60 protein-coding genes (2 of these 60 only partly in view) are annotated in these 55035 nt (G+C 56.1%); 37 read left to right on the forward strand and 23 right to left on the reverse strand.

Going from position 1 to position 55035, the window contains the following annotated elements; all coding sequences use genetic code 11:
• Both ATO67_RS03440 and ATO67_RS03445 read left to right on the forward strand, forming a co-directional pair.
• On the forward strand, positions 1-646 hold the 3' portion of the coding sequence (locus ATO67_RS03440; RefSeq protein WP_067645566.1) for a response regulator. It extends 35 nt beyond the left edge of the window; the window shows 646 of its 681 coding nt (coding positions 36-681); the start codon falls outside the window, past its left edge; the stop codon is at positions 644-646.
• Positions 643-2031: a sensor histidine kinase gene (locus ATO67_RS03445; RefSeq protein ID WP_067644423.1), complete on the forward strand. Its 1389-nt coding sequence runs from the start codon at positions 643-645 to the stop codon at positions 2029-2031. Before ATO67_RS03440 ends, ATO67_RS03445 begins: the two co-directional genes overlap by 4 nt.
• 30 nt (positions 2032-2061) lie before the next feature.
• Here the strand turns inward: ATO67_RS03445 and ATO67_RS03450 are convergent, their stop codons facing one another.
• From ATO67_RS03450 to hmuQ, 4 genes are all read right to left on the reverse strand, one after another.
• Positions 2062-2451, reverse strand: coding sequence for a hypothetical protein (locus ATO67_RS03450; RefSeq protein ID WP_067644426.1), 390 nt, complete (start codon positions 2449-2451; stop codon positions 2062-2064).
• 108 nt (positions 2452-2559) lie between these two features.
• Positions 2560-3444 carry a formyltetrahydrofolate deformylase gene (gene purU, locus ATO67_RS03455; RefSeq protein ID WP_067644429.1) on the reverse strand — a complete coding sequence of 295 codons (885 nt, stop codon included), beginning with the start codon at positions 3442-3444 and terminating at the stop codon, positions 2560-2562.
• A 188-nt stretch (positions 3445-3632) separates the two neighbouring features.
• A complete protein-coding gene (gene hutX / locus ATO67_RS03460; RefSeq protein ID WP_425352178.1) occupies positions 3633-4160 on the reverse strand; it encodes a heme utilization cystosolic carrier protein HutX in 528 nt (175 codons plus the stop codon).
• A 2-nt stretch (positions 4161-4162) separates the two neighbouring features.
• Positions 4163-4510, reverse strand: coding sequence for a heme-degrading protein HmuQ (gene hmuQ / locus ATO67_RS03465; protein WP_067644432.1), 348 nt, complete (start codon positions 4508-4510; stop codon positions 4163-4165).
• 179 nt (positions 4511-4689) lie between these two features.
• On the opposite strand from hmuQ, the gene ATO67_RS03470 reads away from it, so the two are divergent.
• The 3 genes from ATO67_RS03470 to ATO67_RS03480 are packed head-to-tail and all read left to right on the forward strand — an operon-like array spanning position 4690 to position 7432.
• Positions 4690-5565: a heme/hemin ABC transporter substrate-binding protein gene (locus ATO67_RS03470; protein WP_106404894.1), complete on the forward strand. Its 876-nt coding sequence runs from the start codon at positions 4690-4692 to the stop codon at positions 5563-5565.
• A gap of 32 nt (positions 5566-5597) precedes the next feature.
• On the forward strand, positions 5598-6653 hold the full coding sequence (locus ATO67_RS03475) for a FecCD family ABC transporter permease (protein ID WP_106404902.1): 1056 nt from the start codon (positions 5598-5600) through the stop codon (positions 6651-6653).
• The gene (locus ATO67_RS03480; RefSeq protein WP_067644440.1) at positions 6650-7432 is read left to right on the forward strand and encodes a heme ABC transporter ATP-binding protein; all 783 of its coding nucleotides are present in this window, start codon (positions 6650-6652) and stop codon (positions 7430-7432) included. The genes ATO67_RS03475 and ATO67_RS03480 overlap by 4 nt, the downstream gene beginning before the upstream one ends.
• A gap of 9 nt (positions 7433-7441) precedes the next feature.
• On the opposite strand, the gene ATO67_RS03485 is transcribed toward ATO67_RS03480, so the two are convergent.
• The gene (locus ATO67_RS03485; protein WP_067645571.1) at positions 7442-7798 is read right to left on the reverse strand and encodes a YbaN family protein; all 357 of its coding nucleotides are present in this window, start codon (positions 7796-7798) and stop codon (positions 7442-7444) included.
• A gap of 188 nt (positions 7799-7986) precedes the next feature.
• Here ATO67_RS03485 and ATO67_RS03490 point away from each other — a divergent pair, with 188 nt between their 5' ends.
• The 5 genes from ATO67_RS03490 to ATO67_RS03510 all read left to right on the forward strand — a co-directional run bounded on the left by ATO67_RS03490 (position 7987) and on the right by ATO67_RS03510 (position 12011).
• Complete coding sequence (locus tag ATO67_RS03490; RefSeq protein ID WP_067645573.1) at positions 7987-8382, forward strand: VOC family protein; 396 nt, start codon at positions 7987-7989, stop codon at positions 8380-8382.
• Positions 8383-8396: 14 nt separating this feature from the next.
• Complete coding sequence (ung, locus tag ATO67_RS03495; protein ID WP_067644443.1) at positions 8397-9089, forward strand: uracil-DNA glycosylase; 693 nt, start codon at positions 8397-8399, stop codon at positions 9087-9089.
• An 82-nt stretch (positions 9090-9171) separates the two neighbouring features.
• Complete coding sequence (locus tag ATO67_RS03500; protein WP_067644446.1) at positions 9172-10239, forward strand: DUF2218 domain-containing protein; 1068 nt, start codon at positions 9172-9174, stop codon at positions 10237-10239.
• Positions 10240-10402: 163 nt separating this feature from the next.
• Positions 10403-11335: a VOC family protein gene (locus ATO67_RS03505; RefSeq protein WP_067644448.1), complete on the forward strand. Its 933-nt coding sequence runs from the start codon at positions 10403-10405 to the stop codon at positions 11333-11335.
• 64 nt (positions 11336-11399) lie between these two features.
• Positions 11400-12011 carry an alpha/beta hydrolase gene (locus ATO67_RS03510; protein WP_067644451.1) on the forward strand — a complete coding sequence of 204 codons (612 nt, stop codon included), beginning with the start codon at positions 11400-11402 and terminating at the stop codon, positions 12009-12011.
• 236 nt (positions 12012-12247) lie between these two features.
• On the opposite strand, the gene ATO67_RS03515 is transcribed toward ATO67_RS03510, so the two are convergent.
• From ATO67_RS03515 to ATO67_RS03525, 3 genes are all read right to left on the reverse strand, one after another.
• Positions 12248-12832: a transglycosylase SLT domain-containing protein gene (locus ATO67_RS03515; protein WP_067644454.1), complete on the reverse strand. Its 585-nt coding sequence runs from the start codon at positions 12830-12832 to the stop codon at positions 12248-12250.
• 101 nt (positions 12833-12933) lie between these two features.
• Positions 12934-13767 carry a TrmH family RNA methyltransferase gene (locus tag ATO67_RS03520; RefSeq protein WP_067644455.1) on the reverse strand — a complete coding sequence of 278 codons (834 nt, stop codon included), beginning with the start codon at positions 13765-13767 and terminating at the stop codon, positions 12934-12936.
• Positions 13757-14140, reverse strand: a complete 384-nt coding sequence (locus tag ATO67_RS03525; protein ID WP_067644458.1) for a hypothetical protein — start codon at positions 14138-14140, stop codon at positions 13757-13759. The genes ATO67_RS03520 and ATO67_RS03525 overlap by 11 nt, the downstream gene beginning before the upstream one ends.
• 38 nt (positions 14141-14178) lie before the next feature.
• Between ATO67_RS03525 and ATO67_RS03530 the strand changes: the two genes are divergently transcribed.
• The 3 genes from ATO67_RS03530 to rpoH all read left to right on the forward strand — a co-directional run bounded on the left by ATO67_RS03530 (position 14179) and on the right by rpoH (position 17356).
• Positions 14179-15201, forward strand: coding sequence for an RluA family pseudouridine synthase (locus ATO67_RS03530; protein ID WP_067644461.1), 1023 nt, complete (start codon positions 14179-14181; stop codon positions 15199-15201).
• Between the two features lie 287 nt (positions 15202-15488).
• Positions 15489-16271 (forward strand): class I SAM-dependent methyltransferase, encoded by a 783-nt coding sequence (locus ATO67_RS03535; protein WP_067644464.1) that lies wholly within the window; start codon positions 15489-15491, stop codon positions 16269-16271.
• Positions 16272-16453: 182 nt separating this feature from the next.
• The gene (gene rpoH / locus ATO67_RS03540) at positions 16454-17356 is read left to right on the forward strand and encodes an RNA polymerase sigma factor RpoH (RefSeq protein ID WP_067644470.1); all 903 of its coding nucleotides are present in this window, start codon (positions 16454-16456) and stop codon (positions 17354-17356) included.
• 72 nt (positions 17357-17428) lie between these two features.
• On the opposite strand, the gene ATO67_RS03545 is transcribed toward rpoH, so the two are convergent.
• Positions 17429-19675, reverse strand: a complete 2247-nt coding sequence (locus ATO67_RS03545) for a hypothetical protein (protein ID WP_067644472.1) — start codon at positions 19673-19675, stop codon at positions 17429-17431.
• 70 nt (positions 19676-19745) lie between these two features.
• Positions 19746-21044 (reverse strand): adenylosuccinate synthase, encoded by a 1299-nt coding sequence (locus tag ATO67_RS03550; protein ID WP_067644474.1) that lies wholly within the window; start codon positions 21042-21044, stop codon positions 19746-19748.
• A gap of 221 nt (positions 21045-21265) precedes the next feature.
• On the opposite strand from ATO67_RS03550, the gene ATO67_RS03555 reads away from it, so the two are divergent.
• Positions 21266-22153, forward strand: coding sequence for a DMT family transporter (locus tag ATO67_RS03555; RefSeq protein ID WP_067645576.1), 888 nt, complete (start codon positions 21266-21268; stop codon positions 22151-22153).
• A gap of 42 nt (positions 22154-22195) precedes the next feature.
• Here the strand turns inward: ATO67_RS03555 and ATO67_RS03560 are convergent, their stop codons facing one another.
• The 3 genes from ATO67_RS03560 to ATO67_RS03570 all read right to left on the reverse strand — a co-directional run bounded on the left by ATO67_RS03560 (position 22196) and on the right by ATO67_RS03570 (position 24498).
• A complete protein-coding gene (locus ATO67_RS03560; protein WP_157940994.1) occupies positions 22196-22435 on the reverse strand; it encodes a hypothetical protein in 240 nt (79 codons plus the stop codon).
• Between the two features lie 203 nt (positions 22436-22638).
• Positions 22639-23739 (reverse strand): coiled-coil domain-containing protein, encoded by a 1101-nt coding sequence (locus ATO67_RS03565; RefSeq protein ID WP_067644479.1) that lies wholly within the window; start codon positions 23737-23739, stop codon positions 22639-22641.
• Between the two features lie 162 nt (positions 23740-23901).
• Positions 23902-24498, reverse strand: a complete 597-nt coding sequence (locus ATO67_RS03570; RefSeq protein ID WP_067644482.1) for a DUF1134 domain-containing protein — start codon at positions 24496-24498, stop codon at positions 23902-23904.
• Positions 24499-24646: 148 nt separating this feature from the next.
• On the opposite strand from ATO67_RS03570, the gene chpT reads away from it, so the two are divergent.
• Positions 24647-25297, forward strand: a complete 651-nt coding sequence (chpT, locus tag ATO67_RS03575) for a histidine phosphotransferase ChpT (protein ID WP_067644485.1) — start codon at positions 24647-24649, stop codon at positions 25295-25297.
• Between the two features lie 70 nt (positions 25298-25367).
• Here chpT and ATO67_RS03580 read toward each other — a convergent pair whose 3' ends face one another.
• Positions 25368-25769 carry a GNAT family N-acetyltransferase gene (locus ATO67_RS03580; RefSeq protein ID WP_082760166.1) on the reverse strand — a complete coding sequence of 134 codons (402 nt, stop codon included), beginning with the start codon at positions 25767-25769 and terminating at the stop codon, positions 25368-25370.
• Between the two features lie 108 nt (positions 25770-25877).
• Complete coding sequence (ctrA, locus tag ATO67_RS03585) at positions 25878-26582, reverse strand: response regulator transcription factor CtrA (protein WP_067644491.1); 705 nt, start codon at positions 26580-26582, stop codon at positions 25878-25880.
• 442 nt (positions 26583-27024) lie between these two features.
• On the opposite strand from ctrA, the gene ATO67_RS03590 reads away from it, so the two are divergent.
• Positions 27025-27375: a flagellar export protein FliJ gene (locus ATO67_RS03590; protein WP_067644494.1), complete on the forward strand. Its 351-nt coding sequence runs from the start codon at positions 27025-27027 to the stop codon at positions 27373-27375.
• 236 nt (positions 27376-27611) lie between these two features.
• Complete coding sequence (locus ATO67_RS03595) at positions 27612-28049, forward strand: GFA family protein (RefSeq protein ID WP_067644497.1); 438 nt, start codon at positions 27612-27614, stop codon at positions 28047-28049.
• A 135-nt stretch (positions 28050-28184) separates the two neighbouring features.
• Here ATO67_RS03595 and sciP read toward each other — a convergent pair whose 3' ends face one another.
• From sciP to cysQ, 3 genes are all read right to left on the reverse strand, one after another.
• Complete coding sequence (gene sciP / locus ATO67_RS22265) at positions 28185-28460, reverse strand: CtrA inhibitor SciP (protein WP_027675777.1); 276 nt, start codon at positions 28458-28460, stop codon at positions 28185-28187.
• A gap of 325 nt (positions 28461-28785) precedes the next feature.
• The gene (locus tag ATO67_RS03600; RefSeq protein WP_067644499.1) at positions 28786-29826 is read right to left on the reverse strand and encodes a DUF2793 domain-containing protein; all 1041 of its coding nucleotides are present in this window, start codon (positions 29824-29826) and stop codon (positions 28786-28788) included.
• Positions 29827-29909: 83 nt separating this feature from the next.
• Positions 29910-30683 carry a 3'(2'),5'-bisphosphate nucleotidase CysQ gene (gene cysQ / locus ATO67_RS03605; protein WP_067644502.1) on the reverse strand — a complete coding sequence of 258 codons (774 nt, stop codon included), beginning with the start codon at positions 30681-30683 and terminating at the stop codon, positions 29910-29912.
• 346 nt (positions 30684-31029) lie between these two features.
• Here cysQ and ATO67_RS03610 point away from each other — a divergent pair, with 346 nt between their 5' ends.
• From ATO67_RS03610 to ATO67_RS03640, 7 genes are all read left to right on the forward strand, one after another.
• Positions 31030-31932 carry a branched-chain amino acid ABC transporter permease gene (locus ATO67_RS03610; protein ID WP_067644505.1) on the forward strand — a complete coding sequence of 301 codons (903 nt, stop codon included), beginning with the start codon at positions 31030-31032 and terminating at the stop codon, positions 31930-31932.
• A 4-nt stretch (positions 31933-31936) separates the two neighbouring features.
• Positions 31937-33334: a high-affinity branched-chain amino acid ABC transporter permease LivM gene (gene livM / locus ATO67_RS03615; protein WP_067644507.1), complete on the forward strand. Its 1398-nt coding sequence runs from the start codon at positions 31937-31939 to the stop codon at positions 33332-33334.
• Positions 33334-34197 carry an ABC transporter ATP-binding protein gene (locus tag ATO67_RS03620; RefSeq protein ID WP_067644509.1) on the forward strand — a complete coding sequence of 288 codons (864 nt, stop codon included), beginning with the start codon at positions 33334-33336 and terminating at the stop codon, positions 34195-34197. Before livM ends, ATO67_RS03620 begins: the two co-directional genes overlap by 1 nt.
• Positions 34197-34925 (forward strand): ABC transporter ATP-binding protein, encoded by a 729-nt coding sequence (locus tag ATO67_RS03625; protein ID WP_067644511.1) that lies wholly within the window; start codon positions 34197-34199, stop codon positions 34923-34925. The genes ATO67_RS03620 and ATO67_RS03625 overlap by 1 nt, the downstream gene beginning before the upstream one ends.
• 157 nt (positions 34926-35082) lie before the next feature.
• Positions 35083-35436: a DUF6867 family protein gene (locus ATO67_RS03630; protein ID WP_067644514.1), complete on the forward strand. Its 354-nt coding sequence runs from the start codon at positions 35083-35085 to the stop codon at positions 35434-35436.
• Positions 35437-35551: 115 nt separating this feature from the next.
• Complete coding sequence (locus tag ATO67_RS03635) at positions 35552-36670, forward strand: branched-chain amino acid ABC transporter substrate-binding protein (RefSeq protein WP_067644517.1); 1119 nt, start codon at positions 35552-35554, stop codon at positions 36668-36670.
• A 141-nt stretch (positions 36671-36811) separates the two neighbouring features.
• A complete protein-coding gene (locus ATO67_RS03640) occupies positions 36812-37534 on the forward strand; it encodes a polysaccharide deacetylase family protein (protein WP_067644519.1) in 723 nt (240 codons plus the stop codon).
• Between the two features lie 7 nt (positions 37535-37541).
• Here the strand turns inward: ATO67_RS03640 and ATO67_RS03645 are convergent, their stop codons facing one another.
• Positions 37542-38087 (reverse strand): AAA family ATPase, encoded by a 546-nt coding sequence (locus tag ATO67_RS03645; RefSeq protein ID WP_067644521.1) that lies wholly within the window; start codon positions 38085-38087, stop codon positions 37542-37544.
• 118 nt (positions 38088-38205) lie between these two features.
• Between ATO67_RS03645 and ATO67_RS03650 the strand changes: the two genes are divergently transcribed.
• Complete coding sequence (locus ATO67_RS03650) at positions 38206-38439, forward strand: hypothetical protein (protein WP_067644524.1); 234 nt, start codon at positions 38206-38208, stop codon at positions 38437-38439.
• A 51-nt stretch (positions 38440-38490) separates the two neighbouring features.
• Here the strand turns inward: ATO67_RS03650 and ATO67_RS03655 are convergent, their stop codons facing one another.
• The 4 genes from ATO67_RS03655 to ATO67_RS03670 form a co-directional block, all read right to left on the reverse strand.
• Entirely contained in the window at positions 38491-39417 is a 927-nt protein-coding gene (locus ATO67_RS03655) for a response regulator transcription factor (RefSeq protein ID WP_067644527.1), read from the reverse strand.
• Complete coding sequence (locus ATO67_RS03660) at positions 39414-42809, reverse strand: hybrid sensor histidine kinase/response regulator (protein ID WP_067644531.1); 3396 nt, start codon at positions 42807-42809, stop codon at positions 39414-39416. Before ATO67_RS03660 ends, ATO67_RS03655 begins: the two co-directional genes overlap by 4 nt.
• Before the next feature lie 94 nt (positions 42810-42903).
• Entirely contained in the window at positions 42904-43674 is a 771-nt protein-coding gene (locus ATO67_RS03665) for an SDR family oxidoreductase (protein ID WP_067644535.1), read from the reverse strand.
• A 153-nt stretch (positions 43675-43827) separates the two neighbouring features.
• Complete coding sequence (locus ATO67_RS03670) at positions 43828-44862, reverse strand: glutamine synthetase beta-grasp domain-containing protein (RefSeq protein WP_067644538.1); 1035 nt, start codon at positions 44860-44862, stop codon at positions 43828-43830.
• A 485-nt stretch (positions 44863-45347) separates the two neighbouring features.
• Here ATO67_RS03670 and ATO67_RS03675 point away from each other — a divergent pair, with 485 nt between their 5' ends.
• From ATO67_RS03675 to ATO67_RS03730, 12 genes are all read left to right on the forward strand, one after another.
• A complete protein-coding gene (locus tag ATO67_RS03675; protein ID WP_067644541.1) occupies positions 45348-45548 on the forward strand; it encodes a DUF2735 domain-containing protein in 201 nt (66 codons plus the stop codon).
• A 213-nt stretch (positions 45549-45761) separates the two neighbouring features.
• Positions 45762-47048, forward strand: a complete 1287-nt coding sequence (gene urtA / locus ATO67_RS03680) for an urea ABC transporter substrate-binding protein (protein WP_106404903.1) — start codon at positions 45762-45764, stop codon at positions 47046-47048.
• Between the two features lie 243 nt (positions 47049-47291).
• The gene (gene urtB, locus ATO67_RS03685; protein ID WP_067644545.1) at positions 47292-48908 is read left to right on the forward strand and encodes an urea ABC transporter permease subunit UrtB; all 1617 of its coding nucleotides are present in this window, start codon (positions 47292-47294) and stop codon (positions 48906-48908) included.
• On the forward strand, positions 48905-50056 hold the full coding sequence (gene urtC / locus ATO67_RS03690; RefSeq protein WP_067644547.1) for an urea ABC transporter permease subunit UrtC: 1152 nt from the start codon (positions 48905-48907) through the stop codon (positions 50054-50056). Before urtB ends, urtC begins: the two co-directional genes overlap by 4 nt.
• 5 nt (positions 50057-50061) lie before the next feature.
• On the forward strand, positions 50062-50823 hold the full coding sequence (urtD, locus tag ATO67_RS03695; RefSeq protein WP_067644550.1) for an urea ABC transporter ATP-binding protein UrtD: 762 nt from the start codon (positions 50062-50064) through the stop codon (positions 50821-50823).
• 214 nt (positions 50824-51037) lie between these two features.
• Positions 51038-51733, forward strand: coding sequence for an urea ABC transporter ATP-binding subunit UrtE (gene urtE / locus ATO67_RS03705; RefSeq protein WP_067644555.1), 696 nt, complete (start codon positions 51038-51040; stop codon positions 51731-51733).
• A gap of 246 nt (positions 51734-51979) precedes the next feature.
• The gene (locus ATO67_RS03710) at positions 51980-53197 is read left to right on the forward strand and encodes a CE1 family esterase (protein WP_425352179.1); all 1218 of its coding nucleotides are present in this window, start codon (positions 51980-51982) and stop codon (positions 53195-53197) included.
• Positions 53128-53955 (forward strand): urease accessory protein UreD, encoded by an 828-nt coding sequence (locus tag ATO67_RS03715; RefSeq protein ID WP_067644559.1) that lies wholly within the window; start codon positions 53128-53130, stop codon positions 53953-53955. Before ATO67_RS03710 ends, ATO67_RS03715 begins: the two co-directional genes overlap by 70 nt.
• A gap of 76 nt (positions 53956-54031) precedes the next feature.
• The gene (locus ATO67_RS03720) at positions 54032-54334 is read left to right on the forward strand and encodes an urease subunit gamma (protein ID WP_067644561.1); all 303 of its coding nucleotides are present in this window, start codon (positions 54032-54034) and stop codon (positions 54332-54334) included.
• 11 nt (positions 54335-54345) lie between these two features.
• Entirely contained in the window at positions 54346-54603 is a 258-nt protein-coding gene (locus tag ATO67_RS22270; RefSeq protein WP_082760146.1) for a DUF1272 domain-containing protein, read from the forward strand.
• 17 nt (positions 54604-54620) lie between these two features.
• Positions 54621-54926 (forward strand): urease subunit beta, encoded by a 306-nt coding sequence (locus ATO67_RS03725; protein WP_067644563.1) that lies wholly within the window; start codon positions 54621-54623, stop codon positions 54924-54926.
• A 2-nt stretch (positions 54927-54928) separates the two neighbouring features.
• A protein-coding gene (locus ATO67_RS03730; protein WP_067644565.1) for a GFA family protein crosses the window boundary here: on the forward strand, positions 54929-55035 show its 5' end (the start). Its footprint extends 250 nt past the window's final position; the window shows 107 of its 357 coding nt (coding positions 1-107); the start codon lies at positions 54929-54931; its stop codon lies off the right edge, out of view.

Genomic DNA, 55035 nt, shown 5'->3' on the forward strand with positions numbered 1-55035 from the left:
GTCGGAGGGGCTGTCTGCGCTGTTGCGTGGAAGTGGCTATGCCGTGGACGTTGTTTCCGATGGTGCGTCTGCCGATGCCGCGATCGCTGCCGAAAGTTTCGATCTCGTCATTCTCGATCTCAACCTGCCGGAAATGGACGGCATCGATGTGTTACGCTCCATGCGGGCGCGCCAGGACAAGGCGGCTGTGTTGATCCTTACCGCACGCGGCACACCGGAAGAGCGCGTTAAGGGGCTGGACCTCGGTGCCGACGACTACATGATCAAGCCCTTCGACATTACAGAATTCGAGGCGCGGGTGAGGGTGCTTCTGCGCCGCAATGCCGGGCTGCGCTCGTCGCTGGTCAGTTTCGGCAAGGTTTCTTTCGATCTGACATCACGCACGTTTTCCGCCGAAGGTTTCCCGCTCGATATTCCAGCACGCGAGGTCGCGCTGTTGGAAGTGTTGTTCATGCGTGCCGGAAAAGTGGTGGCCAAAGAAGCCATCGTGCAATCTCTGACCGGTTTCGATGACGAGCTTTCCGGCAATGCCATCGAGCAATATGTCAGCCGTCTGCGCAAACGTCTCGGGCCGCATGGGCTGACGGTAAAGACGGCACGGGGTATTGGTTACTACCTTGAGAAATTGCCGGAGATGGCGGAATGAAGCAAGCCGCCTATTCGTTGAGGCGGCGTCTGCTTGGCTGGCTTCTGATTTCCACGGCGATCATTGGCTGCATCGCGCTGGCCGATACCTACCGCGAAGCCACCAATACCGCAAATATCGTCTCCGATCGCGTCCTCTCCGGCTCTGCTCTTGCGATTGCCGAGCGCGTGGTGGTGTCCGAAGACGGATCGCTGGAGGTCGATATTCCCTATGTCGCGCTTGAAATGCTGACATCGGCGGCGCAAGACCGGGTGTTTTACCGTGTCGATGGACCGAATGGTCAGTTCCTGACAGGTTATCAGAACCTGCCTTCAGTGGAAAAGGCGCGCAGTGACGCGCCGATTTTCGTGGATGCCGAATTTCGCGGTGAGCCCATTCGTGTCGCGGCCATCGAGCGTTTTGCATCGACGGGGGTCAATTCCGTACCGTTTACCGTGACCGTTGCGGAAACCACGATTGCGCGTAGCCGGCTGGCACAGGCCATCATCCTTCGTTCTGCGCTGCGTCTTCTTTTCATGATTATCGGTGCTGCCATCATCGTGTGGATTGCGGTGACGATCTCGCTGCGCCCGCTGTACCGACTGAGCGAAGCCATCGATGAGCGGAGCCCTAACGATCTGCACCCCATCCGCCAATCGGTTCCGGTGGAGGTTGAAAACCTCGTAGAGACCGTCAATTCCTTTATGGTGCGGCTGCAGTCGGCACTCGATGCGCTGAGGCATTTTACCGGCAATGCCAGTCATCAGTTGCGAACGCCGCTTGCGATCATCCGCACCCAGCTTGCGCTTTCGGCACGTGCCTCGACCTTGCAGGAAGCACAGGCGGCGGCCCACAAGGGTGACGCTTCGGTGGCCCATGCCGAACACATTCTGGCGCAGCTTTTGCGCATGGCGAACATCGATGCGGCGGGGTCGGGCGAAAAACAGAGCCTTGTCGAAGTCGATCTCGTCTCACTCGCGCAATCGGTGACAGCCGATTACGTTCCCATTGCCGCAGAGGCGGGCATCGATCTTGGTTTCGAACTGGTTGAAACAGCCAGCATTCCCGCAGAGCCGCTTCTGCTGGGTGAATTGCTGGGTAACCTCATCAGCAATGCCATCGCTTATGCAGGGCGCGGCGCGGAAGTGACGGTCAAGGTCGGGAAAGTCAACGGCATGGCTTTTCTGGAGGTAGAGGACAATGGTCCTGGTATTTTTGCGGAAAAGCGGGATGTCGTGCGTCAGCGGTTTGCCAGAGGCGATGGGAATGCAGCACCCGGTGCGGGCCTCGGGCTTTCGATCGTTGAGGAAATTGCAGCTCTGTTTAATGGACGGCTCTTGCTGCAAGACGCGTCCAGTGGACGTGGTTTGAAGGCAACCGTTCAGTTCTCGCGAAACGGCGCATGATTGCGCCGTTTCTGCTCGTAATACGCAAAATTACTCGTTAATCTTGTCAATCAGCTGCATCATAATGTCAGCGCAAGCCTTCATTGGCTCGTCATCAGCACATTTGATGTCGATCTTAGTTTCGCCCTGTTCCAAGCGGAAATGTGCGCCCTTCGATGGCGGTGGCGGTGGTGGCATCATCATCCGCTCACGCGGCCCGCCTTCTCTTGGTCCACCGTCTTTGGGCCCCCAATGGCCGGGTGGCGGAGGAGGAGGGGCATCGGCTCTTTGACCGGCACCTGGTGGCGGCGGTGGTGGTGGTGGCACGTCGGCCTGTTGACCTGCATCAGGCGCACCTGGGGGTGGTGGCGGAGGCTGCTGGGCAAACGTCGAACCTGCCGCGAGGAAAAACGCGGCACCGGCAATAATCAGCTTTTTCATGAGGGGAACCTCTGGTGTTTGACAACATGGTAAGAACTGCTGCGTCAGGCAGTCGGTTGCTCGTCACCAAAAATAAAGTTCGACGGTTCTCATGTATTTCGGGAAATTTTACCCCATCCGCTCTGACGCGTAGGAGCCGGGGCTTGGCGGAAAGACAACCGTGCGGCTGCCGTTGATGAAGGTACGGTGATGGATGTGGGCGTGGATAGCGCGGGCCAGCACCTGGCTTTCGACATCGCGACCCAGCGACACGTAGTCTTCGGCTGACTGCGCGTGGGTGACTCGAACCGTGTCCTGCTCGATGATCGGACCCTCATCGAGATCGGCGGTGACGTAGTGCGCTGTCGCGCCGATCAGCTTTACGCCGCGCTCATATGCCTGCTTGTAAGGGTTGGCGCCTTTGAAGCTCGGCAGAAAAGAGTGATGGATATTGATGATGCGACCAGACATCTTGCGGCACATTTCGTCGGAGAGCACTTGCATGTAACGGGCCAGCACCACAAGCTCCGTGCCGCTGGTTTCGATCAGGTCGATCAGTTGCGCTTCTGCTTTCGGCTTGTTGTCCTTGGTAACCTTGATGTGGTGGAAGGGAATGTCGTGGTTGACGACGACTTTCTGGTACTCGAAATGGTTGGACACGACGCCAACGATATCGATCGGCAGCGCACCGATCTTCCAGCGATAGAGCAGATCGTTCAGGCAATGGCCGAAACGCGACACCATCAACAGCGTCTTGGTCCGCTCGCCATCGCTGTAGATATTGGCATCCATGCCGAACTCTGCCGCAATCGGCGCAAAGCCCGCATTCAAGGCTTCCATGGTTTCGCCTTCCTCGGAAATGAAGGAGACCCGCATGAAGAATTTGCCGGTTTCGAGGTCATCGAACTGGGAGCTATCGACGATGTTGCAACCCTTGCCCGCCAGATAACCCGATATGGCAGCGACAATGCCGCGCTTGGATTGGCAGGCTACGGTCAAAACATAGGTCGTCATAGGTTTTCCCTCATCATGTGTCGCAACGGCCTATAGCGCAGGTCGAGAGTGGCGCAAAGCTTCTCGTGCTTTACCAAGGCCTTGAATTGATAAGGCATCACGGGATGGTCGAGACATGCCGGAAGCGACATTCGATGTTCAAAGGAAAAGCCGCCATCAGAATTATGATAGCGGCTCACACCATTTTTTCAGGAGAGGAAGCTGTTACGCAACGCTTCAAATTTCGTCAGTTGATCCGCCAGCAATTCCTTGTTCTCGTCACGGCGCACGAAGAGCTTGAACATGGCGCTGCCGCCTGCATTCATGAACCACACAGACAGTGACCGACGTCCATGAAATTCACGGTCGATGAAGGTGATCGACGCGCAGTTGTCTTTCTTGATATGTCCACCAATGGGACTGTCGCCGTGGATGTTGAACCAGCCATGCCCCTCGGTTCCCTCGGGAAGGTGGCCGGGGACTTCGAAAACGATATCCGGTGTCTGGACGATCATCAGAACTTCGCCCCAGGAGCGCAACTCGTCCCAAATATCGTTAAACTTTTCGGCAGGAGCGGAAACAGCTGCACCATGCGGGAGAAGCGCCAGAATTTCCGCTGGCGTCACTTCTGCCTTGGCGGCAATGGCTTCCACCACGCCATCGGGCTTTTCTGCAAGGGCTGCTTTCGCGCGCTCCAGCCGCCCGTCGCTCTTCTCGGCATTCAAGCTGATGGTCATACTCAAGCCGCAACCGGGTGGTCTTGCCCGTCCTTGCCTTCATGAATGATGACGTCGAAGCCCTCGAAATGCGGGCCGGAGAGATATTCGACCTTGCCGCGATTGTTACCGGCATTGGCGTGGGCGGCGCGGAACTGCTCGGACTTCGTCCATGCGGTGAAATCGTCCTTCGTGGCCCAGACAGTATGAGAGGCGTAGAGCGTGTGATCGTCAGCCTTCGCACCCTTCAGCATATGGAATTCCAGATAGCCGGGCATTTCGGCCAGATGACGCTTGCGCTCGCGCCAGATGGTTTCGAACGCTTCTTCAAAGCCCGGCACGACACGGAACCTGTTCATGGCAATAAACATCGATTGTTTCCCTTTTAATTGGCGGTACCGGAACTGGCGCCGCTACCCTGAACGACGGAAATATAAAAGATAACGAAAATAGTCAACTTATCGGATTGTGCGTTTTATAAAGATGTGCAATCAACTCAAGTTATATGGCGTGCAGGCTGTAGCGCGCCGCATTGTTCAGGATTCACATCATGCCGTTTTCACTTCGCTCACTTGGTTTCTTTGCCGTTATGGCGCTTTCGCCACTCACGGCCCACGCGTCGGATATGGGTAATCCGGAGGCGAAGCGGATCGTTGCACTTGGTGGCACGGTGACGGAAATTCTGTATGCGCTGGGTGCCGGAGATCGCATCGTGGCCCGTGACTCGACCAGCAGTTTTCCCGCTGACGCGCTGTCCAAGCCGGATGTCGGTTACATGCGGGCGCTGTCTTCTGAAGGGATTCTGTCGCAAAAGCCCGATCTGATCCTGTCGGAAGACGGCTCCGGCCCTGCCGATGTGATCGGCATTTTGAAGGCCAGCGAAGTTCCGATGGTGACCGTCGATACGCCGCCGGAAGGCAGCGCCATTGCCAAGAAAATCGAGGATGTCGGGGCCGCTGTCGGCCTTGAAGATAAGGCGAAGGTGCTTGCAGCGCAGGTCAATTCTGACCTCGTTACGCTCGCCAAGGATGTTGCTGCCGTTGGCAGCCAGAAAAAGCGTGTGCTTTTCGTTCTCTCCACCGCCGGTGGGCGCATCATGGCCGCCGGCAAGGATACAGAGGCGGCAGCAATCATTGAAATGGCTGGCGGCATCAATGCCGCTCAGGAGATTACCGGCTACAAGCCACTGACTGACGAAGCCGTGATCGCGGCCGCCCCGGATGTGGTCTTGACCATGCAACGCGGTAATCATGCGGAAAACCCCGATGAGGTCTTTGCGCTTCCCGCCTTCCAGTCCACCCCGGCTGCGGCTTCCAAGTCGCTGATCAGCATGGATGGACTTTATCTGATCGGCTTTGGCCCGCGCACGCCCGCTGCCGGTCGTGAACTGGCTGCCAAGCTCTACCCAGAAATCGTGAAGCCGTGAGCGTGTTGGCTGTGACCGAGGTCGCAGATCCCATGCCGGGCGACCGTTCCCGCAAGGGTGTCATCACTCTTGTCTATTTGTGTGTGTTTCTGGTGTTCGCCTGCTTCGTGTCGCTGTCCAGCGGGCCGACTGGCGTGGGGCTGCATGAGTTGTGGCTGTATTTCACCGGCCATTCTCAGATCATGGAGCCTCGCGATCGGGTTATCCTCGAAGCGGTGCGCCTGCCGCGCACAGGGCTTGGTCTCATGATCGGTGCGGCATTGGCTGTCTCCGGTGCCATGATGCAGGGCCTGTTTCGCAACCCGCTTGCCGATCCTGGCCTCGTCGGCGTTACCTCCGGTGCGGCCCTTTTTGCCGTGGCTGCTCTGGCGCTGGGTGGCGGTCTGCTCGCGCCTTTATCTGCATTGTTTGGCGTTCATTTCCTGCCGCTGATGGCGTTCATGGGCGGGTTGATGAACACGTTGTTGCTCTACATGATCGCGACGCGAAACGGCGCGACATCGACCACGGTTCTGATCCTTGCCGGTATTGCCGTAGCCGCACTCAGTGCTGCCTTAATGGGGCTGATGATTTTTATGGCCGATGACCGCGCCTTGCGCGACATCACCTTCTGGAGCCTTGGTTCGCTGGGTGGCGCGACGCCTCTCAAGATATGGACGACTTTGCCCTTCTTCGTCGTCATCATGGCCAGCATGCCGTTCGTCTCGAAAGGGCTGGATGCGCTGATCCTGGGGGATGCCGCCGCATTCCATATGGGCATTCCGGTGCAACGGCTGAAACGCCTCGTCATTCTAGCCGTTGCCGCAGCCTGCGGGGCAAGCGTCGCGGCCGCGGGCTCCATCGGTTTCGTTGGCATCGTCGTGCCGCATCTGCTGCGGCTGGTCATCGGTTCGTCGCACCGCTTCCTCCTGCCTGCATCCGCCATTGGTGGGGCGGGGCTGCTGCTGCTGGCGGATAGTTTTGCGCGGACCGTGGCGGCACCCGCCGAATTGCCGATTGGTGTCGTCACCGCACTCATCGGCGCCCCGGTCTTCCTGTTTCTGCTGCTGGGCCGTGGCAACGGGCTTGGTTTGAGGAATGTGTCATGATTTCCACGCGTGGCGTGACAGTCGTTCGTTCTGGGCGCAGATTGCTGGATGATGTCTCGATCGAGCTCAATCCCGGCACATTCAGCGTCATCATCGGCCCCAATGGTGCGGGTAAATCCACCTTGATGAAGGTGCTGTCCGGCGAGATGCGGGCAGATGCTGGGGATGTTGTCTATAACAAGGTCGATGTTGGCGTCTTCAAGCCTGCGCAACTGGCGCGTCTGCGCGCTGTGTTGCCACAAAGCACCGTGCTGTCGTTTCCGTTTACCGCGCTGGAAATCGTGCGCATGGGCGCAGTGGCGCAGGGATCGCTAGAGCCGGAGGAACAGGCAAGGCGGGCGCTGGCAAAGGTCGGCCTCTGCGGGTTCGAAGGTCGATCCTACAACATGCTGTCAGGCGGTGAGCAGCAGCGGGTGCAGTTCGCCCGCGCTCTGGCGCAAGTGCCTGACGCTGTGGAGAATGGCGAGGCGAGGGCGCTTTTATTGGATGAGCCAACGTCGAGCCTCGATCTCGGCCACCAGATTTCCGTGCTTGAGACCGCGCGCGATTTTGCGCTGGCTGGTGGCGCGGTGCTTGCGGTTCTGCACGATCTCAATCTCGCTGCCGAGTTTGCCGATCAACTTATCGTCATGCGCCGTGGACAGATCACGGCCTGTGGGCCATCGCTGGAAACCATCAATGATGAAACGATTGCCCGGGTCTATGGCATTGGTGGCACGGTGGGGCGTATTCCGGCACGGCACATCCCCTATGTGTTACCGCAATCGCGGCATCGCTGAAATCAGACGTCAGGGTTCAGGCCGGGTGGCCACGAAAATGGCGGCGCCCAGCATGACGGCGGCGACGATCGAGGCACGCAGCGGCGTCGGTTCGGTTGTGAACCAGAATATCCCGTAACTCATTGTCATAAGAGAAACTGCGGCGATTTTTGCCTTGCGGGGAATGGCACCTTTTTCCCGCCAATTGCGCAGGGATGGCCCAAATCTGGGGTGGGACAGAAGCCAGGTTTCGAGCCTCGGGGACGATTTGGAAAAGCACCAGAGTGCCACCAGAAGAAACGGCGTCGTAGGCAAAATAGGCAGAAACGCACCGACGATACCGGTGGCAACCATGAGCCAGCCAAGACAGAGATACAAGACGCGCATGACTGCCGGTATCATGAGTTCTCTGGTCATGATAGTGGGAAGCTGTCGTTGTATAGACGCATGTGGTTGTCTGGCATGCGACCGGAAATGGCCTTGAGGGTTGAAACCCGAGCGTTCAGGCTTTATCAGCCTCGCCCAATGCCTGCAGCATAAGCGGGCGACCAACGATGCAGGAAGAAGGAAACACCATGGCCAAACTTATTCACTCTATGGTCCGGGTGCTGGACGAGAAGCGTTCGGTGGGTTTTTACAGCCAAGCTTTCGGTCTTGAGATCGCTGAGCGTTTCGAGTTCGAGACGTTTACGCTGGTCTATCTCAGCAATGCCGACGGTGACTTCGAGTTGGAGCTGACCATCAACAAAGGCCGCGAAGTGCCTTACGCGCTGGGAGATGGCTACGGCCACATTGCCGTCAGCGTCGAAGATGTAGATGCCGAACATGCTCGTCTGGCAGCGCTTGGTCTGTCAGTCGGCAAGATCGTTAATGTGGACTATAGGGGTAGGCCATTTGCGAAGTACTTCTTCATCTGCGACCCGGATGGGTACAAGATTGAAGTTCTCCAGCGCGGCAATCGCTTTAAATAGATCAAGAGGGTTTCATGACAGAGGCAGGCGTCAAACTCGAGGAAAGCTGGAAACACGTGCTTTCGGCGGAATTCGCCAGCCCCTACATGCAAAAGCTGAAAGACTTTCTGCTGGCAGAGAAAACTGCCGGCAAGCACATTTTCCCCAAAGGCAGCGAGTATTTCCGCGCACTCGACCTGACACCGCTGGACGAGGTCAAGGTCGTCATTCTTGGCCAGGACCCGTATCATGGCGCGGGACAGGCGCATGGCCTGTGTTTTTCCGTGCAGCCGGGCGTGCGCACGCCGCCATCGCTCGTCAACATCTACAAGGAATTGCAGAGCGATCTCGGGATTGCGCCCGTCAAGCACGGCTTTCTGGAAAGCTGGGCCAAACAGGGGGTGCTGCTGCTCAACAGTGTCCTGACGGTCGAAGAGGCGCGCGCTGCATCTCACCAGGGGCAGGGCTGGGAGAAGTTTACCGATGCCATCATCCGCACCGTGAATGAAGAGTGCGATAGCGTCGTTTTTCTGCTCTGGGGCTCCTACGCGCAGAAAAAAGCAGCTTTCGTAGACCAGACGAAACATCTTGTTCTCAAATCACCGCATCCATCACCGCTGTCGGCGCACAACGGATTTTTTGGCAACCACCATTTCTCCAAAGCCAACGAGTTTCTTGTTTCGCGGGGCAGGGAGCCAATAAACTGGCAATTGCCGGAAAAAGTGTGATCGAACGTCGTAAAAACTGCTTTGCACTTTTAAATTTACTGATCTAAAGATAACCGGACTGTAATCTGAAGGATTTACGCCGGTGACTTTTCTGTCTGCGAAAACATCTGTTGCTCTTCCCGACCCACATGCCATCGTTGCGGCTTTTCACGAGCATTTCGCCGAGTATATGACGATGACCCGCGATGGCGAGGCTGTGCATTTCGAGGCGGATTACGGCAACGGCACATTTGGTGCCGAGGATGGGCGCTTTGCTGCTCGGATCAATTGCGTTTCGGAAAATATTCTGCTCTCCGTCAAGGCCATGGTTGCCGAGCATATTGTTGAGTTTTCCGGCGATACGTCGCTCGATTTTCGCTGGGAAGGGGATGGAGCAGAGCTGCGGGAACTGCCCAATCTGTTTAGCGGTCGCGTTGTGCGAGCCTATAATCTGACGCCAAAGATGCGGCGCGTCGTGATCGCGATCGATGAGGGCATCGAGCGGTTGATGAGTGGTGGGCTGCATGTCCGCATCCTCATCCTTCCCGATCAGGCTCGCGCTCCCGTTTGGCCGCATGTGTCGAAAACGGGTGCCATCGTCTGGGCGCAAGGCGAGGATGAACAGGCGCGTCGCGTCTATACCATCCGTTCCGGCGATATCAAGCGCGGGGAAATCAATCTCGATTTCGTCATGCACGAGGGCGACGACATGCCCGGCGCGCATTTCGGCGCAACGGCGGCTGCTGGCGATATCGTCGGTATCGTTGGCCCCGGCGGCGAACTGCCCGACGCCGAGGACTACGTGTTTGCTGGCGATGAAACCGCACTGCCGGTGATGTTACGCATGGCGGCCGAAATGCCAGCGGGCAAGAAGCTCACGGTTTATGCGGAAATCGACAATGAGAACGAGCGGCAGGAGGTTTCCTCCAAGGCGCAGGTGACGTGGAACTGGCTGTACCGCGATGGGAAAGCCGCCGGCACTGCCGGGTTGCTGCAACAATCCCTGCGCTCTCATGGCTGGAATGGTCATGAGGGGCTGCATGTGTTCGTCGGCTGCGAAAAAAGTGAAGCCCGCATTATCAAAAAGATGTTGGGGGACGAGGCCGGTCTCCCGAAAACATGCCTTCACACCGCGGGGTACTGGGTCCGTGGCGCCAATGACGACCACTGATAAAGCGCGTCTGGTTTGCTGAACAGTAAACGGCATCGTTTCCAATTTGAGAACAATCCGTTCTGAACGTCCCATCTATGCGAGCGGCCTGATCTGCACCATCTTGAACCCATGAAAGAAGGGTGTCGCTTCCCTGCGCGCCCGTCCAATCGGAGGGTTTAAAATGTTGAACCAGATCAAAGGTCTGCACCACGTCACATCCATGGCGGCGAGTGCGCGTGGCAACAACCATTTCTTCACGGATACGCTCGGCCTGCGCCGCGTCAAGAAGACGGTCAACTTCGACGCGCCTGATGTCTACCACCTCTATTACGGTGATGAGGTTGGTACACCCGGCTCAGTGATGACCTATTTTCCTTTTCCGCACATGGCGCGGGGCCGTCAGGGCACTGGCGAAGTCGGCACGACGTTGTTTTCCGTTCCCGAGGGTTCGCTTGGGTACTGGCAGGATCGTTTGGCGAAAGCCAATGTCGATGGCCTGAAAGCCGATGAAGCTTTCGGTAACAAACGCCTGCACTTTGCCGGACCGGATGGCGATGGCTTTGCCCTTGTCGAGGTCAAGGACGATGCGCGTACGCAGTGGACCGCCAATGGCGTCGGTGAAGATCAGGCGATCCGTGGTTTTCAGGGGGCGTCGTTACGGCTTGCAGATGAAGGTGCGACGGCGGAGCTTCTGAAGTTCATGGGCTATCAGGAAGTGGACAGGCAGGACGGCGTGTTGCGGCTAGGTATGCCCGGCGGTAATGGTGCCGATTTTATCGACATCGAAACCATGCCGAATATTTCCGGCGCTCGTCTTGGGGCAGGCTCGGTTCACCACATCGCCTTCGCGGTCGAAAACCGCGAGACGCAGTTGGAAGTCCGCAAGGCATTGATGGATACGGGGCATCAGGTCACGCCGGTTATCGATCGTGATTACTTCTGGGCGATCTACTTCCGCACGCCCGGCGGCGTGCTGTTTGAAATCGCGACGAACGAACCGGGTTTCGACCGCGACGAAGACACGGCCCATCTGGGCGAAGCGTTGAAGCTGCCATCACAGCACGCACATCTGCGCGCCACGCTGGAACAGCATCTGGAACCATTGGACAATTGATTTTGCAGGAAAGAGGAAACGCTTGCGGCTTGAGGGCCGCAGGCCGTTTTCAGGAGGTATATCCATGAGCAAGGACGCTTATTCTCACAAGGTTCGCGCCGGTGCGCCGGGCCAGCCAGCCTTTTTCGTCTTTCACGGTACAGGTGGTGACGAGAACCAGTTCTTCGATTTCGGCGCGCGATTGCTGCCGAATGCGACCGTCATTTCGCCCCGCGGCGACGTTTCGGAATCCGGCGCTTCGCGGTTTTTCCGCAGAACGGCGGAAGGCGTCTATGACATGGCCGATCTCAATCGTGCCACGCAGCAGATGGCTGAATTTATCAAAGCCAACCGCGATTATCATGAGGCGGGTCTAGTCGTTGGCCTGGGTTTTTCCAACGGTGCGAATATTCTCGCCAACGTGCTGATCGAATTCCCCGATCTTTTTGACGCAGCCGTGCTGATGCATCCGCTTATTCCGTTCGAGCCGAAGCCCGCGCCAGCACTCGCGTCAAGGCGTGTGCTGATCACGGCGGGCGAACATGATCCGATCTGCCCGGTCCCGTTGACAACTGGGCTGGCGGATTATTTCATGGCTCAGGGTGGTGACGTTGACGTGGAATGGCATTCCGGCGGCCACGAAATCCGTTCTAACGAGATCGAGGCGGCTAAGGTGTTTCTGGCACCATACGTTTAGCGGTTCAAGAAGGGTTTGGCCAAACCCACTACCGTCATCCTCGGGCTTGACCCGAGGATCGAACCACGTTTTACGTTGGGGGTTCGCTAAATCCTCGGGTCAAGCCTGAGGATGACGTGGAGAGGTAATTGACCTCCATCTACAAAGCAGACGATGTACGAAGTCCTTGATCGCGCTGGATCCAGCAGAAAGTGCGGGATGACGGAGCGGGAAGGTGGGATCACAAAACAGACGTTCTACCGATACCCGCAATCCTGCAATTGCTTCTCATACCGCATGGCCACGTTAGCGGATTTGCGGGCGGCCTTCTGGATGGCGGTGTTGCTGCGCCAGACGCCCTTCGCATAGCCGGTGTGGCCGGAGTAATAGGCGAGGTAAAGATTGTAGGGGTCGTTGAGGGCAATGCCGTTCTGACGGTTGCTCTTGGCATGGTACCAGCCGACGAAGTGAATTGCGTCGGTGAAATCGGTACGGCTGGCGTTCCAGCGACCTGTCTCGCGCTGATAGACTTTCCACGTACCGTCTAGCGCCTGGGCATAGCCATAGGCGGTTGATTTGCGTCCCCATGGTATGAAGCCGAAGAGCTTGTTACGCGGCGGTCGGGCATAGGGCTGGAAGCTGGATTCGGTGTAGATGGTCGCCATCATAACCGGCACTGGCACGCCGAACTCCCGTTCTGCTGCTTGTGCATCTTTCTTCCAGTTGTTGAATATGCCGTTCCGCTGTTCGAAAATCGCACAGGCATTGGTGATCTGCGACGGAGCCGTCGCGCAGCCAGCCAGAACAGTCAAAAGAAAAACGACGACAAATACGCCACGCATCGCGAAACCTCTCGTTCCGCTCATTACTAAATTGTAAATGTTAACGGTCGGTTTTGAGACAAGGTTAATGCAAATGCGGCCTATTAAGGTTTCGTTTACAATCAGATGCGGCCGATTGCGCTTGCCATCTGATAAAGCGCGAGGCCGGAGGCTGTGCCTGCATTGAGGCTGTCGAGCTCAGGTGCCTGGGCGATACGGGCCGTATGAAAGCGCGTCAGCACATCGGGGGCTAAGCCGTCGCCTTCGGTGCCGATAACGAGCGCCATGCGGTTGGAAGCCGGTATCTGCCGGATTTCCGTCGTACCTGCGGGCGACAGGCTCCAGATGTCGAAGCCTTCCGCTGCCAATGTCTCCAGCATCTCAACCGCACCGCCGCCGCGATGATATGGCACTGAAAGTACCGAGCCGACCGAAACGCGCAACGACTTCCGATAAAGCGGATCGCAGCAGGTGGCATCCATAAACACCGCGTCTGCGTAAAACGCGGCAGCGTTGCGAAACATCGAGCCGAGATTATCGTGGTTGGAAATGCCGCAACCGACGAGCACGAGCGAGGATTTCGGCAGTTGGCGTATTGTTTGTGCCATATCCTTGTCGCTCTTGCGCTTGCCGAGCGCCAGAATGCCGCGATGCAGGTTGAAACCGACAATCGCATCCAGCACCGATGCCGTGGCCACGTAGATCGGCACGTCGGATGGAAATTCTCTCAGAATATCAGACACGCCTGCAAGGCGGTTTTCGAGGATCAGAATGCTTTCCGCCTCGAAATCACCACCGGCCTTGTGCGCTGCCGCCAACATGCGCAGCACGACCGTACCTTCGACGATGAAGCGACCCTGCCTGCCGGTCAGGTCACGCTCGCGAATGTCCCTGAAAGCTGAAATGCGTGGATCATCCGCCTCGGTTATAGAGGTGAATCCCAGATCACCGGGCATCGATGGTGATGTCTGCTACGAAACGGCCCGCCTGTACATTGAACACCAGCGCCTTGCGTGTGCCGTTGGCCAGGCGTCCGTAGAACAGCATATCGCCGCTGGCGAAAGACACGTTCTCGATGGTGAAGCCCTGCGGCAGGCTTGCGGTGGCAGCAACCGGCGCGTCGGAGGGAACGGTTGGGCTGGTATTGGTGGCGGTCGCGGTCTTGGATGGGCCGACCGCCTTGTAGACAACGGCACCGAAGACAGCCATAAGGCTGATAAACATCACGGAGCCCGACACGATCTGCAACCGGATCATCTTGCGGCGAACTTTTTCCATGGCCGGGTCTAACGGCTGGTCGTCCTGTTCGGCTTGCTCGATCTGCGTCATCGGGATCCTTGGATATTGTTGATTGATCGGAAATAAGAATGAACGACCCCTTTAAACAAGGCGGAGACGCAAGGAAAGTCCTGATTGCCGGGGAAGATGCCGAAGGTCGCCTCGATGCATGGCTCGCAGCCGAAGTCGGCGGCGATCTGTCGCGCAGCCGCATCAAGGCGCTGATCGAGCAGGGCGCGGTTTCTCTGAATGAAAAGCCAATCGCTGAGCCGAAAAAGAAGGTTCATCCGGGTGACCGCATCGAGATCACCATGCCGGAGCCGGAAGACCCGGAGCCCAAGGGTGAGGACATTCCCATTGAGGTGGAATATGAGGACGAAGACCTCATCGTACTTCTCAAGCCAGCCGGTCTCGTCGTGCATCCCGGTGCTGGCAACTGGACAGGAACGCTGGTGAATGCGCTGATCCACCATTGCGGTGATAGCCTCTCCGGCATTGGCGGCGTCAAACGCCCCGGCATCGTGCACCGTCTGGACAAGGAAACCAGCGGTGTGATGGTCGTGGCCAAAAACGACAATGCCCATCGCAAATTGGCGGCACAATTTGCCGACCATGGTCGTACAGGGCCGCTCGAGCGTGCCTATAAGGCCATCGTCTGGGGACGCCCCAAGACGTTGCGTGGCACGATTGACGCCGCACTGGGTCGCGGCGCCGACCGCACCAAGCGCGCCGTCAAACGCGAAGATACCGATGATGCGCGTGAGGCCATCACCCACTACGAAGTGATCGAGCGTTATCACGAAAAGCCGGATGCGACATCGCTTGCTTCGCTGGTGGAATGCCGTCTGGAGACCGGGCGCACCCATCAAATCCGCGTTCACATGGCCCATATCGGCCACCCGCTGATCGGTGACCCGGAATATGGTGCGGCGTTCCGCACCAAGGCCAATCTGTTGCCGGAGGACGCAAAAACGGTGGTGAACCGTTTTTCAAGGCAGGCTCTGCACGCCTATTTACTCGCTTTCGAACATCCACGCACCGGCGAGGTGATGGAGTTTGAAACGGATATGCCTGACGATATGGAAGAGCTGGCGCAAGCCCTTAGGGGCTGATACCGCCCAATTACAGACACAGTCACTTCGGGAGCCATCGGCTCCCGAAGTGGTTTTTGGTGTCGCATATCCGCGTAAGCAGTAAATTATACTTATAATTTAGTTTATTATAATTACTTAAATAAGCGCCCTAATATCAAGTCTCATTTTCGCTTCAATTATTTCTACTTTTTGCGGTACAATAAAATTTTCGCAGAAGACAATGTATCTTCTGGGTTTGCCTACCGAAGATTGAATTGTACTTTGCAACCTGCTCACTAGCATGCAGAAACCAGGGATTGCGCGCCATGAATGTTAATGATCGAAAATTCATCTTTCATGATCTGCAAAAAATCGAAGGTTATATTGATCCTCCAGACGCTCTTGTTTTCACGTCATTGCTCCACGCCCAGCAGAAGAAGGCTTTCGAGGGGGGCGTTGCCGAAATCGGAGTTTTCTACGGCCGCTCTTATTTCCTCATGCGTAAAGCTGTCGGCAATGATGGCCGCGTGCTTGCAGTGGATATGTTCGATCTCGATGACTCCGACGGTGTTTGCCGCCAGTACGAACGCTTTCTGGATAACGGCATCCGACTCAATCTTGCGGTTGACGAAAGTCTGGTCATTAAGGGTGACAGCACGAAACTCGACTCCAAGGACGTGCTGGAGAAGATAGGCAAGGTGCGGTTTTTCAGCATCGATGGTGGCCATATGCTGCATCACGTCATGTCAGACAGCAAACTGGCGATGGACGTCTTGGCCGACCATGGCGTGATTGCGTTCGATGATACGTTCAATCCGCAATGGCCTGAAGTCACGGTCGGCGTAGCGGATTTTTTGCGCGAGAAAGGCGATAGCTTCAGCGCCTTCTGCATGACGAAATACAAGACCTATGTTTGCCGGCGTGAATACCATGATTTTTACGAGAGGGTTGTTCTGCAGTCGCCTGAATTGCTGGCTTTCGACCATGTCGAAACCGAGTTCCTGGGTTCGAAAGTCACGCGGCTGCACAATCCCATGGGACGCCGGATGATCTATGAATTGATGCTGCGTTCCGGCCTCACAAATTTTTCGGAACGAATCTATCGCTGATCTGTTTCCAGAGTGAAAAATACGCAGGTTATTTTATAACGCGTGTGTGAAGTGCACGCGCTTGAAACGTGAGTTTCCAATACATATTTGTTACGTGGGTTCGTGCGGGGTCGGAGTTCGACACGCAATTTTGGTTTGCCTGCGAAGGGAGCCAGCCTGGAACATAGATAAGGGGGTGCTTTATGGCCCGCAATAGTTTGCCTTCAATTACTGCCGGTGAAGCCGGTCTGAACCGATATCTCGATGAGATACGCAAGTTTCCCATGCTTGAGCCGCAAGAGGAATACATGCTTGGCAAGCGTTACGCCGAACATGGAGACCGCGATGCAGCTCACAAATTGGTGACGAGCCATTTGCGCCTCGTGGCGAAAATCGCCATGGGATATCGCGGTTACGGTTTGCCGATCGGCGAAGTCGTATCCGAGGGCAATGTGGGCCTGATGCAGGCGGTCAAGAAATTCGACCCCGAGCGTGGCTTCCGCCTTGCGACCTATGCCATGTGGTGGATCAAAGCCTCGATTCAGGAGTACATCCTGCGATCCTGGTCGCTGGTGAAGATGGGAACGACCGCCAACCAGAAACGCCTGTTCTTCAACCTCCGTCGCCTGAAGGGTAAAATCCAGGCTATCGAGGATGGCGATCTGAAGCCCGAACACGTGACGGAGATCGCCACCAAGCTTCAGGTGTCCGAGGAAGAGGTCATCTCCATGAACCGTCGCCTGCACGGTGACGCTTCGCTGAACGCGCCTATCAAGGCTGCGGAAGGTGAGGCGGGACAATGGCAGGATTGGCTTGTGGATGACCACGAGAGCCAGGAGACCGTGCTTATTCAGCAGGACGAGCTGGAAACACGCCGCCGCATGCTTTCCAGAGCTATGGGCGTTCTGAACGACCGTGAGCGTCGTATTTTTGAAGCGCGCCGTCTGTCCGAAGACCCGGTGACGCTGGAAGATTTGTCCACGGAGTTCGACATCAGCCGCGAACGTGTCCGCCAGATTGAAGTCCGTGCGTTCGAAAAGGTTCAAGAGGCTGTCCAGAAGGACGCACTTGAAACTGCGAAATCCCTGCGCGTTGTAGACGCGTAAACGAACCGGTTTTGATAAGTAAAAAGCCCCGGATGTTTCCATCCGGGGCTTTTTTGTTGGTCAATAGAAACCTTACTGTCCGGTGGCGGGCGCCGCGGCACTCCACTCGCGCAATGCGGTTTCGAAAGCAGGCTTGCCATCCGCACCCTTCTGCAGGGTCAACAGAGCGCGGCGACCGTTGCGGTAGGACACGGGAATGTCGATCCAGTCACGGGTCCGCATCAGCTCGAGGTTCGTCTTAAGTGCATCCGGAAAATCATTGAGTGCGATCATGTGGAAATCGTCGGTGATCTTCGCTGGGACGGCAATGAGAGCGTTACCGCGATCCTGCTCCGTGCTCTTCATCGCGATTCGCTGCACGCTGTCGATTGCGCCGCCTTCGAAACCGGGACCGACAGAGAAGACGATCTCGACCAGATGGCTGGCGGGCAGGGACGGGTCCGTGTTGCGCTTGAAGGTGATCAACGCGCTGAGGCCGCGGCCGGGAATAGTGATCTGGCCCTGAACGGTTGGCGAAGGCTTGCCGTTAGCATCCGCTTCGTTTTGAAGCGACCAGGATACCGTTCCTTCAATTGCTGTCGGCACGGTCTGGCCGAGCACTTCTTCATAGAGGAACATGCGGTGGCCGGAAGCGGCAGCCGCTTGCTGCTGCGCGGGTGTAGCCTGACCCGCCGGGGTGGCGGTCGTTGTCGGAGGCGTCGTTTGCGCCGTTGCTGGCGGTGCCTCTTCGTTCTGGACGTAAACGGACTGACCCTCAGCCGTTACGGGCTGGCCGTTGGCACCGGGTCCGGCGCCTTCGTCTTTTTCCGTGCCATCAGCCAGAAGACGTTGGGTAAACTTCGTGCCTGTGACCGAGCCGTCATCGACCGCAGCCGTTTGCGTCGGCGTGTTCGTAGGCTGTCCGTTCGTGGTGGGCTGTGCGGGTGTGGTTGCAGCGGGCGCGGAGGCGGGGGTAGATTCGGTTCCAGACGGTGTCGAGGCGGTGGTGCCGGTCTTTGCAGACTGCACGAGGCCACCCACCATATCATTCAGTGTATCGCGGTTGACCCACAGTGCGTAGGCACCGCCAGCCAATAGCACGAAGCCGCAAAGCGACAGAACGAGTGCCGCATAATTACGGCGTGGCTTTTTCTTCGTGCGGTAGGCCGCAGCTGGAATACCATCAGCAGCCAGACCGGAATCGTAATCGCTCTTGCCGGAATTGGTGGTTGAGTTACCGGACGTACCATCATAGCCGATCAGCTCTTCCAGATCGTCCCAAGGTGTCCGTTCCTTATCATCCTTCTGGCCGGCCTGTAGGGCGAAGGGATCGTTATCTGCGCGGGGAAGGCCAGGACTCGTCTTGGGAGGCAGGTCGAGAGCCGTGTCCTGGAAATAGGTCGAGTAGTCCTCGACAACCGCTGGCGACTGTTTTGCAGCGTTGGCTTTAGGCTCCAGCTTATCATAGTCATCATCAGAGAAAACCGGTGCTTCGCCGAAACGGACATCGTCATTGCGACGCTCATCCTTCGGCTGCTCGGCGGCTACATCCTGATAATAGGGTGAGGGAGCAGCGTAGCTTGCGGTGTAGGGCAGTGGTGTGTTTTCGTGGAAAACATCGTTCTCCGCATGGCGCACAGGCTCTTCGTGCAGATTGTCGGAAGCCTCGTAAACGGGCGCATCGTCGAGATTGTCCTGCCCAACCCAGTTCTGGTGAGCATGCTCCTCTTCAGCAACCGTCTCAGGCTCAACGGACGCAACAGGTTCCGGCGCATAGCGCGGCTCTTCTGTGGCGGTCGTGAAATATGTTTGTGTTTCTGGCTCTGGCGTAGCGTTCGCATAAGCATAGTCTGCCTCGACAGGCTCAGGTGCGACCGGCTCTTCTTCAACATAACGCTCAGCCGCGACGACTGGCTCATCATGATAGGTCGGATAGTCAGGCAGATGCTTTTCTTCGAGCCGTTCGGTCTGCACCGGCTCGGGTGCAACGGTTTCTTCGTCATAGCGCCGTTGCTCGTCCGCAACCGTTTCCTCGTAATAGGGTGAGGAAACATCGGGTTGTGCAGCAATGACGGTAGCCGCGGGCACTGCCTCGACGTAGTCATCTTCTTCATCGATGGCCGGCAGTGCCTCGGAATACTCGCCTTCAACCTCGGAAATGGCCGTATCCAGCTTGAGGATTTGCCGCTTCAGCAGCTCTTCCGGCGGGCGCGGCTTCATGTTTTCCAATTGGCGCACGACGGCGCTACGCGCTTTGTCGTACACCTTAGCCCGGTTTTCGGGAGTATTGTTCGCCAAGCCATCCACGGCTTTGCGAATGACTGCTACAAAATCCGCCATAAGCACTTTCTCGTCGAGGCCAATGACGTCCTGGCCCGATATGGTTTATGAAACTCAATCATCGAAGACATTAGTCTTCAAATGGATCAGTCACAAGTATGGTGTCATCCCGCTCAGGGCTGGTGGAAAGAAGCGCAACCGGTGCACCAATCAATTCCTCGACCTGACGGACATATTTAATAGCTTGAGCAGGTAAATCCGCCCATTTACGGGCACCGACGGTGGATTCTTTCCAGCCTTCAAGTGTCACGTATATTGGCTCGACGCGCGCCTGAGCACCCTGGCTTGCCGGAAGATGGTCGATTTCCTGTCCGTCAAGCTTATAGCCGACGCAAATTTTCAGCTCTTCGAGACCATCCAGAACGTCAAGCTTTGTCAGCGCGATGCCGGTGATGCCGTTGGTTGCGACAGACTGGCGAACCAGCGCTGCATCGAACCAGCCACAGCGGCGCTTGCGGCCCGTGACGGTGCCGAATTCATGACCCTTTTCGCCCAGGAACTGGCCGACTTCATCGTGCAGTTCTGTCGGGAAGGGGCCTTCGCCGACGCGTGTCGTATAAGCCTTGGTGATGCCAAGGATATAGCCGAGGGAACCTGGACCCATGCCGGAACCGGCTGCTGCCTGTCCTGCAACGGTGTTGGACGACGTGACATAGGGATATGTGCCGTGGTCGATATCGAGCAGCGAGCCTTGCGCGCCTTCAAACAGAATACGCGCGCCAGCGCGGCGTTTCTTGTCAAGCAAGAGCCATACGGTTTCGCTAAACGGAAGAATCTGGTCGGCAACCGATGTCAGTTCTTCCATGATCGTTTCATGGCTGACTTCGGCAGCACCGAAACCGCGGCGGAGAGCATTGTGGTGCGTCAGGATGCGGTCAACCTTGGCCGACAGCGCTTCCTTGTCTTCGAGGTCCATGACGCGGATTGCGCGACGGCCGACCTTGTCTTCATAGGCAGGGCCAATGCCGCGGCGGGTCGTGCCGATCTTGGTGCCGCTGTTGGAGGCTGCGTCTTCGCGCATGCCATCCAGTTCACGGTGCAGGGAAAGAATGAGCGTTGCGTTATCAGCAATGCGCAGGTTCTCAGGCGTGACCTTTACGCCCTGAACGTCAAGACGGCCGATTTCGGCAATCAACGCATGCGGATCAACGACGACACCGTTGCCGATAACGGCAAGCTTGCCTGGGCGCACCACACCGGAGGGCAAAAGCGACAGCTTGTAGCTGACGCCATCGATAACAAGCGTATGACCTGCATTGTGACCACCCTGATAGCGCACGACAACGTCAGCGCGCTCGGACAGCCAATCTACGATCTTACCCTTGCCTTCATCGCCCCACTGCGAGCCGACCACCACGACATTCGTCATTTCTTGCTTTCCTGCTCCTGGCGCCAATGAAGGCCCCTAACTCAAACCCGCGAATGTATACTGCGTTGTTTTGCGGAAAGCGACCCCGTTTATGTGGCGAATCCTTGTTTTTCCGGGACAATTCAGACCGGTAGCCTTTTATTGAGCTTCATCTGCGCTTGCGCGAGACGAATCGGCAGTGCAAAAAAGCTGCGGGTCTTCATCTGAAAGTCAAAAATTCCGTGTCATCCAAAGCGTATCTCGTGCTGATCATCGCCACACTGTGCTGGGGTGGAAATGCCGTGGCGGGAAAGCTGGCCGTCGGGCATGTCAGCCCCATGGTCCTTACATTTCTCAGATGGGCCATCGCGGTGACCGTGATCGTTGCCATATCGATGCCGCAACTGGTTCGCGATTGGCCAATCGTCAAAAAACGTCTGCCGTATTTCCTGGTTTTGGGCGCTGTGGGCTATACCTGTTTCAACGCGGCGCTCTACACGGCGCTGCGATACACATCCGCTATCAATGTCGCGGTCATTCAGGCTGGCATTCCGATGGTCATTTTCGCCTTCAACTTTGCACTGTTCAGGACACGTATTTCCGTCGGACAGGTCATTGGCTTCGTGCTGACGATGGTCGGTATCGGGATGCTTGCCTCACAGGGCAACCTGATGTCTCTTATTCATCTCGATATGAACATTGGTGATGCCATCATGCTGCTCGCCGTCCTTTCCTACGCGATCTACACCGTCATGTTGCGCTGGAAGCCGCAGGTCAACTGGCGCACTCTCATGGCTATTCCAGCCATAGCGGCGTTGATTTCTTCTGTCCCTCTCGTGTTATGGGAGGTTTCGCGAGACGCGGCAGTCTGGCCGGATTCCAAGGGTTGGTTGATTACAGTCTATACCGCGCTGTTCGCATCGCTCGTCGCGCAGATACTCTTCATTCTGGGCGTGGAGCGTATCGGGCCCAATCGCGCCGGCCTTTTCATCAACCTCATTCCGGTCTTCGGCACGTTTCTCTCCGTGCTCATTCTCGGCGAAACATTGCATCCCTACCAGATCATCGCGCTGCTGTTGACGCTTAGCGGCATTGCGGTGGCCGAAAGAAAAAAACCGCCGCTTCCTTGAGGAAACGGCGGCAAGTCAGTCATGAACTTTGAATGTCGAGGGTTACTTTGCGGCCTGCCTCTGGTCGAAGCCACTGAAATAGTGATCGAGCGTCGTGATAGCGTCCTGTCTTGAAACGTCGATTTTGTCTGCGCTGCTCAAGGGTGAGACTGAGGCGACAACGTCGCGCTCGATAGTCCCAAATTCGCGGGCGAAACCGCCCGGGCCTGCTGCGTCTGCATGGGTCGAAACGGATGCGATAACGGCTCCGCAGATGGCGGCTGCAAAGAGTTTCTTGAACATGGTCGTACCCCGTTTTTGCGTCGGCCAGCTTTCTGCCGGTCTTTTCCGCGTTGTTCTGATCGGCGTCAGATGTTTCATCCGGGCCAGTGATCACGACAATACAGGGCAGTCTTTTCGGGGGATTTAAGCCGATAGCTACAATTTTATCAGTCTTTATTTTTAATGCGATCTATATCGATTTTTTTCGGAACGCGCCAAAACACTTAGTTTTTCTGCTGGGTCAAAGCGTCGTGGGCAAGGATTGCGAGGTTTTTACGCCCGCTTTCGCTCCGCCCATGGGCAATCATCGACGGAAGAGGAGAAGCTTCGCCTTCTTGCGCAGCCGTCAAGGCAATCATCCGGGCCGCAATCTGTGAAATTTCCTTGCGGATCGCTTCGTCGTTGCCGCTGCCTTTGCCGTTCAGCAGTCTTTCGGTCAAGGCCGTGCCCTGATTGCGGATATCCTCGATCTCTCGGGCGATCCTGTCCGGCGTCATCGCCATTACGCCGATTTGTATCGTGGGCTTTGTTACAGCGGCGGGCTCTTCGGTGCTGTCGTCAGTCGAACGTTGCTGCTTGAGGCGGCTAACTTCCTGAGCGCGGCGCTCCAGCAGCATCTCGTTGTCTGCATTTCGGGATGCTTGCGTGGCGAGTTGTTCTTCCAGGCGCGCGATCTTGCGGCTTTCCCGGTTCATATGGTTTGCCGCTTCGCGGTTCTTGGCTGCGGCCTCATCGAGTTCCTTGGTGATGGCTTCACGTTCTTTGCGCCATGTCGCCATTTTGTGCTTGGCTTGTTCCACCTCGATGTCGCGGGCGGACAGTGTAATTTTCAAATCATCCAGTTCACGGGAAATGGTCGTGACGCGCTTGGTGAGGTTGGAAATTTCCTGCGTGCGCGACAATGCGGTCTCTTCGGCATCGTTCAAGGCTGCCTTCAGCCGGGCCGCAGCGTCCTCGTGACGGCGTGCCTTGGCGCGAAGGTCATTGGCCTCAAGCGTCATGGCTTCGAGTTGTGATTTCAGGTCTCGCGTTTCGGCAAGCAACCTGCTGGAATCCGTAACCGCCGTGTCGTTTCTGAATTTCAGAGATAGCGCTTTTTCGCGCTCCGCATCCAGTTCCTGGCGGGTTCGTGCATTTTCAGCCGCATAGAGCGCGCGCGCCATATCCTTTTGCGCCCGGACTTCCTGCGGGCTGATCGGCATCGTCGCGCGAAGCCGTTTTTCCGTGTAGACGACGATGCGACGATGAATGGCCGGTGCCATCAGCGAAACCAGCAGAATGGCAGAGAGAAAACCCAGGCCAAAAAGAAGGGCGTACTCGATCACGCAGCTTGTCTCCACTCGAAAACGCGATGCCGGAACCGACTGGGTTCTCGGCCGCGCGGATTATTCCACAGGCCCGAATTCTTTCACGCCAATCTTGTGCCAGGCCTTATGCTCAAGAGAGCGGGCGAGCACCATGTTACGCCACTTTGCGTCAATTGCGAATCAGAAGGGGTTCCAGGTGGGCTGCTGTGTCAGCTTGAGATAGCCGACATTGATGCCGAGACGTGCGCCGATTCCCGTTCTGATCGGAGCAATCGTGACGTCGCTGTTTTTCAACACGGTCATGCCGACGCCTGCAACGATGAAGGCCGAACCGGATACACCGCCATAACGACGATAAAGCGAATCAACGGAGGGAAGATTATAGACGAGCATCATGGCGCGTGTGCCCTGTCCGCCGTAATCCAGACCAAGCGACGGACCTTGCCAGAAAACGGGGTGTTGGCCGGCGTTCTTGGTATAAAGCTGTCCTTCGCCGTAGGTCAGGCCGGCCACGAACGCGCCAGAACCTTCCTGGCCCAGAATATAGCCGTTGGGCAGGCCGTATTGTTGAAAGGCGCGTTCTACCACTTTCGCAAGCCCGCCGGTCGTTTCGCCAAAAAATCCATGTCCAGCGTCGACAATCTCCTGAAGGGAGTATTGGTCGCTGCTCTGGGCAGAGGCATGCGCAGCAGATACGCAAAGGCTCGCGAGTACCACGAAAATCTTTACCAGTCCGAGGCGTGCGATGGTGCGGAGTTCGGTCAGTCGCATCTTCAATTCCGTCCGTCTGTTTCGTTCGTTTTGCCCTGTTAAGACATTTGGTATTTTGAAACTATGATATTAACAATCGGTTTACCAAATATGGTGTCATTATGGCTTAATAACTTCCACACGGTCCGCGCAGCCTTGCGCAGGAGAGAAATTTATGACGAGCAAACCAAACCTGACGCTGTCTGGAGCCGACCTGGCGGCGCTTCTTTGCAGTCGCGTATGCCATGATGTGATTTCTCCTGTTGGAGCCATCAACAACGGACTTGAGCTGCTGGATGAGGGTGGCTCGGACGCGGATGCTCTCGATCTGATCCGCACATCGGCGGTCAATGCGTCTGTCCGGCTGAAATTCGCCCGCCTCGCTTTCGGTGCATCCGGCTCTGCTGGCGCATCCATCGATACCGGCGAAGCCGAAAAGGCCGCCAAGGATTTCGCTGCCGCCGAAAAGAAAGCCGAAGTGACCTGGAACGGGGCGCGCGCCATTGTACCCAAAAACCGCGTAAAGATGCTTCTCAACCTTTTCCTCGTGGCCTATAGCGCCATTCCACGCGGCGGTAACATTGATGTGACCGTGGAAAACCCGGAAACGGATGCCAAGTTCGAAATCACAGTCAAGGGCCGCATGATGCGCCTGCCGGCGAAGTTCGTGGCCCTATCCGAAGGCACGGAAGAAGAAGACGTCGATGCGCATTCCGTGCAGCCTTATTATACGCTTCTGATGGCCCGTGATGCGGGTATGATGATCGAATACGTAGTCCACGAAGACCGCATCGTGTTCACGGCGACGACTGTAGAAACCGCTTGATTCGCCACCTTCATTGGGTACATGTCGGGCTGCCTTTTGGCGGCCCCTTTTGTTGTTCAGAACACGTGCATCAGCTGATCGTTCGGCGCATGATCTCGTTAAGATAGGCCTTGTCGACGATGCGAAAATGCGTCGTGCCGACGCGCTTAAAATCATTGCCGAGATAGAAGTTGATGGCGTCTGCGTTTTCGGAATTCACCGCCAGCCATACCGCGTCGATCCCTAACGCTGCGCATTGCGCTAAGCCCTCGCTTAAAAGACCTTTTCCAATGCCGTCTTCATTCTCCGAGACGATGATTCGTTCGTTATCGCTTGTGATGATCGCTTCCAGCTTGGTCGTGGTGAACTCGGACAAGGCGTAATCGGCGAAGAAGCCGTTCACGCCCTTGCGCAAATAGGTCCCGATCCAAACCTCTATCGAGATCGCCGCAAGGCTTGAGGCATCTGACGCTTTAGCATGTCTGAAAAGCATGGTGTCGCTCTGCATTAACTCTCCGGTGCCGAAACACTTGGCCGTTAAAGCAAAAAAACCGCCGGATGAAGGGCGGTTTTTTTGTTTGCGGGCATGCTTGGGAGACTATCAGGCTGTTTCGAGAAATTCAGCCGCGCTATCGGGCTCGCGCAGAACGTAACCACGGCCCCAGACGGTTTCGATGTAGTTTGCGCCGCCTGCGGCATTTGCCAGCTTCTTGCGCAGTTTGCAGATGAAAACGTCGATGATCTTCAGTTCAGGCTCATCCATACCGCCGTAGAGGTGGTTGAGGAACATTTCCTTGGTGAGCGTGGTGCCTTTGCGGAGCGAAAGCAGCTCCAGCATCTGGTATTCCTTGCCCGTCAGGTGAACGCGCTGACCGCCGACTTCCACCGTCTTTGCGTCCAGATTGACGATGAGTTCGCCGGTCGAGATGACCGATTGGGCGTGGCCCTTGGAACGGCGTACAATAGCATGAATACGAGCAACAAGTTCGTCCTTGTGGAACGGCTTTGTCATATAGTCGTCTGCGCCGAAGCCCAGACCGCGTACCTTGTCTTCGATGCCGGCCATACCAGACAAAATCAAGATCGGTGTCTTGACCTTGGAAAGGCGAAGCGTTCTCAAAACCTCGTAGCCCGACATATCGGGGAGGTTAAGATCGAGCAGAATGATGTCGTAATCGTAGAGCTTTCCAAGGTCCACGCCTTCCTCGCCGAGGTCGGTCGTATAGACGTTGAAACTTTCAGACTTCAACATCAGCTCAATGCTCTGAGCTGTTGCGCTGTCGTCTTCGATCAGTAGAACCCGCATAATTATCCCCTTTGCCGCCGCGGAAGGTAAATGATTGCCCTTTGCGCGATGCGGATCCAGTCGTTGCCTGATTTGCAGGCTGCCACCAAATGGTTAACAAATTCTAATTACCTTTGGCAAGGTGTGTAGAATTTATTAAATACTGGCTCCAGTCTGCTGTTATTCAACGTGAATCTGCATCACCAAACTTGAATCGTAACGTGAACAAATCCCGCTAAGTGATTCAATCGACTCTTACATTGTCGTGCCCGTTTTTTCGGACTTGGCGTTTACCGACCTTTAAATGATCTGCCTTATCATTAACGATGCCCGTAAACGAAAGGTTAACGACGTCGATTTTTTATTAACGTCCGGTAACTTTTCGGAATCATTCCGGCACATGCCGCGATGAAGGGTCGGTTCGAGTTATGACCGGGGTCTCGCTATCCACGGAGTATTGCGTATGAAGTCGCGTGACAGCCTAGTTCGCCTGAAGGAATTTCAGGTCAACGAAAAACGTCGTCAATTGCAGCAATTGCAATCAATGATGTCCGAATTCGAACGAATGGCCAAGGAGTTGGTCCATCAGATTTCTCTGGAGGAGAGCAAATCGGGGATTACAGATCCAACGCATTTCGCCTATCCGACCTTCGCGAAGGCCGCTCGCCAACGCGCGGATAATCTTCAGGTCTCCATTCGCGAACTGAAGATGCAGGAAGAAGCCGCAGAAACGGTCCTGGAAGAAGTACAGGCCGAGTACGAGAGAGCAACTGCTCTCGAAAATCGCGACGTTGCGATTCGCGCTCGCGCCTGAGACACATACGAAGAACGAAACGTCCTCATTGACGGTGGCCAGTGGATCAGGAGGCTGCTTTCAATGGTGTGACGTCATGTCTTGTCGTCGGTAGCAATCGTTAAGATGTGCCCGGCGCAAATTGTTTTTCTATGGCACCGACAAAAACCGCTCGATGTTCGAGCGGTTTTTTTATGCGAGTGATTTGGCGATTGTGATCGGTTACACAATCTCAAACACTTGAAGGTTGGAAATCGATGAGCCACATCGCAAAAACGGTCACGGCACAAAAACTGACCAGAGGCTCTTGTCTTTGCGGGAACGTGCATTGGGAGTTTCGGGGCGAGATACCGGATGCAACAATTTGCAACTGCACCGCGTGCCGTCGCTACGGTGTTCTTTGGGCCTATGAATATGAAGGCCACGGCATTTCGATATATGATCCGCACGCTCAACTCGTTGGATATCAACGGGGATCAAACGTATTGTCTTTTAACTTCTGCAAGACATGCGGCAATCTGGTCTCTTGGCGCCGAACGAAAGCAGAGGAGGATGGCCGCTTGCGGATAGCTGTCAACCTGCGTCTTGCTGAACCTGCCGACGTCGCGGATATCCCGATCGTGCGGTTCGATGGTTTGCACAGCTTTGACGACTTACCGATCGACGGGCGGGCCGTGACAGACTTCTGGTTTTGATCAGCCCGAAAGACCCACAAACAGTCTGCTTTTTCACAGAGCCAGAACAAATCAGCGCCACACATTCCCCATCATCCCGGGGAAAGGTGACGCTTGATATTTGTCGGCGATTTCCCTTTGACGGGAAATCGTAAACTAGTGGCGGTACTGCTGGATGCGCGTTGTGCGCAGGCCAGCAAGGCCGTGGTCACTGATAGAAGACTGCCAGGAGAGGAACTCCTCAACTGTCAGCGTATAACGTTCGCAGGCTTCCTCGAGGCTCAATAATCCTCCTCGTACCGCGGCGACAACCTCTGCCTTTCGACGAATGACCCAGCGGCGCGTATCCGCAGGGGGCAAGTCGGCAATCGTAAGAGGGCTGCCATCGGGGCCGATGACATATTTAACTCGTGGGCGTATCATTTCGGTCATTGGACACTCTACACAAACTCAAGACCATATTTGATGCACTCTAGGGCCGTACCTTTAAAAATTACCTAAGCAACTTGTGAGGATTTGTTAAGAATTTGAATGGTTTCGCCTGATTTGTTCGAGCTTTGCTGGATTCTTGTGCCAAAAAGAAAAAATCATTTTGTCTTTTTTTATGTCAGTTACAGCCAAATAAAGTCATATCGGAATTTCATCATGTTTGCGGGTAGTCGTGATCGGCCCATAATTGGCTCTTCTCTGGCTGCCCCCCTATATTGAAAGTAAAGTTGCCTGCCGTCACCTTTCGTCGTAACGGCAGGCCTGGTGATCAGAGCATCATCAAAGAGACTTCTGTTTTCCCAGGTCCGTAAGCAAGCTGGCAACTGCCGCTATGGGCGAGCGATATGCGGTCATTCGCTTTTAGCGGGACAAGAAAGCTTGCCGATTGCAAGCTGTTGGCAGCGGATGCGGTGCCGTTCAATGCAAATGAGCTTGCCGCTCCGTTGATCCTGATCGTTACCGTATGGCCGGAAGACGAGGAAACTGCCACCGACAAGGTCATGACGTAGATACCAGTTGCCGGGATCAGCAGTTCCTTCAACGCCTCGACAACGACGTTACCAAGCGTAAATCCACCCTGTTGGACAGGAAGATCGGTAAAGCCTGAAATAGAGCCAGCCGCATGCGAAATGTTGCCGGTTGCGCGTCCAGCGCGCACCAAGGGTCGTACGGGCATGGAGACATGCCCGGCGCCCGAGATTGAAAGTGCGGTTGTCCATGACGCGCCATCCGCCGAGGTCTTGATCGAGAAACTGTCATTTCCTACCAGTCCTATTTCCGCGCGTCCGCTCCATCCGGATTGAAACAGTAACGATGCCGTATCGTTGGAGGATGCCTTGTTCACCTTGATCTGGTGCCCGCCGCCAGAGAGGGCGTTGGTGAACAGGCTGGCCTGTGACGAAACGGCCAATCTGTTGACAGTATCCGCTGTGGTGTTTACGCCAAGTTGTAGAAAACGCCCGTTTTCAGGGGGAGGCACGTCTTTCCATACGCCGGTTTGCAGCACTCTTGGGCGCTCGAGTTCCACGAACCAGGCCTGCCAGCCCTCGCGTGGTGATATGTAAATCCAGGCGTCGTCTTGCCGGAATGCCAGTTTCCCGGCCCGGTTTTCCCAATCGTCGGTGGCTGTGGAGCTGATCAGAAAGCAGTCGCCCTCTTCAGGTGTGCCGGGAGGCGTACTGATTTCGCTTTGGACAACCAGTTGCGTGATGGCATCCAGCCTTTGCAGGGCTTCATTATGCGTTACGTGCTTTTGCGCCTGGGACGGCATGATATAGGGCAGTTCAAGTCGTGTTGTCTGTTCGGTCATGGTTCGATCTCCGTTGCAACGAAGAGTGTGCGGCCATGCCTGATGCCGTGGAGAAAAATAGGAAATTATTTTTTGAGCTGCTTTTAGGGTGCCGCACCCCAGGCGATGAAATCAGGGTTGGCAAGCCCGTCGCTATCGCTGTCATCGAGTTCATAGCGTAGGGGCGCACCAGACATATCCAGCGTTATGCCGCCGGCTGCTCTGAGCACGGCATCGCCCGCTGCCGTATCCCACATCATTGTGCGGCTGAAGCGAGGATAAACATCTGCCGCCCCTTCGGCCAGCAGGCAGAATTTTAATGAGGAGCCGATGGATATACTGTCGATCAATCCTCGTTCGGCAACGAAGGCCTCCGTCTTCGGCGTGCAGTGAGAGCGACTGATAACGGCGATCGGAATTGTCGGCTTGGCGCGACAGCGAACCTTGCGCACATCAGTCTGCTCGAACTCATCGGAAATCTGAACCTTGCAGGCGATGTCTCCGTCTCCGGTCCAAAGCACCTTCAGTGCGGGCGCATAGACGACGCCCATTACCGGGGCGCCATTGCGAACCAGAGCGATGTTGACGGTAAAATCCTGTTTGCCGGAAATGAACTCCTTGGTTCCATCCAGAGGATCGACCAGAAAGAATTCGTCACCGGCGTTTGGCACAATGCCGTTGGCCGCGGCTTCTTCCGCGATGACAGGAATGTCTGGGAAATGATGCGCAAGCGCTTCGAGAATAACGTCTTCTGCCCGCTGATCGGCTTCGGTAACGGGGGAGCAATCGTTCTTATATGTGACATGGGGACCTGCGGCATGGACCGACATGATCTCTTTGCCTGCCTTCAAGGTTGCCGCAATCAATATTTCAAGCATCTAAGTCCCTTAGCCGGTCGCCAGATGGATTCTCCAGCAAAGACGACATAAGCCTTCCTTATTTGATTTACAACGCAACCGAATTGCCGCCGGATGATCTGAAACACGCGGGATTTTTGAATGCCAGCTGCTTTTTACGGCAATTGATGCTGAAAATATCACCGTTGTGATCTGTCAGGCAGCAATGCATGAGGAAAATTCAAATTTTGGGCAAAATGACTCGTTTTTGACTTCACATTTCTTCCGAACCCGATATGGGTTTTGGGTAAGGGGGACAAAAAATGCAGCCCCCGGAAGCAACATAAACGAGACCTGTTCCGTTCGAGAGTGGGTCCGGGGGAAAAATATGGAGTACTTCTTCCAGCAGCTCATCAACGGGCTGACTCTTGGCTCGATCTATGGCCTCATCGCTATTGGCTACACGATGGTCTACGGCATTGTCGGCATGATCAACTTTGCCCATGGTGATATCTTCATGCTGGGCGGCTTCGCCGCGTTGATCGTTTTTCTGATTCTGACATCGTTTTTTGCCGGTATTCCCGTCGTCATTCTCCTTTTGGTCATGATGGTTGTGGCAATGCTGATGACCGGTCTGTGGAACTGGGCCATTGAACGGGTGGCCTATCGCCCGCTTCGAGGCTCCTTCCGTCTTGCGCCGCTGATCACGGCGATCGGTATGTCGATTGCGCTGTCGAACTTCATTCAGGTGGCGCAGGGCCCGCGCAACAAGCCGATCCCGTCGCTGGTAACGGACGTCTATCACTTCGGTGCCATCACCATTTCGCTGAAGCAGCTTGTCATTGTGGTCATCACTTCGGTTCTGCTGTTCGCTTTCTGGTATATCGTCAACAAGACGCCGCTTGGCCGTGCGCAACGTGCCACCGAGCAGGACCGCAAGATGGCTGCCCTTCTGGGTGTGGATGTTGACCGCACGATCTCGATCACCTTCGTCATGGGCGCTGCTCTCGCTGCCGTCGCCGGTACAATGTATCTGATGTATTATGGTGTCGCGTCCTTCAACGACGGCTTTATCCCGGGCGTCAAGGCGTTTACCGCAGCCGTTCTTGGCGGCATCGGCTCTCTTCCGGGTGCCGTGCTGGGTGGTTTGCTCATCGGTCTCATCGAGAGCCTTTGGTCTGCCTATTTCTCCATCGCCTACAAGGACGTTGCTGCATTCGGCATCCTTGCATTCGTTCTGATTTTCAAGCCGACTGGTATTCTGGGCCGTCCGGAAGTCGAGAAGGTTTAAGATCATGGCAAATATTACCTCTGAAAAAGACAATTCCGGCCAGAGCGTGATGGCGCATGCGTTGAAGGAGGGCCTTCTTGCGGGTGTCGTCTCGCTGGGAATGTTCGTTCTTTACATCGGCATCGTCACCTATCAGGACATCAACAACCAGTTGATATGGGGTACGCGTTGGGGCCTTCTGGCCATCTTCGTTGCTATTGCCGCCGTTGGCCGTTTCCTCGTCGTCGGCTTCATCAAGCCACATCTGGATAGCCGCAAACTGGCGAAGGCAAAATCCGGCGTTCTGGAAATTTCCGAAGACAAGGGTTTCCTGCGCAAGCATTTCCTCAAGATCGCGCTTGTGTTTCTGCTGATCTATCCTGCAATCGCTGTTGGCCTCTTCGGCTTCCAAGGGTCACTGAAACTCGTCGATAACTTCGGCATTCAGATCCTTATCTACGTCATGCTGGCCTGGGGCCTGAATATCGTGGTTGGCCTCGCTGGCCTGCTCGATCTGGGTTACGTCGCCTTTTACGCGGTTGGTGCTTACTCCTACGCGTTGCTGTCCAGCTATTTCGGCTTGTCGTTCTGGGTGCTGTTGCCCATGGCCGGTATTCTTGCCGCCTTCTGGGGCATCATACTCGGCTTTCCGGTACTGCGTCTGCGCGGTGACTATCTCGCCATCGTCACGCTCGCCTTCGGTGAAATCATCCGCCTTGTTCTTTTGAACTGGACTGAGGTCACCAAGGGAACGTTCGGGATTTCGGGTATCGCCAAGGCATCCGTGTTCGGCATCTGGTCGTTCGATGTCGGCGCGCCGAACAACTTCGCCAAGGTTTTTGGCCTGACGATGTCCTCGTCCTACTACAAGATCTTCCTGTTCTACGTGATCCTACTGCTGTGCATGTTGACGGCTTACGTCACCATCAAGCTGCGCCGCATGCCGATCGGCCGTGCGTGGGAAGCCCTGCGTGAAGACGAAATCGCCTGCCGTTCGCTCGGTATCGATACCGTCAAGACCAAGCTGACGGCGTTTGCGACAGGTGCGATGTTCGGCGGTTTTGCAGGCTCGTTCTTCGCGGCGCGTCAGGGTTTCGTGTCGCCGGAAAGCTTCGTGTTCCTCGAATCCGCTGTCATTCTCGCCATCGTCGTTCTCGGCGGCATGGGCTCGCTTACCGGCATCGCAATTGCAGCTGTCGTCATGGTGGGTGGCACGGAACTGCTTCGTGAAATGGAATTCCTGAAGCACATCTTCGGACCGGATTTCACGCCGGAACTCTACCGAATGCTGCTGTTCGGCCTGGCGATGATCATTGTCATGCTGTTCAAACCGCGCGGTTTTGTCGGCTCGCGTGAGCCCACGGCCTTCCTGAAAGAGCGTAAGTCCGTCTCCGGCAGCTTCACCAAGGAAGGTCACGGCTGATGGCTTCCGGAAATATTGACATGACAAAAGACACGATCCTGAAAGTCGAACACCTGTCCATGAAGTTCGGCGGCCTGATGGCCATCAACGACTTCTCCTTCGAGGCCAAGCGCGGTGAAATCACCGCACTGATCGGTCCGAACGGGGCAGGCAAGACGACCGTCTTCAACTGCATCACCGGCTTCTACAAGCCGACGATGGGTATGATCACAATGCGTCGCAGAACCGGTGAGGAGCATCTTCTCGAGCGTTTGCCGGATTTCGAAATCACCAAAAAGGCAAAGGTCGCGCGTACTTTCCAGAACATCCGGCTTTTCTCCGGCCTGACCGTGCTGGAAAACCTGCTGGTTGCCCAACACAACGCGTTGATGAAGGCATCCGGTTACACGTTCCTTGGTCTGCTCGGCATGCCGGTCTACAAAAAGGCTGCGGCGGGTGCGATAGACAAGGCCAAATACTGGCTCGATAAAGCCGATCTGACGGAACGCGCTGACGATCCGGCCGGCGATCTTCCCTATGGTGCGCAACGCCGTCTGGAAATTGCCCGTGCCATGTGCACGGAGCCGGAACTTTTGTGCCTGGATGAACCGGCGGCCGGTCTTAATCCGAAGGAATCTCTGGCGCTCAACAACCTGTTGCGCGGCATCCGTGCCGAGGGGACGTCGCTGCTTCTCATCGAGCACGATATGTCTGTCGTCATGGAAATTTCGGATCACGTCGTGGTTCTGGAGTATGGCCAGAAGATCTCCGATGGCACGCCTGATCATGTGAAGAACGACCCGAAGGTCATCGCCGCCTATCTGGGTGTCGAGGATGATGAAGTGGAAGAAGTGATTGCAGAAGAACTCGGGGGAACGCTTTGATGTCCGGTGAACCCCTTCTCAAAGTCCAGAACGTTGAAACCTATTACGGTAACATTCGCGCATTGGCTGGCGTCGATGTCGAGGTTAACCGCGGCGAGATCGTCAGCCTGATCGGCGCGAACGGTGCGGGAAAATCGACCTTGATGATGACGATCTGCGGCAGCCCGCAGGCGCGCACCGGTTCGGTCATTTTCGATGGTGAAGACATCACCCAGGTGCCGACGCATCTGATTGCTCGCAGGCGTATCGCGCAGTCTCCAGAGGGTCGTCGTATTTTTCCACGCATGACCGTGCTGGAAAATCTTCAGATGGGCGCAAACCTCGATAACCTCAAATACTTCAAAGAGGACGTCGAAAAGATTTTCGTGATGTTCCCGCGCCTGAAGGAACGTCAGAGCCAGCGAGGCGGTACGCTTTCGGGCGGTGAGCAGCAGATGTTGTCCATTGGTCGTGCGCTCATGTCACGACCAAAGCTGCTGTTGCTGGACGAGCCGTCGCTCGGCCTCGCGCCTTTGATCGTCAAGGGCATCTTCGAGGCGATCAAGACGCTTAACAAGGAAGAAGGCCTGACCGTCTTTCTCGTGGAGCAGAACGCTTTTGCAGCCTTGAAGCTGTCCGACCGGGCCTATGTCATGGTCAACGGCAAGGTGACGATGAGCGGTTCCGGCAAGGAGCTTCTGGCAAATCCGGAAGTACGCGCCGCCTATCTCGAAGGCGGTCGTCACTGACGTCTCCTGCGCCTGCAACTGCGGGCGCAGATCATCGGCAAATACCCTCGGGCTTTGTCGATCACAGATAACAATAAAGCCTTCCGATAAACGGTGGGCGCTATACCAAAGGCATGCTCTGCGGCGAAAATGTTTCGGGGCACGGATGGGGAAAAAGATGCAAGGACTTTTTTTCGAAAGTGACATTGGTGTGCGTTATGTTTTGCGCGTGCTGGTCGTCCTTCTTGGGTTCTGGACGGCGTGGCGGGCTGGAAAGTCGGTTGCGGATGGATGGGGCGACTATCCAATGGTCGTCGTTTACGTGCTGCTTTTAGGCGTCGTGATGCGCTTCCTGCACTATTCGCTGTTTGCTGGACCCATGCTCAACGGGTTCTATTACCTGATCGATGTCGTTCTTCTGCTCGTTCTAGCAACGGTTGGTTTCCGCATGCGGCGCACCAGCCAGATGGTCGATAGGTACTATTGGCTGTATGAGCGGACTTCAGCGTTTTCTTATAAGAAGAAAGATTGACAGCGGCGTTTTTCTGAATTCAGAATGCCCGCAAGAGTGGAACAGCCTGAGCAGTTAAGGTGGGTGCTGATCAGGCAAGGATAACCAACCCAACCATGGAACTGGGAGTAATATAATGAAGAAGTCTCTTCTTTCCGCAGTTGCGCTGACCGCAATGGTCGCCTTCAGTGGATCTGCCTGGGCTGACATTCTCGTCGGCGTCGGCGGCCCTCTGACGGGCCCGAATGCGGCTTTTGGTGCACAGCTCCAGAAGGGTGCTGAGCAGGCTGCAGCAGACATCAATGCTGCTGGTGGCATCAACGGCGAACAGATCAAGATCGTGCTTGGCGACGACGTGTCCGATCCCAAGCAGGGCATTTCCGTAGCCAACAAATTCGTTGCTGATGGCGTCAAGTTCGTCGTCGGTCACTTCAACTCCGGCGTTTCCATTCCGGCGTCTGAAGTCTACGCAGAAAATGGCATCCTCGAAATCACGCCTGCTGCGACAAACCCGGTTTTCACCGAACGCGGTCTGTGGAACACCTTCCGTACCTGCGGACGTGATGACCAGCAGGGTGGTATTGCCGGCAAGTATCTGGCTGACAACTTCAAGGACGCCAAAGTCGCCATCATTCATGACAAGACGCCTTACGGTCAGGGTCTTGCCGATGAAACCAAGAAGGCAGCCAACGCAGCTGGCGTCAAAGAAGCCATCTACGAAGGCGTCAACGTTGGCGACAAGGACTTCTCGGCCCTCATCGCCAAGATGAAGGAAGCTGGCGTATCGGTTATCTACTGGGGTGGTCTCCACACCGAAGCCGGTCTCATCATCCGCCAGGCCGCAGACCAGGGTCTGAAGGCCAAGCTCGTTTCCGGTGACGGCATCGTCTCCAACGAACTGGCCTCCATCGCTGGCGACGCTGTTGAAGGTACGCTGAACACATTCGGCCCTGATCCAACCATCAACCCTGCCAACAAGGACCTGGTTGCCAAGTTCAAGGCCGCTGGCTTCAACCCAGAAGCTTACACGCTCTACTCCTACGCCGCTTTGCAGACGATTGCTGCTGCTGCCAAGGACGCCGGCTCGCTTGATCCGGAAGCCGTTGCTGCTGCCATGAAGAAGGGCAAGTTCGCAACAGTTCTCGGCGAACTCTCGTTCGACGAAAAGGGTGACCCGAAGCTTCCAGGCTACGTCATGTACGAGTGGAAGAAGGGCCCGGATGGCAAGTACAGCTACTTCCAGCAGGGCATGTAAGTCTTAAGCCACATTTCATCAGAAGCCCGGCAGCGATGCCGGGCTTTTTCGTTTCCAGACGGCATCTGCGGTGATTGCCACAATGGAGACAACAAGGCTGGCGATAACATCTTCATCTGGATATTGCAATTAGGGATAGCAATGAAGACGCGGCGTATTGTAACTGGCTCTGGCATCGTTGCCGTTCTTCTGCTGGCGATCGTGTCGCTCCATCTGTATAGCAACGCTCGTACGACGCAATTGTTCGGCGACATCGTCGCGCGCGTCGAAACGAACAGGCCCGTCGTTGCCCTGACTTTCGACGATGGTCCATCGGTGCGGTTCACGACGGACGTTCTGACGATCCTCAAGGAACGCGACGTGAAAGCGACGTTTTTTCTGATCGGCAAAGAGATGGCTGAAAATCTGCCGCAGGCGCGGCTGATCGCTTATGCGGGCCATGAGATCGGCAACCACTCCTATACCCATTCCAACATGGCGTGGATGGGTCCAGGCAGCGTAAAAGACGAGATAGAGCGGACGGATGCCGCCATACGCAGCGCTGGATATCGTGGTGAAATCCTCTTCCGCCCGCCCTACGGCAAAAAGCTCCTTACATTGCCATGGTATCTTTCGCAGCATGATCGCAAGACAATCATGTGGGACGTGGAGCCAGAATCCTATCCAGAGGTTGCCGGGAATGCCGATGCCATGACGCAATATGTGGTCGATAACGCAAAAGACGGCTCCATCATTCTTCTGCATGTGATGTATCGAAGCCGGGATGTTTCCCGTCAGGCCTTGCCGCATATCATCGATGGTTTGCGGCAACGGGGTTTCGGCTTCGTAACTGCCTCGGAGTTGCTAAAAGATCGCCAGCCCTAAGTGCGTATCAGGTGGAACCTGCTATCGTCTGTAGAATGGTGTCGGCCCGTTCGCTGGTGCTGGATTTCGCGAGAATGATGGTCTCGTAACCGAGCGCGCGGTAGTCGCGCAGCAGACGTTCATATTCCGCGTCTGCTACGGTGAGATCATGTTTGCGTTCATTGTCGGTCACGTAGATTTCGGGCCACGGTGGCGTCATGAACACCAGCGGATTGTAACGGTGTTCGGTCTTCAATTGATACAGCAAGCCGTCGCCGCTTGCATGGTGAAGGGCAGAGGCGGCATCAATCAGGCTTCGGTCGAAAAACACCCAGTCGCGTTCAGGTGCTTGCGCACGATCCTTCAGCGATACCGAGACAGCCAGACGGGCAAAGGCTTCCATATCGATCCATGGAAGGGCAGTGCCTCTTGCGCTCATTTCAGCGGCGACGATCCGGCGGCCCGGTTCTTCGATAGTGGCGTAACCGCGTCGTGCCAGTTCCGCCAGCAACGTGGACTTGCCGCCGCCTGAACAGCCGGAAATGACGACAAGATTATCTGACTTTTTTCTCATGTTATCTCTTGGAAAACATAAAGTTTTTCGGTGTCGATACATTACACCGTATTAATGTTCAGAACGGGAACCGAAAGCGCGATGCAACGTTTCACTGCACTATCAATGAGGTCTTAAAATGAAAACCCTTCTCATCTCGTCCTTGATCGCTGTTTCCTCCGTCTTCACCTTTGCTGCACCGTCCTTTGCGCAGGGCGTAACGGTCACAACAACAGAACGCGTTATCCGCCAGCCGGTGCGCGAAGAATACCGTCCTCGCCATCACCGTGCACCACGCGATTGCTTCGTCAAGAAGGTTCGCACCCAGCATCACGGCCGGGTTGTTATCAAAAAGACGCGCGTTTGCCGTTAATTGGTCTAAGGCGATAGTTCGAAAAACGGGCGCATCATCCGCGCCCGTTTTTTATGTGTCGTGAAGAATATGGGCGGCTTTCACAGCTGCTGACGCACGGTTCTCAACGCCGAGTTTGACGTAGATCTGTTCGAGATGCTTGTTTACCGTGCGGGCGGAGAGGCCGAGAATTTCGGCAATGTCGCGGTTGGCCTTGCCCTTTGCGATCCAGAGCAGAACCTCGGATTCCCGCATCGTCAGCGCGAAATGCTGTCGCAGCAGCACATCAGCAGGTTTATCGTTTGCCGCTGTGAGACGGAACAGGTGTTCGTCCGGTCCCATTGCTCCGAGAAATGTCAGTTGCAGCGTTGCGCGCTCGGTTTGCTGAATGATGAGCGGTGCGTCTCGAAGCCCGTCATTTTCCCGATTTTCAAGCCATTGAGCGACATGGGCGGACACGATATCCAGACCATCGTCGCTGCCAGTTGCAGCGTTGACCAGCCGTGTGGCTTGTGGCGTCGACCAGTGGATCGAGCCATTGCTGCGAACCGCCAGAAGATGGCGCCCAGCGGCATCGAGTGCGACACGTGCGCTTTGCGCAGAGCGGGCATTGGCGAGGTGAACACGAATGCGCGCCCGCAATTCGTCGATGTTGATCGGCTTGGTCAGATAGTCCACCCCGCCGGATTCCAATGCGCGCACGACATGCTCGGTCTCGGTAAGACCCGTCATGAAAATAACCGGCACCTGCGTCAAGGCGGCGTTGGACTTGAGGCGCGCGCAGGTTTCAAATCCATCCATCGCAGGCATGACAGCATCGAGCAGAATGATGTCTGGTGTGATGCGGTCAGCGATGTTGAGTGCTGCTTGACCTGAGGTGGCGATCAGTACCGAAAAGCCTGACTGTTCCAAAGCGTCGGTTAGAAATCCCAGTGTATCAGGGCTGTCATCCACCAGCAGCACGATATCTCTGGGGTGCGCCGTCATCTGCACGCTCATGGCTGACGCTCCTGTGTCATGTCGTCACCTTCGAAGCTGGAGAGAAATGCGGCGTAGCCCGCCATATCGAAGACCTGGACGTAGGTGTTCAATTTATCGGTGAAAGGTTGGTTGTCGGCATCACGTGCAAGGTCGGCAAGCTTGGCTTCTATGCCGCGTATGTAACCGATCTCGCCCAGCTGCCGCAAATCCTGAATATGCGATTGTCCCGGCGTTTTTATCACGGCTTTGACGGGCTTTGGCGGGGGCGGGACGTCCGCTTCATAAATCCAGCTCAGGCCCAGATGCACCGCGAGTTTATCACAGAGCTGACGGATATCGACAGGCTTTGCAATCGTGTCAGTGTGGTTATCCTCACCAGCACCGGCAATGGAGCCATCGCCGATATTGGCCGAGAGCATGATGAGAGGTGCTGTCTGGCCCGCTTCGCGCAGTTTCGTGACGAGCTGCCAACCGCTCATGCCGGGCATGGAGATGTCGATAAGGAAGAGATCGGGTTTGACACCTTCGATGAGGGTAAGGCAATCCGGGCCGCTTTGCGCCGTCAGGACAACGAAATCGAGGGGCCCGAGAACTTCCCGCATCAGTTCGCGATGGTCCTCATTGTCATCGACCACAACGATGGTGCGACGTGGGCCGGAATAGGAGACGATGGTTTTTTCCGGGGCAGGGGCGGTGCTGGGACGATGAACGGCCGAGAGCATCAACCGCACCTTGAAGGTAGAGCCTTTGTCCTTTTGGCTGACGACGGAAATTTCGCCGCCCAGCGTGTTGGTCAAAAGCTGGGTGATGGTGAGTCCAAGGCCAAGGCCCGGCATGGGGCGAATGCTTTCGGCTTCACCGCGCTGGAAGGGCTCATAAATGCGGCTTAAATCCTTCTCGGCAATGCCGCGTCCGGTATCCGAAATGGTGAAGGTGGCGACCTCGCTGCGATAGGTGACATCGAAATTGACCGTGCCTGCATCGGTGAACTTGATGGCGTTGGAGAGAAGATTGACGAGGATCTGGCGCAGGCGTTTTTCGTCTGTACGCACATATTGCGGCAATGCGCGGGTGCGCTGATGGAGCAACTCCAACCCTTTTGCCTGCGCCTGTGGGCGGAATAGATCGATGATCTGGTCGAGGAAATCCTGAATGTTGATTTCATTGGAATAGACCTGCAGACGGCCTGCTTCGATCTTTGAAATATCCAGCAGGCCATCGATCAGTCCCGAGAGATGATCTGCGGAGCGACGGATGACCTTTATGGCGGACTGGCGCGGTTGCGGGATCGTTTCGTCACGCTCGAGGATTTGTGCGTAGCCGAGAACGGCGTTGAGCGGCGTGCGCAATTCATGACTAAGGCCAACCACATAACGGCTTTTTGCGCGGTTGGCAGCTTCAGCCGTGTCCTTGGCGTTCTGAAGTGCCGCATCCGTTTTCTTATGTGCAGCAATTTCCTTCAGTAAAAGCGTGTTCTGCCGCGAGGATTCTTCTTCCGCCACCACGCGGCTATCGTGGGCGAGAACGAGAAACCAGCAAACGATGCCCGCTATGACGGCAAAGACGAAGAAGACGGCGAGGATCGTGCGGTTGACCACATCGACAGTGGCGGGCGAGGCGGTGCCCACCTGATGCGCGATGAGCGCCAGCGTCGCGCCGAGGACCGCGATGGCAAGTGCTGCCGACATGGCGTATCGGCCTAATCGGCTTGAGAGACGGGAAACCAGATCATCCGGTAAGAACGTGCGTGCGACAGTGGCGACCTGATAGTTCAGCTTGGCTTTTGGCTTGCACATATCGTGGCAGCGGCTATCCAGCGAGCAGCAGAGCGAACAGATGGGCGCGGCGTAGGCCGGGCACCACGCCATGTCTTCCGGCTCGAAAGGATGTTCGCAGATGGAGCAGGTAATGCTGCTTTCCTGCTTCCACTTTTGTCGCGGCTTGCGGGCAAGGTAGAATTTGCCCTTGGTGCCCCAGGCGAGTAATGGCGAAACGGTGAAGGCGACGACGAGGGTGAGATAGGGTGCAAGCGATGCGGCGAGTGTCCCGAACAGTCCAAAGTGGGCGCTGAGAGCGATGGTCGCGGCCAGCGCCATGGTGCCGACGCCCACGGGGTTGATGTCGTAAAGATGCGCGCGCTTGAACTCGATGCCGGGTGGCGCAAGGCCGAGCGGCTTGTTGATGAAAAGGTCGGCGGAGATGGTGCAAAGCCATGCCATGGCGATGATGGAGAAGATGCCGAGCGTTTCTTCCAGCAGCCGGTAGATGCCGAGTTCCATCAACAGCAGCGCGATCAGCACGTTGAACACCAGCCAGACCACGCGACCCGGATGGCTGTGTGTGAGACGGGAAAAGAAGTTCGACCACGCCAAAGACCCGGCATAGGCGTTCATGACGTTGATTTTCAATTGCGAAACGACAACGAAAGCCACCATCAGCAACAGAGCGGCGTTTTCGTTTGGTATCATATAGCCAAAGGCGGTGAGGTACATCTGCGAGGGATCGGCAGCGCGATCCACCGGAACGCCGGAGCTGAAGGTCAGGACGACAAGAAAAGAACCCGCCAGCAGTTTCGGCACGCCGACCAGAACCCAACCAGCACCTGCCAGAAACACGGCAAACCGATGCCGCAGCTTCAGCTTGCCATCCGCAGGCAGGAAGCGCAGGAAATCCACCTGTTCACCAATCTGCGACATCAGTGCCAGAATCACGGCGGATGCGGCTCCGAACTCGATCAGGTTGAAATCAGCCGTTGTTCCAGGCGGGCCGGAAGCGTGGTGAATGCCTGCGAATGCGCGCCACACATCGAACTTTTCCCAGTCCAGAAATGCGATGAAGATGAAGGGCAGGACGTTGAGGATGATCCAGAAAGGCTGGGTAATGATCTGAAAGCGGCTGATGAGCCGCACGCCGTGAGTGACCAGCGGAATAACCATGATGGCCGAGATGATGTAGCCGATCCACAGGGGTATGCCGAGCGCCAGTTCCAGCGCGCCGGACATGATCGATGCCTCGATAGCAAACAGCATGAAGGTGAAGGCGGCGTAGATGAGCGAGGTGATGGTTGAGCCGATATAGCCAAAGCTCGCGCCGCGCGTCAGCAGGTCGATATCGACACCGTAGCGAATGGCATAACGGCTGATCGGCACGCCCACGGCCAGCATGACGGTGGCGGCGACGAGAATGGCGTAAAACGCGTTGGTCGTGCCGTAGGACAGAGTGATCGCGCCGCCGATGGCTTCCAGCGCCAGAAAGGAAATGGCGCCAATGGCGGTGTGCGAGATGCGGCTGGAGGAGAATTTCCGGGCGCTTTTGGCAGTAAAGCGCAGCGCGTAGTCTTCGAGCGTCTGGTTGGCGACCCAGCGATTATATTCGCGCCTGACGGGGATGATGCGTTGCCGTGCGGCCATGCCTAAAAACCAGCGCCTTTTTTGGGGTGATGCTCAATTGTGCACATTCGGGCTAACGGGTTTGGTTTGCAAGAGAATTACGGCTTCACCGGGCTCAAAGGCGCACTGACATGCCGCCATCCACTGTCAAGACGTGGCCGTTGACGAAGGAGGCCGCATCGCTGGCCAGAAAGAGAGCCGCTCCGGCGATTTCATCCGGTTTTCCCCAGCGTTCCAAAGGCACGCGGAGCTTGGCGAAAGCCATCATATCCGGGTCCTCCGCGAGCGCGGCATTGGTTTCTGTCGCGAACATACCGGGTGCGATGGCATTGCTTGTGATGCCGCGCGCGCCATACTCCACAGCGATGCTGCGCATCAATCCGGTCAGACCCTGCTTGGCGACGGGGTAGATCGCGTCACCCGGCTTTACCACATGACCTAGGATGGAGGTGATGGTGATGATGCGCCCGTAGCCGTTTGCGTTCATGGCTTCGGCTGCATCCCGTGACAGGCAGATGGAAGAGGTGAGGTCGGTGCGGATGAGGTCCAGCACGTCATCGTCTTGGAAGTCACAGAGCGGACGTCGGTCTCGTGCGCCAACATTGTTGACGAGAATATCGAGGTGCCCGGCCTCTTTCATGACTCGGTGAACGAGGTTGCTGCCAGCGGCGGTGTCAGTGATATCGAAGGCAGCATAGTCCGCTTTGCCGCCGGCTTCACGAAGGCTGTTGGCCGATTTTTCCAGCGTTTCGGCATTGCGCCCGGTCAGCCAGACATGGGCTCCCGCCTCGGTAAAGGCCTTGGCAATTTCAAAGCCGAGGCCGCGCCCGCTGCCGGTGATGATGGCCGTGCGGTTTTCCAGCGAAAATTTTTGGAGAATGCCCATCGCTCACCGTCCCGATTTATTGGTTACGTCAACGCGGAGAATAGGCCGCGTACGAGGGAGGGAAAGGTCAACCCAGCGAGCAGCCGTTCGCAATTGCAAACTCTGGACACAAAAATGGCGTCACCGGAACGAGCGACGCCATCTTCTGATTTATCAGGCAGCAGCAGACTTTGCGAGCGGCACTTCAGCAATCGTCTGGAGGACGACGGAAGCGATCTGGTATGGGCAACCCTGGCTGTTCGGACGACGGTCTTCGAGGTAGCCCTTGTAGCCGTTGTTGACGAAGGAGTGCGGAACGCGGATCGACGCACCACGGTCAGCGATGCCGTAGGAGAACTTGTTCCAAGGCGCTGTTTCGTGCTTGCCGGTCAGGCGCAGATGGTTGTCCGGGCCGTAAACGTCGATGTGCTCTTTCCAGTTCTTTTCGAAAGCAGCCATGAGCGCTTCGAAATATTCCTTGCCGCCAACTTCACGCATGAACTTGGTGGAGAAGTTGCAGTGCATGCCGGAACCGTTCCAATCGGTATCGCCGAGCGGCTTGCAATGGAATTCGACGTCGATGCCGTATTTTTCGCAAAGGCGAAGAAGCAGGTAACGAGCGATCCAGATCTGGTCGGCAGCGCTCTTGGAGCCCTTGCCGAAAACCTGGAATTCCCACTGACCCTTGGCCACTTCGGCGTTGATGCCTTCGTGGTTGATGCCGGCTTCGAGGCAGAGATCGAGATGCTCTTCAACGATTTCACGAGCGATGGAGCCGACGTTCTTGTAGCCGACGCCTGTGTAGTATGGACCCTGTGGAGCCGGGTAACCCTGCTCAGGGAAGCCGAGCGGACGACCGTCTTCGTAGAAGAAGTATTCCTGCTCGAAGCCGAACCAAGCGCCTTCGTCGTCAAGGATGGTTGCGCGGCTGTTGGATGCGTGTGGCGTAACGCCGTCCGGCATCATGACTTCGCACATGACCAACGCGCCGTTTGTGCGGGCTGGGTCTGGATAGATGGCGACGGGCTTCAGCACGCAATCCGAGCTATGGCCTTCGGCCTGCATCGTGGAGGAGCCATCGAAGCCCCAGAGCGGAAGCTGCTCGAGTGTCGGGAATTCGTCGAATTCCTTGATCTGCGTCTTGCCGCGCAGGTTTGCTACCGGCTTGTAACCATCCAGCCAGATGTACTCGAGTTTGAACTTAGTCATTACGAACCTCTCATAGGTTAAGATGCGAAGCCTTGATATCCTTCTGCGAGTAAAACCGTTTTCTCAACCGTTCCCGCTTTCAAGTGCTGTTCTTACAGAAGCATGCGCCGTGCCAGTTTCGCTATTGAGATAAGATCGTCTTCATTTTTTTGCAGTAAAGTGATTCTCAAGAGTCAAAAATCAGCGAAAAGCCAAATGTCACAAATTGGAAAAGCGTGCAATTTCCGATGCTTTTGCAGGGGCAGGCGCTATTTTTGGTCAAAAATGATGCCGTTTTAGCGTGTGAGCTCAATTTTCCCGCAAAAACTTCGCGATTTGAGTCGATATCTGCATAAAGACTGTTCTTTAGATCAAACTGATGATGCGCCGCCTAATTTTTAGGCTTATTGATATTTTTTTAATCAGATGGGGTGCTTTTCAGCTTTTTTGAGAGTATATTCCAAGTGAAGCAACAATGCCGGGTATTCAACGAAAGAGTGAATGTCATGAGAAGCGAACCACATATGGAGAGCGCCACAATCTACCAGTTTCCCGTTGGCGGCCGTTCAGGCTTTAAGGGACTGCGTAACGATGCTATTTTGAACGGTCCTTCGGTCACAGCACCGAAGACCCATATCGACTTCGATAGCTGGTATCATCAGGAAGCGATCCTGGAAAATTCTGACACCGACAAGCCGCACAACTGAACGCTTGATCTCCAGCATGTCTCGGCGCAATCAGATGAGCGCCGGGAGGAATGGGCGAGCGTTCCGGTTTCGCCACCCCACCTACGTCAATTGACGTATACGGTTTTGCAGATGCGAGACCGATAGTCCCCTCCAGCAGCGGTAAAATAATCGCTGAGCCCAAAGAGGCTGAACAGGAGAGGGGTCCTTCCGATGACTTTCAAAACAACACGCATGGGCAAGAAGATGCTGACCGGCGCTTTGCTCGGTGCCATTTTATCCACCACCGCGTTCCATGGTGCTTTTGCCGCTGACGACACCATCAAGATCGGTGTTCTGCATTCGCTGTCCGGCACGATGGCAATTTCCGAAACGACGCTCAAAGACGCGATGTTGATGCTCATCGATGAGCAGAACAAGAAGGGTGGCGTTCTCGGTAAGAAGCTTGAAGCCGTCGTCGTTGATCCTGCATCCGACTGGCCGCTCTTTGCTGAAAAAGCTCGTCAGTTGATTAGCCAAGACAAGGTCGCCGCCGTCTTCGGTTGCTGGACGTCGTCTTCGCGCAAATCCGTTCTGCCAGTTTTCGAAGAGTTGAACTCGATCCTCTTCTATCCCGTGCAGTATGAAGGCGAGGAATCCTCCCGCAATATTTTCTACACCGGTGCTGCTCCTAACCAGCAGGCGATTCCAGCGGTCGATTATCTTGCCAGCACAGAAGGTGTCGAGCGCTGGGTTCTGGCGGGTACGGACTATGTCTACCCACAGACGACCAACAAAATCCTCAAGGCCTATCTGGAATCCAAGGGCGTGAAGCCTGAAGACATCATGGTCAACTATACGCCATTCGGTCATTCCGATTGGCAGACCATCGTCTCCGACATCAAGAAATTCGGCTCTGCCGGCAAAAAGACCGCCGTTGTTTCCACCATCAATGGTGATGCCAACGTGCCTTTCTACAAGGAACTGGCAAACCAGGGCGTGAAGGCCGAAGACATTCCAGTGGTCGCCTTTTCTGTTGGTGAAGAAGAACTCGCCGGTCTCGATACCGGCCCGCTGGTTGGCCACCTTGCAGCCTGGAATTATTTTCAGTCCGTCGATAGCCCTGTGAATGCCGAGTTCATCAAGGAATGGCATGCCTTTACCAAGAACGACAAGCGCGTGACCAATGACCCGATGGAAGCCGCCTATATCGGCTTCAACGCATGGGTGAAGGCTGTAGAGGCTGCGGGCACGACTGAGACCGACAAGGTTCTGGACTCGATCATCGGTGTCTCGGTTCCGAACCTCTCCGGCGGCTACGCCACTGTCATGCCGAACCACCACATCACCAAGCCAGTGCTGATCGGTGAAATCCAGTCGGACGGCCAGTTCGAAATCGTTCAGCAGACCGCGCAGGTCGTGGGTGATGAGTGGTCGGACTACCTGCCGGACAGCAAGGACCTGATCTCCGATTGGCGCAAGCCGATGTCGTGCGGCAACTTCAATGTCGCTACGGGCAAGTGCGGCGGTAAGGGGATGTAATATTGAGGAGGTTTGAGGCGCATCGATAAGGAGCGCCTCTTCCCACTCCAACGTCATCATCCTCGGGCTTGACCTGAGGATCTGCTTCCGCTGCTCCGCGCTCGTTGTCAACGTGGTTAGATCCTCGGGTCAAGCCCGAGGATGACGTCGAGAGAGTGGATCTCCCGGCAGGGCAGAGGGGGGTGAGCCACACCCACGACGCTCAAACACCCACACTGAAGCACCGTAAATTGAGGAGCTGACATGACGATCCGATTTCTTCTTCGAGCCATGTTTCTATGGCTGACGCTTGGGATCGCCGCTCCATCCTTCGCCCAACAAAGCGATCCCAAAGCGCTGATAGATGCGCTGGGTACCGCCGACTTCAAGCAGGCTGAAACGCTGACCGGACAGATTGCCGCAACCGGAGACCCGCGTGTGGTGCCCGCTCTGGAAGCCTATGCCGAGGGTGATCTCTACGTCCGCAAGGCCGACAATCTGGTTTTCATGGCCAAAGTCGCTGGGGCCAATTTCACGCTGATCGATCCTTTGACGGGGGTCAGTGCTGGCGAGGTGCCAAAGGCTGCCGTGACCAAGATCAGGGTCAACAATAATCTTCGCCGTGTCATTCGCGCAGCCCTTGGTGGCTTGACGCTGCTCAGCCCCGACAAATCCGTTCGTCTTTCTGCCGCCGACGCCGTTTTGAAAGCGCCGAGCGCTGAAAACCTGCAATTGCTGGAAGCGGCTCTTGCCAAGGAAATGGATGCCCAGGTGCGTACTCGCATGGAAGAAGCGCGCGCCGTTTCGCTGCTGGCCTCTGATCGCTCCATTGAGGAAAAGCGCGCTGCCATCGAGACCATCAGGAGTTTGGGTGGACGCGGTGCAATCAGCATCCTGATGGCTGCTGCGCCTGTTACCGACGCCAGCCTGAAACCCGATGTCGATGCCGCGATTTCCCATATCGAAAGCACGCTTGCGCTCTGGGACGCTGGACAGAACATCTGGTACGGCCTGTCGCTTGGTTCCGTTCTACTACTTGCGGCCATTGGCCTTGCCATTACTTTTGGCGTGATGGGCATCATCAACATGGCGCATGGCGAGATGGTGATGATCGGTGCTTACTCCACCTTCATGGTGCAGGAGGTGATCCGCAGCAATTACCCTAGTATGTTCGACTGGTCGCTGACAATTGCGCTGCCTGTGGCGTTTCTGGTTACGGGTGCTGTGGGCCTCGTGATGGAACGTGGCGTCATCCGCTTTCTCTATGGCCGCCCGCTGGAAACCCTGCTGGCGACATGGGGTATCTCTCTTATCTTGCAGCAGGGGGTGCGCTCCATATTCGGGCCAACGAACCGCGAGGTGGGCAATCCCAGCTGGATGTCCGGCTCCTTCAGTGTCGGTTATCTCAACTTCACCTGGAACCGCGTCTGGATCGTCTGCTTCTCGCTATCGGTGTTTTTCGCCCTGCTTCTGCTTTTGAAGCGCTCCGCATTCGGTCTGCAAATGCGTGCCGTGACGCAGAACCGGCGCATGGCATCGTCCATGGGTATTCGCACACCGTGGGTCGATGCTTTCACCTTTGCGCTCGGCTCCGGCGTCGCCGGGCTGGCTGGTGTTGCGCTCTCACAGATCGACAACGTTTCGCCCAATCTTGGCCAGTCCTACATCATCGATAGCTTCATGGTGGTGGTGTTCGGCGGCGTCGGTAATCTCTGGGGCACGTTTGTCGGGGCGCTGACGCTCGGCGTACTCAACAAATTCCTTGAGCCGACGGTCGGTGCGGTTCTCGGCAAGATTCTCGTCCTCGTCCTCATCATCCTGTTCATCCAGAAGCGGCCCCGTGGTCTCTTCGCACTTAAGGGAAGGGCGATCGAAGCATGATTACCGGCTTTCTCCTTCGCGCGCTCGACCGCCGCATCTCCATTGCCATCGGCATCATTCTGGCCATTGCGCTGCTGGTGCCCGCTTCCAATCTGCTCTTGCCCGCAGACAGTGCGTTTCGCATTCCGACCTACATCATGTCGATGCTGGGCAAGTATCTGTCCTATGCCATTCTGGCACTGGCGCTCGATCTGGTGTGGGGATATTGCGGCATTCTCTCGCTCGGTCATGGCGCGTTCTTTGCGCTCGGCGGTTATGCCATGGGCATGTATCTGATGCGGCAGATCGGCACGCGCGGCACCTATGGTCACCCCATTCTGCCTGATTTCATGGTCTTCCTGAACTGGAAGGAACTTCCGTGGTTCTGGCATGGCTTCGACATGTTCTGGTTTGCCATGCTGATGGTGCTGGTGGTACCGGGTTTGCTGGCCTTCGTGTTCGGCTGGCTCGCCTTCCGCTCTCGAGTCAATGGCGTCTATCTCTCGATCATCACCCAGGCGATGACCTATGCGCTGCTGCTGGCCTTTTTCCGCAACGACATGGGTTTCGGCGGCAATAACGGCCTGACGGATTTCAAGGATATTCTCGGATTTTCCGTGCAGGCGGATGGTACGCGTGCGGTTCTGTTTGCCATGACGGCCATCATGCTGGCGCTGTGCCTGATGATCGCCTCCGGCATCGTCAATTCCAAATTCGGCAAGGTATTGGTGGGCGTTCGTGATGCCGAAAGCCGCGTGCGCTTCCTGGGTTTCCGGGTTGAGAACATCAAGCTCTTCACCTTTGTCGTCTCGGCCATGATGGCGGGTATTGCTGGAGCCTTGTTCGTGCCCCAGGTCGGCATCATCAATCCCGGCGAGTTCTCGCCAGCCAATTCCATTGAAGTCGTGGTCTGGACGGCAGTCGGCGGGCGCGGCACGCTGATCGGGCCGATCCTGGGTGCTGTCTTGGTCAATGGTGGCAAAAGCTATTTCACCGGGGCATTCCCTGAATTCTGGCTGTTTGCGCTGGGTGGATTGTTCATCGCGGTCACGCTGTTTTTCCCCAAGGGCATTGTCGGTACTGTCCAGCACCATCTGGCAGGGCGGCGCGAGAAGCGGCAGGTGGCGTCCACTGAAGCTGCCAAGACGGCGCAACAGGCAGCGGAGTAACGGATATGAATACGGTCTCTGAAAACAGAACGAAAAGCCTGCTCTATCTGGATGGCGTGTCGGTCTCCTTCGATGGATTCAAGGCACTGAACTCGCTGTCCTTCGTGGTCGAGCCCGGCGAACTGCGGGCTATCATCGGGCCCAATGGGGCGGGCAAGACGACGATGATGGACATCATCACCGGCAAGACGCGCCCCAACAGTGGCACGGTGCTGTTTGAGGACAGCATCGATCTCACCAAAAAGGACGAGGCCGATATCGCCCGGCTCGGCATTGGCCGGAAATTCCAGAAGCCGACTGTGTTCGAGAGCCACACCGTTTGGGATAATCTGGAGCTGGCGCTGAACCGCAAGCGCGGTGTCTTCGCCACGCTGTTCTACACGCTGACGAAAGACGACAAGGCGCGAATCGAAGAAATTCTTGCCACCGTCCGCCTTGGCCACCGTCGCGATTCTCTGGCGGCCAACCTTTCACATGGTCAAAAGCAGTGGCTGGAGATCGGCATGCTTCTGGCGCAGGAGCCGAAGCTGCTGCTGGTGGATGAACCCGTGGCGGGTATGACAGACGCGGAAACGGCAGAGACGGCCGTGCTGCTCAAGGAAATCGCCAAGACCAGATCCGTGGTGGTGGTCGAACACGACATGGGCTTCATTCGCGACCTCGGCGTGAAGGTCACGTGTCTGGCGGAGGGCTCGGTGCTGGCTGAAGGGTCGATCGATTTCGTGTCGAACGACCCGAAGGTCATCGAGAATTATTTGGGGCGATGATGGTGAGGTTCGCGCGCGTGACACGCCCCGCTGCCCTGCCGGGCATCTCCCCCTCAAGGGGGGAGATCGGCTCGGAGTTGACCTCGAATCTCTTTCGAACGTTGCAAATTTGGCAGCGTGCGAGCGGCATTTGGATCTCCCCCCTCGAGGGGGAGATGCCCGGCAGGGCAGAGGGGGGTGAGCCACACCCAAAAACCATAATGGGAGCGACATCATGCTAAGCGTCGACAACATCAATCTTCATTATGGCGCAGCGCAGGCTTTGCGTGGCATTTCGCTGAACGCGGAAATGGGCAAGATCACTTGTGTGCTTGGTCGCAACGGCGTGGGTAAAAGCTCATTGTTGCGCGCCGTCACAGGTCAGCACGCGACAAGTGGTGGAACGATCAGCTTCGGCGGCGAAAGTCTCAATGGTCTTGCGCCCTACCAGCGCGCCAAGCGTGGTGTCGGTTATGTGCCGCAGGGGCGAGAGATTTTTCCGCTTTTGACCGTGCAGGAAAATCTGCAATCGGGCTACGCGCCGCTGCCACGCAAAGAACGTTTTATTCCCGATGATATCTTCAGCCTGTTTCCCGTTTTAGAATCCATGCTCTCGCGTCGAGGTGGAGACCTTTCGGGCGGTCAACAGCAGCAACTTGCCATCGGTCGTGCGCTGGTGACGCGCCCGAAAGTCCTCGTTCTGGACGAACCGACCGAAGGCATTCAACCGTCGATCATCAAGGATATTGGCCGGGCGATCGAATATTTGCGGGATTCCACCGGCATGGCGATCTTGCTGGTCGAGCAGTATCTGGATTTTTGCCGAGAGCTTGCGGACTACGTCTATATCATGGACAGGGGCGAGATCGTTCACCAAGGCCTGGCTGAAACATTGGATACGCCAGAGGCAAGACGGCATCTGACGGTGTAAAATATGGCGCCTTTACGATCACGAAGAGATAAAATTCAAACAATATTGTGAATACTCATGCATCTTTGCATGGCATTCATGCGCAGTTTAAGCGTTTCCTTGAGTATAGAGTTGTGTTATTTCCACGCAAAATGCAGCGTACGAGACACAGTGGTTCAACATCCGTATGCCGCGCTCCGTCAAACCCTTACATTCCACGCATTTTCCGGCATAGTGTCGGGAGACTGTGCCAATAAAGGCGTGCTGATGATATCAATGACTGCTTCCAGCCGGTTTGTCCGTGCTGCCCGCCCGCTTCGCGTTTTCGTTGCGAGCTTTGCCATACTCACAGGCATGAGCGCCGCAGCATTAGCCTCAAGCTGCGGTCAGAATATGGAACCGGGCCGTCACGCGTTTTCGCTGACGTCTGAAGGTTCAAAACGCACCGGCGTCTATTTTGTTCCGTCTTCTTATGATGGACAGAAGAAATTGCCCGTCGTCTTTGATTTTCATGGAAGCAACAGCAACCCCAACGGACAGATTGATCGTAGCGGCTGGGACAAACTGGCCGAACGCCAGGGCGTTGTCGTGGTTGCACTTCAAGGCAGTCTTGATGGCGATCTTCCTGGTACCCATGCCTGGAACGTGCCGGGGGTGACCACGCGCAAGGGCGGGCTTGATGAGCCCGGCTTCATTCGCGATGCCATTACGATGGTAAAATCTAAATTCTGCGTCGATGAAGAGCGCTTCTTTGGCTCTGGATATTCCGGCGGCGGACGCATGCTGTCGCAGTTCATCTGCAGTGGTAATCGGGATTTCACAGCAGCCGGCTTCGTTGCTTCGTTGCGCGCAGGCTCTCCCGTTGAAAACTCTGGCAAGTGGGTGCCGGATACTGCGAGTTGCGCACCCGCAAAGCCAATGTCGATCATCGCTTTCGCAGGCTTGAAGGATCCGGCCAACCCCTATCAAGGCGGCGGCAAGGCCTACTGGCAGTATAGCGGCGAAACGGCCTTGAAGCGCTGGGCCGAGATGGATGGCTGCAAGGGTGGCGCGAAGAGCAAGGCAACCGACAGTTTCACCTTCAACTCCTACGATGTTTGCAAGAGCGGTGCGCGTATCCACTCATACGTCATCGATGCCTGGGACCACGCATGGCCACGCGCCACGATGAAGACAGAGGTCATCGCCTCTGCCGCAGCCGTCATGCGCAAGCCGACGAGTGATGTCGCCGGCAAGGTGCAGCCAGCCGTTGATCGTAAAATCTCCACAGGTGATACGGCTCGACAGATTGATGCAGCCGAAAGAATGTGGGACTTCTTCCAGAATACGGAAGGGCAGATGGTTGTCGATGCAACGTCAAAGGCAGATTGCTCTGTGAAAGCGGTTTCCGCATCCGCGAATGCATCGGAGACGACGTGCAGCCAGACCAGCAAAGTATTGAGCAACCCCGTCCGCAACGTGCCCGTGGCCGAGGACGCATTGTAACAAAAGCCCTGAACGGGCGCAGCCGTCTGGACCAGTTGTTTCAGGAAGGCTGTGCCAAAATCAGGCTACCCGATACATTCTCCAATGAAATGGAAGCGATCCTCATCAATTCCTCCGGTGGCTTGACCGGCGGTGATGAATTGGAGTGGCAGGCCGTCGCGGGTGCTGGCACATCGCTCGTGGTTACCACGCAGGCCTGTGAAAAAGTCTATAAGGCAGGCGCTGGCACAGCAGCCGTTACTGCCCGCATCACAGTTGGCCCCGGCGCTAAACTGCATTGGCTACCCCAGGAAACCATTCTGTTCGACCGTGCCTCGCTAACCCGCAGGCTGGAAGTCGATATCGATGCTTCCGCCGAGTTCATTGCCGTCGAAGCCATTCTCCTCGGACGTCAGGCCATGGGGGAAGCGATGAAAGAGGGCCTGCTACGCGACCGATGGCGCATTCGCCACGGCGGCAAGCTCATCCATGCCGAAGAGCTTCGTCTTGATGGGAACATCGGCGAACTGACGAAGACGGCCTCTGTTCTCTCCGGTCAGGTGGCGTTCGCTACCCTGTTCTATATCGGTCCTCTCGGGGAGGCGCTCCTTCCAAAAATCCGCGATATACTGGGTTCTTCCGGCGGTGCCAGTGAATGGCAGGGAAAGCTCGTGGTTAGAGTTTCTGCGCCAGATGGCTTCACATTGAGAAAAATGCTGTTTCCGATCATTTCGCTCTTGCGAAATGGCGCGCCAGTGCCGAAAGTCTGGAATCTCTGATGCGCGAATTGAATAAGAGTTCGAGCGTCCTTTATGCGTTATAAAGAACGCATGGCGCTCTAGAAACGGGACGACGATGAACCTCACCCCCCGAGAAAAAGACAAGCTTCTGATTTCCATGGCCGCAATGGTGGCCCGTCGCCGTCTGGAGCGCGGTGTCAAGTTGAATTACCCCGAAGCGATTGCCCTGATTTCCGATTTCGTCGTGGAAGGTGCGCGCGATGGCCGTGCCGTATCGGAGTTGATGGAGGCTGGCGCGCATGTCATCACCCGTGATCAGGTCATGGAGGGCATCGCCGAGATGATCCATGACGTGCAGGTTGAAGCGACGTTTCCCGATGGCACCAAGCTGGTGACTGTCCACGAACCCATTCGCTGAGGAGCGGTACCATGGCGCTAGACCTTCGCCCAAACTGCGAATGCTGTGACAGAGACCTGCCGCCCGATAGCCTCGATGCAATGATGTGCTCGTTTGAATGCACCTATTGCCGTGACTGCGCCACATCCGTGCTGAACGGCACATGCCCCAATTGCAGTGGCGAACTGGTGCGGCGTCCGGTGCGTCCAGCGTCAAAACTGGTCAATAATCCGGCGTCGACAAAACGTGTCTTGAAAGCAGAAGGCTGCGCACCGGTCAAAGCGGCGTGACGATAAAGGAAAAAATCATGATTCCAGGTGAAGTCATTGCGGCAGAGGGTGAGATCGAGCTAAATGCGGGTCAGCCCACCATAACGATCGAAGTTGCCAATACTGGCGACAGGCCGGTTCAGGTCGGCAGCCATTACCACTTTGCGGAAACCAATGCCGCTCTGGATTTCCAGCGTGACAAGGCGCACGGTATGCGCCTGGATATTCCCGCCGGAACCGCAGTTCGGTTTGAGCCCGGCCAGAAGCGCGAAGTGACGTTGGTTCCGCTTTCCGGCAAGCGGGAAGTCTACGGTTTTCGCAAACTCGTCATGGGGAGGCTGTGACAATGGCTACAGAACATTATCATGGAAGCTGCCAGTGCGGTGCGGTGAGCTTTGAAGTCGATGCCGACCTGGACAAGACGGTGACGTGCAATTGTTCTCGCTGCAAACG

This window comes from Agrobacterium bohemicum (genome assembly GCF_001562555.1).
In the GTDB taxonomy this organism is placed as follows: Bacteria; Pseudomonadota; Alphaproteobacteria; order Rhizobiales; family Rhizobiaceae; genus Agrobacterium; species Agrobacterium bohemicum.

What these genes read in the sequence shown, in the direction of transcription:
- ATO67_RS03445 (WP_067644423.1), top strand. Translation starts at nt 643, where the DNA reads ATGAAGCAAGCCGCCTATTCGTTGAGGCGGCGTCTGCTTGGCTGGCTT.
- ATO67_RS03450 (WP_067644426.1), bottom strand. Translation starts at nt 2,451, where the DNA reads ATGAAAAAGCTGATTATTGCCGGTGCCGCGTTTTTCCTCGCGGCAGGT.
- purU (WP_067644429.1), bottom strand. Translation starts at nt 3,444, where the DNA reads ATGACGACCTATGTTTTGACCGTAGCCTGCCAATCCAAGCGCGGCATT.
- hutX (WP_425352178.1), bottom strand. Translation starts at nt 4,160, where the DNA reads ATGACCATCAGCTTGAATGCCGAGAAGAGCGACGGGCGGCTGGAGCGC.
- hmuQ (WP_067644432.1), bottom strand. Translation starts at nt 4,510, where the DNA reads ATGTTTATTGCCATGAACAGGTTCCGTGTCGTGCCGGGCTTTGAAGAA.
- ATO67_RS03470 (WP_106404894.1), top strand. Translation starts at nt 4,690, where the DNA reads ATGCCGTTTTCACTTCGCTCACTTGGTTTCTTTGCCGTTATGGCGCTT.
- ATO67_RS03475 (WP_106404902.1), top strand. Translation starts at nt 5,598, where the DNA reads ATGCCGGGCGACCGTTCCCGCAAGGGTGTCATCACTCTTGTCTATTTG.
- ATO67_RS03480 (WP_067644440.1), top strand. Translation starts at nt 6,650, where the DNA reads ATGATTTCCACGCGTGGCGTGACAGTCGTTCGTTCTGGGCGCAGATTG.
- ATO67_RS03485 (WP_067645571.1), bottom strand. Translation starts at nt 7,798, where the DNA reads ATGCGCGTCTTGTATCTCTGTCTTGGCTGGCTCATGGTTGCCACCGGT.
- ATO67_RS03490 (WP_067645573.1), top strand. Translation starts at nt 7,987, where the DNA reads ATGGCCAAACTTATTCACTCTATGGTCCGGGTGCTGGACGAGAAGCGT.
- ung (WP_067644443.1), top strand. Translation starts at nt 8,397, where the DNA reads ATGACAGAGGCAGGCGTCAAACTCGAGGAAAGCTGGAAACACGTGCTT.
- ATO67_RS03505 (WP_067644448.1), top strand. Translation starts at nt 10,403, where the DNA reads ATGTTGAACCAGATCAAAGGTCTGCACCACGTCACATCCATGGCGGCG.
- ATO67_RS03510 (WP_067644451.1), top strand. Translation starts at nt 11,400, where the DNA reads ATGAGCAAGGACGCTTATTCTCACAAGGTTCGCGCCGGTGCGCCGGGC.
- ATO67_RS03515 (WP_067644454.1), bottom strand. Translation starts at nt 12,832, where the DNA reads ATGCGTGGCGTATTTGTCGTCGTTTTTCTTTTGACTGTTCTGGCTGGC.
- ATO67_RS03520 (WP_067644455.1), bottom strand. Translation starts at nt 13,767, where the DNA reads ATGCCCGGTGATCTGGGATTCACCTCTATAACCGAGGCGGATGATCCA.
- ATO67_RS03525 (WP_067644458.1), bottom strand. Translation starts at nt 14,140, where the DNA reads ATGACGCAGATCGAGCAAGCCGAACAGGACGACCAGCCGTTAGACCCG.
- ATO67_RS03530 (WP_067644461.1), top strand. Translation starts at nt 14,179, where the DNA reads ATGAACGACCCCTTTAAACAAGGCGGAGACGCAAGGAAAGTCCTGATT.
- ATO67_RS03535 (WP_067644464.1), top strand. Translation starts at nt 15,489, where the DNA reads ATGAATGTTAATGATCGAAAATTCATCTTTCATGATCTGCAAAAAATC.
- rpoH (WP_067644470.1), top strand. Translation starts at nt 16,454, where the DNA reads ATGGCCCGCAATAGTTTGCCTTCAATTACTGCCGGTGAAGCCGGTCTG.
- ATO67_RS03545 (WP_067644472.1), bottom strand. Translation starts at nt 19,675, where the DNA reads ATGGCGGATTTTGTAGCAGTCATTCGCAAAGCCGTGGATGGCTTGGCG.
- ATO67_RS03550 (WP_067644474.1), bottom strand. Translation starts at nt 21,044, where the DNA reads ATGACGAATGTCGTGGTGGTCGGCTCGCAGTGGGGCGATGAAGGCAAG.
- ATO67_RS03560 (WP_157940994.1), bottom strand. Translation starts at nt 22,435, where the DNA reads ATGTTCAAGAAACTCTTTGCAGCCGCCATCTGCGGAGCCGTTATCGCA.
- chpT (WP_067644485.1), top strand. Translation starts at nt 24,647, where the DNA reads ATGACGAGCAAACCAAACCTGACGCTGTCTGGAGCCGACCTGGCGGCG.
- ATO67_RS03580 (WP_082760166.1), bottom strand. Translation starts at nt 25,769, where the DNA reads ATGCTTTTCAGACATGCTAAAGCGTCAGATGCCTCAAGCCTTGCGGCG.
- ctrA (WP_067644491.1), bottom strand. Translation starts at nt 26,582, where the DNA reads ATGCGGGTTCTACTGATCGAAGACGACAGCGCAACAGCTCAGAGCATT.
- ATO67_RS03590 (WP_067644494.1), top strand. Translation starts at nt 27,025, where the DNA reads ATGAAGTCGCGTGACAGCCTAGTTCGCCTGAAGGAATTTCAGGTCAAC.
- ATO67_RS03595 (WP_067644497.1), top strand. Translation starts at nt 27,612, where the DNA reads ATGAGCCACATCGCAAAAACGGTCACGGCACAAAAACTGACCAGAGGC.
- sciP (WP_027675777.1), bottom strand. Translation starts at nt 28,460, where the DNA reads ATGACCGAAATGATACGCCCACGAGTTAAATATGTCATCGGCCCCGAT.
- ATO67_RS03600 (WP_067644499.1), bottom strand. Translation starts at nt 29,826, where the DNA reads ATGACCGAACAGACAACACGACTTGAACTGCCCTATATCATGCCGTCC.
- cysQ (WP_067644502.1), bottom strand. Translation starts at nt 30,683, where the DNA reads ATGCTTGAAATATTGATTGCGGCAACCTTGAAGGCAGGCAAAGAGATC.
- ATO67_RS03610 (WP_067644505.1), top strand. Translation starts at nt 31,030, where the DNA reads ATGGAGTACTTCTTCCAGCAGCTCATCAACGGGCTGACTCTTGGCTCG.
- livM (WP_067644507.1), top strand. Translation starts at nt 31,937, where the DNA reads ATGGCAAATATTACCTCTGAAAAAGACAATTCCGGCCAGAGCGTGATG.
- ATO67_RS03620 (WP_067644509.1), top strand. Translation starts at nt 33,334, where the DNA reads ATGGCTTCCGGAAATATTGACATGACAAAAGACACGATCCTGAAAGTC.
- ATO67_RS03625 (WP_067644511.1), top strand. Translation starts at nt 34,197, where the DNA reads ATGTCCGGTGAACCCCTTCTCAAAGTCCAGAACGTTGAAACCTATTAC.
- ATO67_RS03630 (WP_067644514.1), top strand. Translation starts at nt 35,083, where the DNA reads ATGCAAGGACTTTTTTTCGAAAGTGACATTGGTGTGCGTTATGTTTTG.
- ATO67_RS03635 (WP_067644517.1), top strand. Translation starts at nt 35,552, where the DNA reads ATGAAGAAGTCTCTTCTTTCCGCAGTTGCGCTGACCGCAATGGTCGCC.
- ATO67_RS03640 (WP_067644519.1), top strand. Translation starts at nt 36,812, where the DNA reads ATGAAGACGCGGCGTATTGTAACTGGCTCTGGCATCGTTGCCGTTCTT.
- ATO67_RS03645 (WP_067644521.1), bottom strand. Translation starts at nt 38,087, where the DNA reads ATGAGAAAAAAGTCAGATAATCTTGTCGTCATTTCCGGCTGTTCAGGC.
- ATO67_RS03650 (WP_067644524.1), top strand. Translation starts at nt 38,206, where the DNA reads ATGAAAACCCTTCTCATCTCGTCCTTGATCGCTGTTTCCTCCGTCTTC.
- ATO67_RS03655 (WP_067644527.1), bottom strand. Translation starts at nt 39,417, where the DNA reads ATGAGCGTGCAGATGACGGCGCACCCCAGAGATATCGTGCTGCTGGTG.
- ATO67_RS03660 (WP_067644531.1), bottom strand. Translation starts at nt 42,809, where the DNA reads ATGGCCGCACGGCAACGCATCATCCCCGTCAGGCGCGAATATAATCGC.
- ATO67_RS03665 (WP_067644535.1), bottom strand. Translation starts at nt 43,674, where the DNA reads ATGGGCATTCTCCAAAAATTTTCGCTGGAAAACCGCACGGCCATCATC.
- ATO67_RS03670 (WP_067644538.1), bottom strand. Translation starts at nt 44,862, where the DNA reads ATGACTAAGTTCAAACTCGAGTACATCTGGCTGGATGGTTACAAGCCG.
- ATO67_RS03675 (WP_067644541.1), top strand. Translation starts at nt 45,348, where the DNA reads ATGAGAAGCGAACCACATATGGAGAGCGCCACAATCTACCAGTTTCCC.
- urtA (WP_106404903.1), top strand. Translation starts at nt 45,762, where the DNA reads ATGGGCAAGAAGATGCTGACCGGCGCTTTGCTCGGTGCCATTTTATCC.
- urtB (WP_067644545.1), top strand. Translation starts at nt 47,292, where the DNA reads ATGACGATCCGATTTCTTCTTCGAGCCATGTTTCTATGGCTGACGCTT.
- urtC (WP_067644547.1), top strand. Translation starts at nt 48,905, where the DNA reads ATGATTACCGGCTTTCTCCTTCGCGCGCTCGACCGCCGCATCTCCATT.
- urtD (WP_067644550.1), top strand. Translation starts at nt 50,062, where the DNA reads ATGAATACGGTCTCTGAAAACAGAACGAAAAGCCTGCTCTATCTGGAT.
- urtE (WP_067644555.1), top strand. Translation starts at nt 51,038, where the DNA reads ATGCTAAGCGTCGACAACATCAATCTTCATTATGGCGCAGCGCAGGCT.
- ATO67_RS03710 (WP_425352179.1), top strand. Translation starts at nt 51,980, where the DNA reads ATGATATCAATGACTGCTTCCAGCCGGTTTGTCCGTGCTGCCCGCCCG.
- ATO67_RS03720 (WP_067644561.1), top strand. Translation starts at nt 54,032, where the DNA reads ATGAACCTCACCCCCCGAGAAAAAGACAAGCTTCTGATTTCCATGGCC.
- ATO67_RS22270 (WP_082760146.1), top strand. Translation starts at nt 54,346, where the DNA reads ATGGCGCTAGACCTTCGCCCAAACTGCGAATGCTGTGACAGAGACCTG.
- ATO67_RS03725 (WP_067644563.1), top strand. Translation starts at nt 54,621, where the DNA reads ATGATTCCAGGTGAAGTCATTGCGGCAGAGGGTGAGATCGAGCTAAAT.